This window comes from Algoriphagus sp. UBA3586 (genome assembly GCF_002376385.1).
Classification (GTDB): domain Bacteria; phylum Bacteroidota; class Bacteroidia; order Cytophagales; family Cyclobacteriaceae; genus Algoriphagus; species Algoriphagus ornithinivorans.
In genome coordinates this window covers 1-40,423 of record NZ_DFMT01000008.1, presented here as the reverse complement: position 1 = coordinate 40,423, position 40,423 = coordinate 1, and the positions used below count along the sequence as shown (strand labels likewise).

At 40.3% G+C, this 40,423-nt stretch carries 32 protein-coding genes; 9 read left to right on the top strand and 23 right to left on the bottom strand.

Features of this window, described 5'->3' with window-relative positions; translation table 11 throughout:
* Positions 1-126: 126 nt before the first annotated feature.
* The 5 genes from B2906_RS02080 to B2906_RS02060 form a co-directional block, all read right to left on the bottom strand.
* A complete protein-coding gene (locus B2906_RS02080; RefSeq protein ID WP_255590442.1) occupies positions 127-411 on the bottom strand; it encodes a putative toxin-antitoxin system toxin component, PIN family in 285 nt (94 codons plus the stop codon).
* A 112-nt stretch (positions 412-523) separates the two neighbouring features.
* Complete coding sequence (locus B2906_RS02075) at positions 524-739, bottom strand: hypothetical protein (protein WP_219957578.1); 216 nt, start codon at positions 737-739, stop codon at positions 524-526.
* Between the two features lie 351 nt (positions 740-1,090).
* Positions 1,091-2,266: an IS91 family transposase gene (locus B2906_RS02070; RefSeq protein WP_286935412.1), complete on the bottom strand. Its 1,176-nt coding sequence runs from the start codon at positions 2,264-2,266 to the stop codon at positions 1,091-1,093.
* Complete coding sequence (locus B2906_RS02065) at positions 2,266-3,075, bottom strand: tyrosine-type recombinase/integrase (RefSeq protein ID WP_219957580.1); 810 nt, start codon at positions 3,073-3,075, stop codon at positions 2,266-2,268. Before B2906_RS02065 ends, B2906_RS02070 begins: the two co-directional genes overlap by 1 nt.
* 328 nt (positions 3,076-3,403) lie before the next feature.
* Positions 3,404-4,333: a LysR family transcriptional regulator gene (locus B2906_RS02060; RefSeq protein ID WP_219957582.1), complete on the bottom strand. Its 930-nt coding sequence runs from the start codon at positions 4,331-4,333 to the stop codon at positions 3,404-3,406.
* Between the two features lie 91 nt (positions 4,334-4,424).
* Between B2906_RS02060 and B2906_RS02055 the strand changes: the two genes are divergently transcribed.
* Positions 4,425-5,933: a catalase gene (locus B2906_RS02055; RefSeq protein WP_255590443.1), complete on the top strand. Its 1,509-nt coding sequence runs from the start codon at positions 4,425-4,427 to the stop codon at positions 5,931-5,933.
* Between the two features lie 65 nt (positions 5,934-5,998).
* Positions 5,999-6,526, top strand: coding sequence for an ankyrin repeat domain-containing protein (locus B2906_RS02050; RefSeq protein WP_219957583.1), 528 nt, complete (start codon positions 5,999-6,001; stop codon positions 6,524-6,526).
* A 137-nt stretch (positions 6,527-6,663) separates the two neighbouring features.
* Here B2906_RS02050 and xerA read toward each other — a convergent pair whose 3' ends face one another.
* The 11 genes from xerA to glgP all read right to left on the bottom strand — a co-directional run bounded on the left by xerA (position 6,664) and on the right by glgP (position 20,777).
* Entirely contained in the window at positions 6,664-7,776 is a 1,113-nt protein-coding gene (gene xerA / locus B2906_RS02045; RefSeq protein WP_219957584.1) for a site-specific tyrosine recombinase/integron integrase, read from the bottom strand.
* A gap of 135 nt (positions 7,777-7,911) precedes the next feature.
* A complete protein-coding gene (locus B2906_RS02040) occupies positions 7,912-9,870 on the bottom strand; it encodes a CASTOR/POLLUX-related putative ion channel (RefSeq protein ID WP_219957585.1) in 1,959 nt (652 codons plus the stop codon).
* 347 nt (positions 9,871-10,217) lie between these two features.
* Positions 10,218-10,553 (bottom strand): DUF5615 family PIN-like protein, encoded by a 336-nt coding sequence (locus B2906_RS02035; protein WP_091651638.1) that lies wholly within the window; start codon positions 10,551-10,553, stop codon positions 10,218-10,220.
* Positions 10,550-10,771, bottom strand: a complete 222-nt coding sequence (locus tag B2906_RS02030; protein WP_219957586.1) for a DUF433 domain-containing protein — start codon at positions 10,769-10,771, stop codon at positions 10,550-10,552. The genes B2906_RS02035 and B2906_RS02030 overlap by 4 nt, the downstream gene beginning before the upstream one ends.
* A 248-nt stretch (positions 10,772-11,019) precedes the next feature.
* Entirely contained in the window at positions 11,020-11,775 is a 756-nt protein-coding gene (locus B2906_RS02025) for a LytR/AlgR family response regulator transcription factor (protein WP_219957587.1), read from the bottom strand.
* Between the two features lie 121 nt (positions 11,776-11,896).
* A complete protein-coding gene (locus tag B2906_RS02020; protein ID WP_091651629.1) occupies positions 11,897-12,631 on the bottom strand; it encodes a LytR/AlgR family response regulator transcription factor in 735 nt (244 codons plus the stop codon).
* A gap of 11 nt (positions 12,632-12,642) precedes the next feature.
* The gene (locus B2906_RS02015) at positions 12,643-13,701 is read right to left on the bottom strand and encodes a sensor histidine kinase (protein WP_144607465.1); all 1,059 of its coding nucleotides are present in this window, start codon (positions 13,699-13,701) and stop codon (positions 12,643-12,645) included.
* A gap of 80 nt (positions 13,702-13,781) precedes the next feature.
* Entirely contained in the window at positions 13,782-16,613 is a 2,832-nt protein-coding gene (gene uvrA, locus B2906_RS02010; protein WP_286935409.1) for an excinuclease ABC subunit UvrA, read from the bottom strand.
* Between the two features lie 116 nt (positions 16,614-16,729).
* Entirely contained in the window at positions 16,730-17,116 is a 387-nt protein-coding gene (locus B2906_RS02005; protein ID WP_286935408.1) for a VOC family protein, read from the bottom strand.
* Between the two features lie 131 nt (positions 17,117-17,247).
* Positions 17,248-19,035, bottom strand: coding sequence for a M14 family metallopeptidase (locus B2906_RS02000; protein WP_286935407.1), 1,788 nt, complete (start codon positions 19,033-19,035; stop codon positions 17,248-17,250).
* A gap of 83 nt (positions 19,036-19,118) precedes the next feature.
* A complete protein-coding gene (gene glgP, locus B2906_RS01995; RefSeq protein ID WP_286935406.1) occupies positions 19,119-20,777 on the bottom strand; it encodes an alpha-glucan family phosphorylase in 1,659 nt (552 codons plus the stop codon).
* 519 nt (positions 20,778-21,296) lie between these two features.
* Here glgP and B2906_RS01990 point away from each other — a divergent pair.
* The 3 genes from B2906_RS01990 to B2906_RS01980 all read left to right on the top strand — a co-directional run bounded on the left by B2906_RS01990 (position 21,297) and on the right by B2906_RS01980 (position 23,824).
* A complete protein-coding gene (locus B2906_RS01990; protein ID WP_286935405.1) occupies positions 21,297-21,878 on the top strand; it encodes a YceI family protein in 582 nt (193 codons plus the stop codon).
* 18 nt (positions 21,879-21,896) lie between these two features.
* Positions 21,897-23,168 (top strand): hypothetical protein, encoded by a 1,272-nt coding sequence (locus tag B2906_RS01985; RefSeq protein WP_286935404.1) that lies wholly within the window; start codon positions 21,897-21,899, stop codon positions 23,166-23,168.
* Positions 23,169-23,230: 62 nt separating this feature from the next.
* Entirely contained in the window at positions 23,231-23,824 is a 594-nt protein-coding gene (locus tag B2906_RS01980) for a YceI family protein (RefSeq protein WP_219957594.1), read from the top strand.
* Between the two features lies 1 nt (position 23,825).
* On the opposite strand, the gene B2906_RS01975 is transcribed toward B2906_RS01980, so the two are convergent.
* The 3 genes from B2906_RS01975 to B2906_RS01965 all read right to left on the bottom strand — a co-directional run bounded on the left by B2906_RS01975 (position 23,826) and on the right by B2906_RS01965 (position 29,443).
* Positions 23,826-25,484 (bottom strand): carboxylesterase/lipase family protein, encoded by a 1,659-nt coding sequence (locus tag B2906_RS01975; RefSeq protein ID WP_219957595.1) that lies wholly within the window; start codon positions 25,482-25,484, stop codon positions 23,826-23,828.
* A 60-nt stretch (positions 25,485-25,544) separates the two neighbouring features.
* Positions 25,545-26,735: an ATP-binding protein gene (locus tag B2906_RS01970; protein ID WP_219957596.1), complete on the bottom strand. Its 1,191-nt coding sequence runs from the start codon at positions 26,733-26,735 to the stop codon at positions 25,545-25,547.
* Between the two features lie 176 nt (positions 26,736-26,911).
* Positions 26,912-29,443: a M14 family metallopeptidase gene (locus tag B2906_RS01965; protein WP_219957597.1), complete on the bottom strand. Its 2,532-nt coding sequence runs from the start codon at positions 29,441-29,443 to the stop codon at positions 26,912-26,914.
* A gap of 446 nt (positions 29,444-29,889) precedes the next feature.
* Here B2906_RS01965 and B2906_RS01960 point away from each other — a divergent pair, with 446 nt between their 5' ends.
* Entirely contained in the window at positions 29,890-30,891 is a 1,002-nt protein-coding gene (locus tag B2906_RS01960; RefSeq protein WP_219957598.1) for an IS110 family transposase, read from the top strand.
* Positions 30,892-31,021: 130 nt separating this feature from the next.
* On the opposite strand, the gene uvrA (B2906_RS01955) is transcribed toward B2906_RS01960, so the two are convergent.
* Positions 31,022-33,838: an excinuclease ABC subunit UvrA gene (gene uvrA / locus B2906_RS01955; protein WP_219957599.1), complete on the bottom strand. Its 2,817-nt coding sequence runs from the start codon at positions 33,836-33,838 to the stop codon at positions 31,022-31,024.
* A gap of 186 nt (positions 33,839-34,024) precedes the next feature.
* On the bottom strand, positions 34,025-34,402 hold the full coding sequence (locus tag B2906_RS01950) for a GxxExxY protein (RefSeq protein WP_144607448.1): 378 nt from the start codon (positions 34,400-34,402) through the stop codon (positions 34,025-34,027).
* 543 nt (positions 34,403-34,945) lie between these two features.
* On the opposite strand from B2906_RS01950, the gene pnuC reads away from it, so the two are divergent.
* Complete coding sequence (gene pnuC, locus B2906_RS01945; RefSeq protein WP_144607447.1) at positions 34,946-35,563, top strand: nicotinamide riboside transporter PnuC; 618 nt, start codon at positions 34,946-34,948, stop codon at positions 35,561-35,563.
* The gene (locus B2906_RS01940; RefSeq protein ID WP_144607446.1) at positions 35,550-36,071 is read left to right on the top strand and encodes an AAA family ATPase; all 522 of its coding nucleotides are present in this window, start codon (positions 35,550-35,552) and stop codon (positions 36,069-36,071) included. Before pnuC ends, B2906_RS01940 begins: the two co-directional genes overlap by 14 nt.
* Before the next feature lie 10 nt (positions 36,072-36,081).
* Here the strand turns inward: B2906_RS01940 and B2906_RS01935 are convergent, their stop codons facing one another.
* Positions 36,082-37,161: a serine hydrolase domain-containing protein gene (locus B2906_RS01935; protein WP_219957600.1), complete on the bottom strand. Its 1,080-nt coding sequence runs from the start codon at positions 37,159-37,161 to the stop codon at positions 36,082-36,084.
* Positions 37,162-37,304: 143 nt separating this feature from the next.
* On the opposite strand from B2906_RS01935, the gene B2906_RS01930 reads away from it, so the two are divergent.
* Complete coding sequence (locus B2906_RS01930) at positions 37,305-38,636, top strand: acetylxylan esterase (RefSeq protein ID WP_286935402.1); 1,332 nt, start codon at positions 37,305-37,307, stop codon at positions 38,634-38,636.
* Positions 38,637-38,779: 143 nt separating this feature from the next.
* On the opposite strand, the gene B2906_RS01925 is transcribed toward B2906_RS01930, so the two are convergent.
* Positions 38,780-40,321 carry a M20/M25/M40 family metallo-hydrolase gene (locus B2906_RS01925; protein ID WP_219957602.1) on the bottom strand — a complete coding sequence of 514 codons (1,542 nt, stop codon included), beginning with the start codon at positions 40,319-40,321 and terminating at the stop codon, positions 38,780-38,782.
* Positions 40,322-40,423: the final 102 nt, after the last annotated feature.

Genomic DNA, 40,423 nt, shown 5'->3' with positions numbered 1-40,423 from the left:
ATAATCGTTAAGATATTAGCTCTGATTTTCTCAAATAATTCTACTTTGCAAACCTAAAGGCGGTGGGTAGGCTGTATCCAAGGTGATGTTGTGGTGTTCCCGTTAAAGCGGGACAGGCTGTGATTTTTATTCTTGAGAAATGAATTCAGCCCAAGAAACTATTTTTGTCTTCTCTATCTTCCCTAATACTAATAAGTCAGAATCTCCTGTTACTAAGAAATCTGCGTTACTATCAATCGATAGACTCAATAAGAAATTATCTTTTGGATCTCTACATTCATTGACTTTTGATTCTACCCTTATTAATTCTCCAAAAGTTTCAATTTGGTTAAGAAGTGCTTTGACATCTGATTTTTTAAAAAATCTTTTGAATTTGGGCCTTTCTGAAACTTCAAAAAACTCTTCAAGCAATTCTTACGAAAAAATTAGTGTTACTTCCCCAGATTCAAGAAGTTCATCCAATTCCTTTTGTCTCTTAGATATCAAAAAACTTATCCACAGGTTAGTGTCTAGAATTACCCTTCTATTTTTCATACCGGGCTTTGCGGACTGCTTCAACCTCTTTAGTAATTTCTTCTAAACTTGGGGCTTTATCTGATTTATTCCTGAATTTTTTCAATACTTCAGAAAAAGTATTATCAGAATTTTCTTTTCTAATCCTAATCAAATCTAAATTTGCCAAATCTTTCAAAAGGGCTTTAGCTTTGGGATTCAATATATCAACTCTAATAGTTTCCATATTTTTAATCTTTCTTAAAGATACGAGTTTTTTAAATCGGTGGTCATTTTATCCTGCACCACAACGTAAAGAGTTTTAAACGCAATCTGGCCAAAAAAGAGAAGCCCTGGAAAGACGGTATCCTAGATTGCGGTTAAAACTGTGTTGAACGAAGCCGTGGTTTGCTATGGGTATTTCTTTGTTGCTTTCTGGGTATTTCCAAGGCTCAAAGTTCACTTTGAAGCCAAATTTGGGTATTTTTTGCTCCTTGTTTATTAGTGTTTGCATGCAATTGGACGTAATATTCCCCGGATACTTGATTTACCCAATATAATCGGTTTTCAGGTTTCAAAGAACTTAGTTTTTGTTTTTTTATTCCGGGGCTCTTGTTTTTTTCAGGTTGGGATCATGTACCATTCGTCCATTTTGACAGCAAGGACAGGAAAATGCCTGAGATCCTAGTATTTTTTCAAGAATCTGGTAGGTGGCCAGTCCCTCTAGAGGAGATCGGATCAGTGGCTTACCGAGCAGTTCCAGGCAGAGCTCCATTTTGGAGGTTCCCCCACAGTAGGCCATAATTCCGTAGTATCGGATTTTGTAGAAGTTGTCGGGCAGGATATGCCGGAGGAACCGTGAGGCGAATTCCCGTACTGGAAGGGTCATTATTTTTTGTTTGTTGTCACGGTAGTCTTTCCACCGGAAGCTGACACAGTCGTCATTGCAAGACAGAATCCGGCTGTTGCTGATGGCTACCCTGTGGGTGTACCGTCCCAGATAGCTGATGACCTGATTGGCACCTCTGAACGTTTTTTTGATGTATACGTGCCAGTTTTTGGCATACAGCACCTTTTTGAGTTGATCCGGATGAGTATAGCTATCAGTTTGACTATCAGGAATACGAAGGCTGTTTTGAATCAGAAGTTTGGTCAAACCCGAGATGAAGACACCTCTATAAATGGAGGCCAGCGCTTTTACCGGGACAAAGAACTTGCGATGGGCATGGATCCACTGCATCCGGTCCGGGTCTAATCCCCCTGCCGGGACAAGCATGTGAAGGTGGGGATGGTAGGTCAATGCCTGTCCCCAAGTGTGGAGTACCGAAAAACTTCCTGTTTCTACTCCCAGAAAGTCGGGATTGAGAGCGGCTTTCTTTACAGCAAGTGCACTGGAGGCAAAGAGCAGATCATAGCAGATTTTCTGATTGAGGTAGAACAAGGGCCGCAGTGACTCGGGTATGGTAAAAACCAGATGGAAGTACCGGACGGGAAGGATCCTTGCTTTGAGTTTTTCCACCCAGATCAGCTGACGGGCATACTGACATTTGGGGCAGTGCCTGTTTCTGCAGGAGTTGTAACAGATTTTGTGATGATCACACCGGTCGCAGAGCAGGGTGTGACTGCCCATGGCGGCAGTCCTGCAGGCGAGTACTGAGGAGAAGGCCTTTTGCTGGCAGGCTGAAAGGTGAAGATCGGAAGCGAACTCCCTTCCACAAGCCCTGAAGACATCGGCAAGTTCGGTGCCGGAGGTCCGCTGATTGACGGTTTCCATCAGAGGGTGTCCAGAGGGCTTTTGATCTGTGAAGGCTCAAATTTGCAGACATGAAGATAGACCGATGTAGTTTTGAGAGACCGGTGCCCAAGCAGATCCTGAATAATCCGCACACTGGTTCCCTGCTCCATGAGGTGGGTGGCGAAGGAGTGTCTGAGGGTGTGAAAGGAGGCATCTTTGGATATCCCGGTAGATTTTAAGGCTTTTTTGAGAACTTCCTGTGCACTCCTGCAGCTGTAAGGCTGGCCGGGGATCATACCTTCGAACAGGTAAGTCTTGGGTCTGTAGGAACGAAAATAAGCTCGGAGTTGATCTAGAAGTCCTGCGGGAAGCAAGGTATAACGGTCTTTGTTGCCTTTACCTGAACTGATGCGGATCTGCATGCGGGAGCTGTCCAGGTCAGCAGGCTTGAGATTCACTACTTCGTTTAGCCGGAGTCCTGCCGCATAGGTTAGTGCCACCAGGCAGTAGTGTTTTCTGTTTTTGAGACTGGCCAGAATAGCAGTGACCTCTTCTTTGGAAAAAACCACAGGAAGTGTCTTGGGAACTTTGGGTCTGCGGATTTTGACCGGATCCCAATCGCTGCCCAGAACATCCACCTGAAGTATCCTGAAAGCACTAATAATCTGGTTAATGGCAGAAGGGGAAAGCTGATCCTGGGCTACTTTCTTAAAAAGATAATCTTTGAGTTCTGTCGAACTGATGAGATCCGGTGACTTGCCGAAGTGTCTGGCCATTGCAGCCACCAGGCTGATGTAGGTGGTGATGGTTCTGGGAGAGTAATTTCTGACCCGCATCTCTTGGAGCATGCGCTGTCGGAGGCTTTTTTTTCCATGTTTAATAAAGATTTAGAATGAAACATGGAATAAAAATAACCTTAGCATCTCAAAATGAGAACAATGTGTCTTGTTGTGAAATGGACTGCCGACGCAGTCGGTTTAGTTCAACGTTTTTGGGCTTGGCGTTCGTGCGGGATTTCAGGGCACAAAACTGTCAACCCAGCACTAAAGTTGATTTGAAAAACTACACTTGAATTTAAGCACTTCACCCCGCATGACGCCAAACCCATGTTGGCAGCTGGCGTTCTTATTTTTTATAGACAACGTGTGAATATTCTTACAAACAAGTACTGTCTCGTTATCTCCATTTGACGGTATAAAATCTTTCATTTGTTTTAAATTTTTTTGGAATACTTGCAAGTATTGATTTCCGTAGTTCCTCAATCAATTTTTCTTTGTTAAAGTTTTTATGAACTACAAGGCTAATTTCTCTGCAAGGTTCTGGAGCTTCAAATCTGATTACATTATTTTTATCCAAATTTTCATTGAAAGCTAATTCAGGTATGAGTGTGTAACCTGATGTTTGTTTAATCATAATTTTTAGAGTTTCGATATTGCCTCCTTCCAATAGAATATTTCGATTTGGATTCAAATGCTTTAAGTCGCAAATATTTATTATTTGGTTTCTAAAGCAATGTCCCTGTTTGAGAAGCCAAATATCCGTATAGGTTAATTCGCTTATCTTTATTTTTCGATTTTTCAGCATTTGGTTCTTTTCATGGGCAAACAGTAGAAACGGTTCGTAAAAAAGGGGAATTTCTCGAAGCTGTGTGTCATTCAAAGGTGTTGCCATTATTGCTAGATCTAATTTTCCAATTTTAAGCGACTGAATAATTGATTCGCTCTCTAATTCTTCAATTTCAAAAAAAGTTTGATTATGCTTTTTAAAAAAAGAATCTACAAATGTTGGCAATAGATAAGGGGTCAATGTAGGTATAATACCGGCTTTAAAAATCCCTTTTATTTGACTGAGTTCATCATTAAAAATATCCTTAAGTTCTTGTATTTCTCTCATTATTTGACGGGATTTTGCAATAAATATTTCACCTAAAGGAGTTGGCTTTAGCGGGTGTTCGTTTCTGTCAAATAATGTTACGCCTATTTCTTCTTCCAATTTCTTTACCTGAATGGTTAGGGTTGATTGCCCAACAAAGCAGCTTTCAGCTGCATTAACAAAATGTCTGTGCGAGTCTAACGCAAGAACATATTTAATCTGTTGCAGAGTCATATTGATATTTTAAATAAGGATTACAAAAATATCAATTTGTTTGATAAGCAAACCTTTTTTTTCTTTGTCACGAATCAAAACGTAAAAAAATATGAAGTCTAAAATTTTAATCATTGCAATAAGCCTTGCGGCTATGCCCGCTTTGGCTCAAAAGATGACAACCAACTATGGGGCACCAGTTGGCGACAATCAAAATTCTAAAACTGTAGGTACACAAGGACCTGTATTGTTAGAGGACATCCACTTAATTGAAAAGCTGGCAGCATTTGACAGGGAGAGAATTCCAGAACGGGTAGTACATGCGAGGGGGGCAGGAGCATTTGGTGTTTTTGAATCGTCAGCTGACATGTCTGCTTACACGATGGCTGTACCTTTTCAAAGTATCGGTAAAAAAACTGATGTTGCTGTTAGGTTTTCAACAGTAATTCATGGTACGGGTTCCCCTGAAACAGTAAGAGATCCAAGGGGCTTTGCCGTTAAATTTTATACTGAACAGGGTAATTATGATATAGTGGGCAATAATTTGCCCGTATTCTTCATCAGAGATGCAATGAAGTTCCCTGATATGGTTCATTCATTAAAGCCATCTCCAATAACGAACAAACAAGACCCTAACAGATTTTTCGACTTTTTCTCACATGTACCAGAAGCAACACATATGCTTACACGTCTTTATACAGATTATGGTATTCCTCAAGGATATCAATATATGATAGGAAGTAGTGTACATGCTTTTAAATGGATAAACAGTAAGAGAGAAGTTCATTATGTAAAGTACCATTGGGAACCTAAACAAGGTGAGAGGAACTTGACTGTAAAAGAAGCTGCCATACAACAAGGACAAGATTGGCAACATGCTACTGTTTCGTTGTACAATGATATCAAAGAAGGGAAATATCCCCAATGGGATTTGTATGTGCAGATTCTAAAGCCATCAGAACTTAATAATTTTGATTTTTGGCCATTAGATGCAACTAAAATATGGCCAACGGATAAGGTTAAAAGAATTAAAGTTGGTACGATGACTTTAAATAGAAACCCTGTAAATTATTTTCAAGAGATTGAACAAATGGCAGTTTCACCTGGTTCATTGATTCCAGGGGTTGAGCCATCTGAAGACAAGCTGCTTCAAGGAAGATTATTTTCTTATTTTGACACGCACAGACACAGACTTGGGCCAAATTATCTTCAACTCGATGTTAATAAGCCCAAAAACAAAGTTGTAAATTATAATGCAGATAGCTACGCAAGTACTGGAAATGACAGATTTGAAAATCCAGATGTAAATTATCAACCAAGCAGAAAGGTTGCTGTTAATCAAAGCAGCGAATACAAATACTTTGAAACTCCAGTTAATAATGTGGTACTAACGCAAAACAACATTTCAAAAACTAATGATTTTGGTCAAGCTGGGGATTATTATCGCTCTCTTACAAAAGCAGAGAAAGATAATCTAATTAGCAATTTGGTAGGCGACTTGGGACAAGTTAAAGACAAAGAAGTTCAAAAAACTATGATAACATACTTCTACCGTGCAGACAATGATTTTGGTACTCGACTCGCCAAGGGTCTTGGATTTAATGAAAAAGATTTTAGATAAAGAATAATTATTTCGTTCGGGTCTTAGAACTGGCCCGAACGAAATAAATTTAAAATGCGATAAATATGAAATTACTTCTTCTTTTATTTACACTAACAGGATGTTTACAAGGAGCTGTAGCTCAACAAAGTTCAATATTATTAGATGAATGTAGAAAAGGAAACATTGATGGTGTAAAAAAATTAGTAGCATCAGACTCATCGTTAATTAACACCAAAGATGAAAAGGGATTTACGCCATTAATATTGGCAGTCTATAACAATCATGTTTCACTATCGCAATATTTGATTTCTAAAGGGGCAAATGTAAATGCTCAAGATAATTCTGGAAATACGGCACTAATGGGGGCTATTTTTAAAGGTTATTCCAGTCAAATTAATTTACTAGTCAAGTCAGGTGCTGACTTAAATATTCAAAATTTCAATGGAGCAACTGCCCTTATCTTTGTTGCAAATTTTGGAACTTATGAAATGGGAAAATTACTTTTAGAATCAGGAGCTAATAAATCAATAAAAGACGATAGAGGTAAAACACCTCTTGACCATGCTGTAATCCAAGATAATAAACGAATAATTGAATTACTAACGAAGTGACAAAAAGGGTGTACATCTACTGTCGCCTAACTGAGTTGTCGTTTTACGCTTGCTGCCAACTTATTTATTGCTGTACCTTTTTTAAATATACTTGCCCAATGAGGTCAAGTATATGCACCTTTGGTAACTTTTATTTTTTATAGACTGTCGAAGGGACTTTGAATTTTTTGAAGGCTTCTTTGACTTACATGGGTGTAGATCTCCGTTGTTTTACTGGAATTATGTCCGAGTAATTCCTGAATATATCGTAGGTCAGTCCCACTTTCCAATAAGTGAGTGGCATAAGAGTGACGCAACCAATGCAAGGTAACCGGCCTTTTGATACCTGATTTGTCTAAAGCTGATTTCAAAACTTTTTGGAGACTCCCTTCACTATATTTTTCTCCAGCCACTTGCCCTTCAAATAAATATACTTTAGGTTTTTCATTTTTGTAACACTCGCGTAGCAGTTCTAGAATTTTCTCACTGATTGGCACCAAACGGTCTTTCTTGCCTTTTCCTTGATTAATTCGTAGCATGCCCCGTTTTGAATCTATGTCCTGTGGTTTTAGATTCAAGAGCTCGGACCTTCTAAGACCACAAGCGTAAATTAAACTCAGCATCGTACGGTGCTTGATATTTTGATGAGCTCCTAGGATGGCTTTTACTTCTTCTTTGCTCAGGACGTGAGGCAATAATCTTGGGGTTTTGGGTCTTTCAATTTCGATCGGTTCCAGTTTTCGTTTGAGCCTGTTTGAAAAATATAACTTCACGGCATTGATGACCAAGGATTGGAAGGCAGCAGAATAGTTTCTACTTAGGATATAATCTTTGTGAAATAATTCCAAATCAGCATTAGTAATTTCTTCCGGGTTTTTGTTCCCTGTAAATCTGAAAAATAAACTGAGGCTTTGTGTGTAATTTTTAATGGTAGACTCAGAGTATCTTCTATTTCGCATCCAGTCCGTAAATCTTTCGAGCTCAGCAAGTGAGCGCGCACTGCTTGGCGCCAGCTTGATGTGTTGAGATTCCTCCGGCTCCACCAATTTTTTAAAGTTGCTATAGTCCAGCCAAGCTTTGCCCTTAAATAAGTTTAAAAGATTAGATATAATATCATCAGAGTAGGGGACTGCCCAAACCTTTAAATCCGTCTTCCACCTTGCTCCTGGAATAGTCTTGACTAGTTCTTTCAACTCATGATCAAAAGCAAATTCCAACAGAACTGCCGCCTTTTTCTGAATGATAGCGCTCTTGATAAAAATTGTTTTCATCGGAAAAAAATAAACGATAAAACAAGTTAAAATAAATTTTAAAAACCACTTCCTTTCTTCTTAGGTTTTAATGAAGATTATCATGATTTTTTGTCCACCTGCCAATATAGCAATAGGTATAGCTTTGAAGATCAATCAATAAACCGTCGTCAAAACCACCAATAATACCTCAGAACTGATCTCTAGATTTCTATTTTTTTCAGGATTGAGAATCAGTTGCTGCTCCTTTTTTAAGGAATTGGGCTTATATATTCCCAGAGCAATTTCTCCAAATTCAGATGCCTTGTCTTCTAATTGTCTAAAAGGAATCTGCCCAGGATTCAAGCCATATTCTTGTATGCTTCTGAAAATGATTTCTGCTCCTCCCGCAGTAAATAGCTCTTTAAAAATGCTGTTTACCTCTCTTTGCAAAGCAGTACCAGCTAAGAGATTACTTAGGATTAAAGGGCTAATAATCACTTCTGCCTTGTATTTCCTCAATAAGGTCTCATTGTGCGGATCTGAAAGTTCTAATAGGACATTGGGCTTTTTATCGAGTTTTTCTAGAAGTTCTTCCAGCAAGACATAGCCCACAATGGTTCGGGCATCGGCTTCTTCTTTTTCTAGAATTCTCCCACTACTGACCAAGATAATATTATCGAATGCAGAAATATCAATCTTTTGCAGGATGTTATCGTTGACAAAGTCTTCTTCTAGATGCTGAATTCTTATCCGCTCTGAAATGCTTTTTATTTTTTCCAGTCTAGCCTCTCTTTTTTCTTTGGGATAAACTGCCACGATGGTAATATCATAGTACTCATCTTCATAGGTGCTCAGCTCCCGAACCAAAGCTGGAATGTGGAAATTCCATCCCAATATCAGGATTTTTACAACTCCTGACTGCTCTTCTACTTTCAACTTTTCTTTGATCTGAATAGGGGGCTCTGGATTGTTGGCTATATTGGTTTTCAGTTCAATATCCGAGGAACTTCTGGCCATAAGCACCAGCCTGTCATTTTCTTCCAGTACAAATTCCGGTGCTACATTGAGCATGGGAGTAGGTTCCTCTCCATTATGCCTCACAAGACCTAAGATGACAGCCTTTGGAAATGCCGACCTGAGATCATGAATTGTTTTCCCCTTGACTTCAGGGTATTCTCTGCAATATAGATTGTTGTGTACACTATGACTTAAAAGCTCATTGTATACCACAGATAAGCCTTGAAGTCGTATGTTTTGAGCAATCAGCCTGCTGATAATGGTGTTGCTCCCAATTACCTCCATCGGTCCGGAGTAGGCCCGATAGGCGGCGTCTATTTTATTGTCATCTTGGATTTCAGCCACCACATAAGGGAAATTTTGATTTCCGGAAGATTCCTCTGCGGCGGCATTGAGTGACAATAAAGTTTTAATAGTTTCTACATCAGGGGTAACTAGTTCTTGATCTGTATAGGAAGAGCTTGGAATAATGATAGCAGCCGCATTGAGACTGTCGACTCGTTTGAGGTCTTCAGGGTCAATGGGTATCCCGGAGCGAAGTACTATGTCATCAGCAGCTTTTCCAATCAGAGGATTGCTTCGAAGTTCCTGAACATGCTCTGGTGTCACATCTTCTGCAAGAATGATCAAGTTCAGTCTTCTGGCTCCATAAAACTTCAAAAATCTTCTTAATCTGCCAACAGACTGAATAATTTCTCCTACAGTATAGCTTGTCTTGGAGTTCCAGCCTAAAATCAAGATGTGATTCTTTGCAGCAACCGGCGTAAAACCTTGTTCCAGGCTTCGGATTTTGGTATTCATCCAAGTGGTAATAATGGCCACCATCGAACCCAAGAATACCACGTATCCTAGCACCGTAAGTATTGTCGATACAAAGCGTCTCCAGTTGCCCTCATCATCCCCTAGATATCCAGGATCAGACAATCGTAAAAAGGCCCACCAAACCGCTTCTCCAAGATTCCCTGTGGGTTCTCCTGATGGCAAGACAAGCAGCCCCCCAATTAGTGATATCAATCCAATCAATAATGCTACATACAGCAATTGAACGTAAGCTCCTTTGACAAACTGGCGTTCAAGAAAAAATTTAATACTCTCTTTTATTCTAAGTCTTTTCATGCATTAACATTTATAGCCAATTCATTTTCCTGCGAAAGAATGGGAAGCTCTTTTAAAAACTGACCGTTCTTTAATTATACAAAAAAGAAAGCTTAGTATACTAATTGAAGATTGTTTGAGGAGGTTTTATTACTCTGCAAGTAATCTTCCTTCAGTTTAAAAACAGGAATTTTCATTTTGCGGTATGAGAAGGTGGAATCGAAAATGATACTGCTTGCTAAAAATCTAAATTTAATGGAATCGGATATCCATTTTATAAAATATTTTTTCCGATTATTCCCTGCTCTGCATTCTTTTACTTAGAACAATAAATTCTTTCTGAGGGGTTGTTTTTAGTTCACTGAATTTTATCGATTTATTTCCAAAATCGATTTTTCTTTGGATTCCAAAAAATGTTGAACGTTACTGGAATTGTTTAAAAGAAGTCTGGAAATATTAGTGGTTGTCAAATTACCAGATCTGAGCCAAATAATTTTGGGTGGAGAGTCTTTTACTAGACTCAAATCAACAAAGTCTGAATCGAAGGTGACAATTGCATATCCATTTTTCTTTGCAAAATTAAAGATTTTCAAGTCTGGAGCATTCTCTAACCCTTCAAAAAGAACATGTGTGGAACCTGGAAATTTTTCCTCTAAAAGTCTAACAATCTTAGATGATATGTTCTGATCAAAAAGTAGTTTCAAGTGGTGAACTGAAGTTTATGTTCTTTATCTGCTGCAAAAGCTAAACACGCATGTATCATTTCTTCATTTAACTCTTCAAAATCAGCAAGAATTTCCTCCTTTGACATTCCATTGGATAACCAGTTTAGTACATCATAAACAGAAATTCGGGTTCCTTTAATACAAGGCCTTCCAAACCTCCTATCTGCTCTGATTTCGATATATTTTTGATAATCCATAGCTAAATATACTGAATTATAAGATCATTTGTTTCCCCAATTAACCTTTGGATATTGATAATATCATTGATTTTGCTTCTGATTTTATCAAATCAAAAGGGGATCATTTTCCTGGATTATTAAAATCTTTTACGATTTATTACTTGATGATAATAAACCCTCCAAGGGATTTAAAACCCTTGGAGGGTACAAAAAAATCCTGCCTCTTTGGAAGCAGGATTTTTAAAAATTGGTCGGTGGGTGTAAACTTAACTTTCCGTAATTGTATTCAACTTGGCTAAGAAGCTATTGTAATATTGTCTTCCAACTTGTACTACCGATCCTTTCTTCAGAGTAATTTCTTTGGTATTAAAGCTTTCAATTTGTCCCAAATGAACGATGAAAGACTTCTGAACCCGTAGGAAAAACTGGGAAGGTAAAATTTCCTCAATTTCTTTCATGGACTTGCGGATGCTATAATCTCTATTTTTAGTGAAAATAGTCACCATATTTCCATTTGCCTCTACATAGTAAATCTCATCGTACGGCACTCTTTCAAAAGCATTGTCTGCTTTGATAAATACCGCATCGGTGACCAAATAAGGGCTTTCTTTTGGAGCAACTACGGCAGCTGTTTCCGTAGCAGGCTTGGTTCTTTTATTATAAAGCACGATTTCCACGATAGCGTGGATATCATTGGTGTTGAAAGGCTTTACAATAAACCCTGCAGGGGCAATTCTTTTTGCACGCTCAATGATGGTAGGATCTGAGTAAGATGTCACAAACACCAAAGGTGCATCCACCATCTGCTTTACAATTTCCCCCAGTTCAATTCCATCTTTATCACCCTTCAATTTGATATCCATAAATATCAAATCCGGACGATATTTTTTGATGACCTTGATACACTGATTGGCCGAGTTGGCAATGTCTATATTGACATAGCCAAGGAGCTCTAAGATTTCCTGAATATTCTCTGCAATACTTGGGTCGTCTTCGACTATTAAAATCCGCTCTTCTTTCATGGGTTTGGCAGATAATGCGTTTTAGTGGATGTATCGGGTTAAAAAAGCGATATAAAATTACTTTTCCACTAATTACAGAATTTAATTCGGGAAATCAAATGCTTTTTTTTGGTTATGAAAGTTATAAGCTCATCATTTCCTTGAATCGTGCTGCCTGTCTGCGACTTACCTCAATTCTGTCTCCTCCTTTTAGTGTGACAACCAAGCCTCCATTAAACCAAGGTTCTATACCTTCGACCCAACCTAAGTTGATAATATGCTTTCTGCTGGCACGGAAAAAGGACTTCTCATCCAGTCTTTCATCCAAGGCATTCAGGGACTTATGGATCATTGGCTTGAAATTATCGAAGTAGACTTTAATATAATTTCCGTCGGATTCGAATAGCCTTACATTGGACAACCTAACAAACCAGCATCTGTCTCCATCTTTGACAAATACCTGATCATCCAAGGTCAATTTTTTATTATTAGTCGAAGCAGCTTCTTCTTCACGCTTGATTTGATTTTCAATCTTGCCTGAAAGTCTCTGAATAGCTTCTTCTAATCTTTTGGGCTCGATAGGCTTCAGCAAATAATCCAAAGCATTTACCTGGAATGCCTTCAGTGCATATTCGTCATAAGCTGTGGTGAAAATTACGTGAGGAACATTGTCCAGCTCCTCCAACAAATCGAAACCTGTTTTCTCCGGCATTTGAATATCCAGAAAAATCACATCGGGATTGAGTTGATCTATCTTCTCCTTGGCATCCTCCACATTCACTGCTTCTCCGACTACTTCGACGGTTTCCAGCTGATTTAATAAGTTGATCAGCTCTTTTCTTGCCAATCTTTCGTCATCAATAACTATGGCTCGCATATTTTTTCAGTTTATTGTTCTAAAGTTACTCTTTGTTTGGGGATTTTGATTTCGGTGATAACAAATTGATTCCCGGAATTGAATATACGGAACCTAGCTTTATCCCCATAAATTAACTTAAGCCTTTGTACCGTATTACTCAAACCATGGCCTCCATCGGCTTTGGGCTTCAAGCTCGGAGGAGTTTTGAGATAGCCGCTGTTTTTAACTTGGATATACAAATCATCCTCCAGTCCTTCCCGGCATTTGATCTCAATAATACCCCCCTTCACCAAATTAGAAATTCCATGCTTGATGGCATTTTCCACAATGGTCTGAAGCATCATAGGGGGGATTTTGTAATTGAAAGCCTCATCTTCGATTTGATATTCTACCTGTAGTCTTTCTTCAAATCGGATGGATTCCAGCATGAGATAATCTTTTACTGTATTCAGCTCGTCCTCAAAGTCAATGGTCTGTTTTTTATCCATCATCAGTGAGAAGCGAAGTATATTCGAAATTCTCGTGATCGCATTTTTAGCTTTATCTGGATCCTCATCCACCAAAGCTCTCACGCTGTTCAAAGCGTTGAAAATAAAATGTGGATTGAGCTGGCTTTTCAGATGGTTGAGGCGGATTTGGTTGATTTTCGCCTCATATTTTAGGGTATTGTTGTAGTTGTCCAGAAAGTGAAAAAGGAAATACAGCAAAAACCACATAGCGTAAAAAAGAAAAGCTATAAAGAGGTTGGCTGAAATAACCAGCAGCTGAAAATCATTCTGGGGGTTTAAAATCCCAAAAGCAATGTTGATTAAAATCTGTACAACCACATTGACTAAACTCAAAGCCAACATGGCCAGGACCGACTGAAGTAAAAGTTGAGGAATGCTCAACTTGAACCAATCGTATGTCTTGATTATGTAGCGAATAAAATGGGTTGAGAGCAGGTAAAATACCGCAAGAACAATAAAGCCCCAAACCTGAACTTGATTGATTCCGGTGGAGGAAAGGGATGCAAAAAGTATCTGGACAAATGCAATGCTTCCCCAGCCCAGAATTTGTAGCAACCAGTATAGACGAATTCTATTCATAGAACCTCAAATATACTGAAGCTATGAAAAGGAATCAGTGGATTGTGATAAAAGGAATATAGCACTGATTTGGCCCTGAATCAGCTATTTAATTCAATTTTAAGAAACTTGCCTGTATGGCTTTTAGCATTCTTCGCAATCTGCTCAGGTGTGCCTTTTGCGATTATAGTCCCCCCTTTGTTTCCTCCTTCAGGTCCCAAATCCACCACATAATCAGCTACTTTGATGACATCCAGATTGTGTTCAATAATCAATACTGTATTGCCTTTATCTACCAGCTTTTGCAAAACTTTCATCAGCATCTCAATATCCTGAAAGTGCAGTCCCGTAGTAGGTTCATCCAGAATATAGAAGGTTTTTCCAGTGTCTTTTTTGGAAAGCTCAGTTGCCAATTTCACCCGCTGCGCTTCACCTCCGGATAGAGTAGTAGCGTGCTGTCCAAGCGTGATGTAACCTAAACCCACATCATTCAAAGTCTTGATCTTTCTTAGGATTTTTGGTTGGTTATGGAAAAATTCCACTGCCTGCTCTACCGTCATATCCAAAACATCGGAAATGGATTTTCCTTTAAATCTTACTTCCAAAGTTTCCCGATTATAGCGCTTTCCTTTGCAAGTTTCGCATGGGATATGGACATCAGGTAAGAAGTCCATCTCAATCAATTTCATTCCGGCACCTTCACAGTCCTCACATCTTCCTCCTTTGACATTGAAGGAAAATCTTCCCGGTTTGTATCCCCTGATTTTAGCTTCTGGGAGTTCTGTGAAAAGTGTTCTGATATCTGAAAATACTCCCGTGTACGTGGCGGGGTTTGATCTTGGTGTTCTACCAATCGGAGACTGATCCACCTCAATTACTTTATCCAGATGCTCCAAGCCTTTGAAGCTTTCATAAGGCATGGGGTCTTTTTTGGATCCATAAATATGTTGCCTCAAAATGGGGTACAATGTCTCATGAATCAATGTACTTTTCCCTGATCCCGAAACGCCGGTGATCAAAGTCAGAGTGCCCAGTGGAATTTCTAAATCTACATTCTTCAGATTATTTCCACTTGCACCTTTGAGGATTAAGCTTTCGCCTTTTCCTTTTTTGCGCTCTTTGGGAATTGGTAGCCCAAGTTTCCCTTTCAGATAATCGGCAGTTACTCCCCCTTGCTTCAGAATTTCCTCGGGCTTGCCTGATGCAACAATATGTCCGCCATGTCTTCCTGCTCCCGGTCCCATATCCAACACAAAATCGGATTCGAGCATCATGTCTTTATCATGCTCCACCACCAGCACCGAATTACCAAGATCTCTTAGGCTTTGTAGCGCTTTGATCAATTTGACATTGTCCCGCTGATGCAGACCAATACTGGGTTCATCCAGAATGTAAAGCACTCCCACAAGCTGAGTACCTATCTGGGTTGCCAGACGTATTCGCTGAGCTTCTCCTCCGGAAAGCGTTCTCAATGGTCTGTTGAGCGTCAAATAATCCAAGCCAATATCTAGGAGAAAACCTATCCTCTTTCTGATTTCTTTCAACACTTCCTGACCGATGATCTGCTGCTTTTCAGTCATTCGGCTTTCCACGCCTTCAAACCAATCTCCTAAAGCTCGAATGTCTTTATGTGCTAATTCTCCGATATGCGTATCGTCGATTTTAAAGTGTAGTGCTTCTTTCTTCAGGCGATATCCATTACAATCCGGACAGGTCTGAGTGATGGTAAACTCTGAAACCCAGTCCTGAATTTTTTCAGAACTGCCTTCCTGATACTTTTGGAGGAAGTTGACAATTCCCTCAAAGGTTGTATGCCACTTTGTTCCCGGATATTTCACCGAGTCTACAGCTACTTCAACCTTATCTCCGTAGAGCAGGACATCCACCACATTTTCAGGTAGCTTATTTATAGGCGTACTCATGCTGCATTTGTAATGCTTCAGGATCGCCTCAATTTTCTTAAATATCCAGATGTCTCTGTATTCGCCCAAAGGAGCAATTCCCCCTCTGGTAATACTCAGACTGGGATCGGGAATGATGCTCTCTTTGGTAATTTCCTCAGTAATCCCCAATCCATTACAGGTAGGGCAGGCTCCATATGGACTATTGAATGAAAAAGTGTTAGGGGCAGGCTCATCGTAAGAAAGGCCTGTTTCCGGATCCATCAAGTACTTAGAGAAATGGTGGATTTCTCCCTCCTCATCCCGAATCATAATCACCCCTTTGCCATGTTGCAAGGCAGATTTGAGGGATTGAGTGATTCTAAATCTATCGGACTCATCAGCGACAATACGGTCGATGACAATTTCAATGTCGTGAATTTTATAACGGTCCACCTGCATTTTGGGAACCATATCCATCACTACACCATCAACCCGAACTTTGGAGAACCCCATTTTTCTGATTTGCTCAAAAAGCTCTCTGTAATGCCCTTTCCTTCCTTTGACTACCGGAGCAAGGATGTAGAGTTTTTTTCCTCCAAACTTTGAAAAAAGTTGCTCGATAATCTGGTCTTCGGTTTGTCTCACCATCTTTTTCCCGGTTTCATAGGAAAAAGCTTCTCCTGCTCTTGCAAAAAGCAAACGCATGAAGTCATAGATTTCGGTAACAGTACCTACCGTGGAGCGAGGATTTTTCGAGGTGGTTTTTTGCTCTATGGCAATTACCGGTGAAAGCCCATTGATCTTATCCACATCGGGTCTTTCCATCCCACCCAAAAAAGATCGGGCATAAGCTGAAAAGCTCTCCAAATATCTTCTTTGTCCTTCCGAATAAATCGTGTCAAAAGCGAGGGAGCTTTTTCCGCTTCCGCTCAGACCTGTCACCACCACCAGTTGGTTGCGGGGAATTCTGACATCCAGATTTTTCAGATTATGCTCTCGGGCACCAAAAATTTCAATAAATTCTTCCTGAGAAGCAGTGGATTGACTCATAAATCGATGGGCAATTTTAAACGGCGAAGGTACTCAATTAAAGCCTGAAGTACCAGAACTACTCCAATAACCTGAGGACTCACTGTCTGGTTTCCAGAATTGGATATTTTCCTGAATTAAACTGTCAATTCCAATAAATTTCCTTCAGGATCTGATATTACAGACTCATAATATCCATCGCCTGTAGTTCTGGGTCCATCCAAAATCGGAATGCCTTCAGATTTGAAAAATTGGGTCATATCATCCACCTTTTCCTTGGAGCCTAAAGAAATTGCTATATGGGCATAGCCTGAATGTATTTTTGATCCTTCTGCTCTGCTTTCCAGATCTTTTCTATTCATCAGCTCCAGTCTTGCACCATTGGGGAATTTCAAAAAATAAGAACTGAACCCTTTTTTTGGATTGAAATAAAGCTCTCCTGCTTCAAGGCTCAGGTAATGGCAATACCAATTTTTCATACTCTCCAGATTCTCTACCCAAATGGCTATATGCTCTATTTTCATCTGGTTAAAATTTGTTTTTTAGAGGTCATCCCGATGACTTTAGGGAGGAATGCCCAGAATAATTATCCCCCTCCCGAAACAAGTTCGGGACAAGTTGTGTGAGTTTTTTCCTAATTGGCATTTCATATCATTTACCATTCTCTTCCAACTGGAATCACTTTCCAGTTTTGATCAAAATAAGGGGTCTTTTCATAAAACCAACGATAGATTCTTCTCGCATTTTTAGCGAAGTCAGGGTCTTCTGATTTTTTCGTCTCAAATTCGGTTTTGAGCTTTGGATCTTTTGCTAGCATTTGAGCAATCATAGGCTCCATGATGTAAGTCTCCATATATTCTGTTTGGCTGAATACGGAATTGAAATACCCCCATTGAAAAAAGCTGTCCACGGATTCCTCTTCCAATAATATTACTGCCAGTTCCCCCAAAGCTTGGTCAGTTTTAACTCTTGCCGAACCTGAAAGGAAAGTTTGCGTTCGGTAGATTTTTTCTGAAGAAAATTCCTGTACTCTCATTAAGCCTTCATAGGGCTGACTTCCCATTTTAAAGTCCATTACTTTGGAGTATTCTAGCCTGATATCTTTTGGCTCACTCAAGATTTCCATTTCAATCCCGTGTAGCTGCAATTTTTCAATGACCTCTGACCACTCTGAGGAAATCCAATAAGCTTTGGGAATAGGGACGGTTTGCACAGGTACGTCCATCAAAAGGGTAGGAACTTCCTGAGTGATAGCCTTACCTTCCCATACCACATATTCGGATCCAGTAAGGGTAGATTTTTCTTTTCTGGACGCTATCCCTTTGAATTGCATGGTGTCGGCTGGGTTCTCCCTAAATTTGAATTTCACATCAAGGGATTCCTTTGCCTGATTTTGATCCAAGGTAACCGCTTTTTTAACTGCGTCATAATGCTTAGCCATGGTCAAAATCGCTTGTTCCATGAATACATATGTTCCCAAAACCCGTTGTCTGAATGGCTTTAGAGAATGGTTTTCTATCAAAATAGAAGGAAGATGACGAGCATCACCATATGTGTGAGAAAATCTGGGGCTGAAAGAAAAGGCTACATTTCCGGAGGAAAAATCATCCCCATTCGCAGCGAATAGAAGAGGGCCTGGAATATGACCCTTGCTACTCAAAGCAGCATCGACTTCTTTCTGAAAAGTATTAGCTAAAAACTGACTGATAGCAGGAGAATACCCTCCTGTCTTTACGAAACCGTAAGTGATGTCATATTGATAGTCTGCTCCATCAGTGACATGCACGTCCACATATAAGTCCGGCTCATATTCATTGATCACTTCTATGACGGCCTTAACTCCAGCAGTTTCGATTTTGGTAAAATCCCTATTGAGGTTGAGGTTTTTGGCATTGGTTCTCCATCCCATTTCTACCGGCCCTCTTTGATTGACACGGCCATAGGGACTTCTTCTTTCATGCCCATCCACATTGAGAATGGGTATAAAAAGAATATTGGCCTGATCCAATAAGTGACCCTTTTCTCCATGGATGATATCCCGAAGCAACATCATGCCTGCATCTTTTCCATCGATCTCTCCAGCATGGATTCCCCCGTGGAAAAATATCAGTGGTTTCTCTTCCTTTTTTAACCTTTCTCCGTCAAAAAATTGATTTTTGGAAGCGATGAGTATCCAAATATCTCTTCCCTGTTCACTTTTGCCCAGGCTTTTAAGTTGGAGATAAGGACTGGAGTCAGCTAATTTTTTGATCCAAAGGTAGGTTACTTCATAAGTTGGAGATTCTTTCAAGTCGCTTGCTTCTCCTGGAGTGATCCAAGGATGATCTTTTGCTACAATCAGGGCTTCCGATTTTCCTTTCCAGGGCAAAAGTGGAGGCATTACATCTTGAGCGTAAGTGAAAATTGGTAAAAGGATCAGAAGGAGTAGGGCTTTTTTCATCATTACATACAATATAGAGGCAAAATAAAAGCTCAAATCGAATTATCCGATTTGAGCTTTACCTAATGGTCTAAATATCTTTTGAATCAGGATTTGTACATCAAATCATAGTATTCTTTTGCCATTCTATTACTTTCAAAAAAGCCGATGACATCTTTCATGCCTTTTTGAACTAAAGCTCTCCAGCCTTCTGGATTATCGTAATAAAGCGGAAGAATTTCTTTTTCCAGCACTTCATAGAGTTTATTCAAATCGTATTCGTCTTGTTCTTCCACATGCATGGATGCATAGTTAGCAGGAGGAACGATGAAGCTGTTTTTCCCATGCTCTGCAAATTCACAGATCCATCCGTCAAAAGTGGAAAGATTTACTCCTCCATTCATGGATGCGGTCATTCCTGAAGTGCCGGAAGCTTCTCTCGGCACTCGTGGATTATTCAGCCAGATATCAGATGCCTGTTTGAGACGCTTGCTAAGAGTCAACTCATAGCCTGTGCACACCGCCATATTAGGATATTGCTTGCTCAAATGAACCAGCTGGTTGAAAACAGAAATGGCATTGTAATCTAATGGATAAGGTTTACCTGCCCAGATTATCTGAATTGGATATTTCGAATTGCGCATCAATGCATCAAATCGGCGGATATCTCTGGTGATCAATTCGGCTCTCTTATAGCTTGCAAATCTTCTGGCCCAAACGATAGTCAGTACTTTCGGGTTCATGAGTTTACCTGTCTGATCTGCTACGATATCGAATGCTCTTTTCTTCAAATACTGTTTTCTGTCTTCAAAAAGAGCCACATCGTCCTGCTCCATGTAATGATAGAGTTGCTTATCCGCCCAGTATTTGAAGTTTTGGGAATTGGTGATGTGGGTGATTTCCGGAATGTTTTTGTAGGATTTCCACATTTGCCTACTGACTTTTCCATGGAGTTCGGAGACTCCATTGGCTTTTCTGGCGAATCGAAGTGCTGCCAAGGAGTGATTGAAAACATCACCTTCCATACCGGTGAGTTTTTTCACTTCATCCACAGAGTATCCGTTGAAAAAGCTCATTTTATTCAGTAGATGAATATCGTGTTTTTCATTTCCGGCCTCCTCTGGGGTATGCGTGGTGAAGACCAGACGTTTTTGAACTTCCTTCTTGCTACCGAATTTTCTCATTAGATGAAATACGGCACTGACTCCGTGAGCTTCATTCAAATGGTATACATCCGGATTGAAATTGAGAATATCCAACAATTTGGCTCCGCCGATACCCAGAAGCAAACATTGCGCAATCTTGGCCGCAGTGTCGGAGTCATATAATTTATGAGTGATGGTCTGACTGAGATAGTCATTTTCAGGAAGGTCTGTGCTCAAAAGAAATAAGGGGGCAGACTTGAAAGTGTCCGGAGCCAAATAGAAAGCCTTGACCCAAACTGGCACATCATGAACTGTTACCTGAAACTTGATTCCTGTATCCTCCAAGAAGCTGTAGGTCTTCTCGTACCACTCCGGCTTAAGTGTTTGGTCATGATGCCTCGTCTGATCGTAATAGCCGTATTTCCAGAGGATACCAATCCCAATCAAATTTTGTCCCAGTTCATAGGCACTTCTAAGATGTGAGCCTGAAAGGAATCCCAAGCCACCTGAATAGATTTTTAAAGGTTGGTGAATGGCAAATTCCATGGAGAAATAGGCCACTTTTTCAGAATAATCTGAGGATATCGAATAGGGTACTTTATAGTTTTTAAAATCTGTCATAGTTGTCTGAATAAGAGCGCCTAATTTATGGGAAAAGAAATCGCTTTTAAGCAGAATTTTGAGGAATGTATCAGGAAAATTTAATGCAACCGGTTGAAATCTAGCTTGAAGGTGATATTAAAAAATCAAGTCGATTATCATGGGCTTAGTTGTTATGCAAAGCAAGATTCTCTGATCATTTCCTTGATTTTAACCGAGGAGCTGGTTTGCTCTTAATTGAAAGCCGATATTATTTTCATCATTCTAAAGCCAAAAACTTTTAGCTGAGTTCACGAAATTATTAAGAGGCGAAAACATTGAAGTAAGATATAAATACTGTCTTACTGATTTTTCTAAAATAAAATAACGTAATAGATGCAAAATACATCCCAAACAGTATAAAGAATAACTTAGCTATTTTATTATAGATTCTTTAAAAGCTGATTAAAGTCATCTTTTTAGCCAATTCTCGTCAAGTTTTAATCCAATCGCTGAACCTACTTTTGGATCAACAAACAAGTTCACTAACCCTTTAATGCGATGGAAAGGCTTACAAAATACATACTGTTGACGCTGATCGTGGGAGTACTCCAAATACAAGTTGGATACGCTCAGCAACAGTTGTTTACAATCAAAAATTCAGCAGAGGTAAAAGTTTCCGGCACTTCTACAATTCATGATTGGGATATGGTAACCGAAGGTCCTTTACAAGGCCAAGCATCCATAAACCTATTGAGTGGAAAGCTGGAAGGAATTCAAAGTTTGACGATAAAAGTTCCTGTCAAATGCTTGAAAAGCGGCAAGAGCTCTATGGATAAAAATGCTTATGAGGCTCTAAAGGCGGAGCAGTTTCAGTCAATTGATTTTCAATTAATCAGTCTGGACGAAATTCAGAGCAACTACCTGATGGCCACTGGAAAACTCAGTATAGCAGGAGTTAGTCAGACTGTAAAAATGAAGGTCAATTACCAGGTGAATGGAAATTCTGTCCTTTTCTCCGGTAATCTTCCGATCACCTTTTCTCAATTCAAACTTAGTCCACCGACTGCTGTATTCAACACCATCAAAACCGGTAACGATTTACAGATTTCTTACAAAGCGATTTACGAACAAAAAAATTAACCCTTATCTCAATTGATTATGAAAAAGCACTTAACCTGGTTTGGCACATTGGCGATAATTCTCATGGCGCTGAGCCCTTTGGCAACAAATGCACAAGAAAAAACCGAGTTGCAATATTTTAGATCCAATGATAAAGAAGGTCTAAATGTATTTGAAACTCCAAAAGAAGCGAAAGGTACCTTTGATAAGGTAAAAGTATTCGTTGGAGGTGATTTTGCACTCCAATTTCAGACCATTAATAACTACAACAATCTCAATAATTTGGTGGAATTAGGTTCCAATTTCAACCTTCCTTCTGCTAATCTTAACATCAACACCCAATTAGCTGATGGTATGAGATTGCATTTGAGAACTTATCTTTCTTCTAAGCACCATGTAGAAGCTTGGGTAAAAGGTGGTCACCTTCAAATTGATAAGTTGGACTTTATCAGACCTGGTTTTATGGAAGGTTTTATGAGTGTTGCAACCATAACTGTTGGTTTGGATGAATTCAACTACGGGGATGCTCACTTTAGAAGATCTGATAATGCCCGAGTGATTTACAATCCTTTCATCGGAAACTATATAATGGACTCATTTTCTACTGAGGCATTCGGAGAATTAACCATTCAAAATAATGGGTTTATCGGAGTCATTGGTCTTACCAATGGTAAACTCAATCAAAATGTAATTGTCAATGATAACTCTGACAATAAGGCTTCTTTCTACGGAAAACTGGGTTTTGATAAGCAATTGAGTGATGATTTACGCCTAAGATTAACAGGTTCTTGGTACTTGAATAATGGTACTACCACAGGTACTTGGTTGTACGGAGGAGACAGAGCTGGTTCTAGATACTACGGAGTGATGCAGGCTTTGGAGGGAAATGCAAGTGATTTCGAGGGAAGATTTAATCCAAGATTCAAGCAAATGACCGCGATGCAGTTCAACCCTTTCATCAAATATAGAGGCTTGGAATTCTTCGGGATCTATGAAGTGGTTAACAACTCTCCAGACCAAGGAGATGGTCAATTCACTCAAGTAGCGGCAGAAACACTTTACAGATTTGGTACCACCGAGCAGTTTTACCTAGGACTCAGATGGAACTCAGTGAATGGTAATGCAAATAGCACTGCTCCTGATACCAAGATTACAAGATTGAATTTAGGCGGAGGTTGGTTTATGACTAAGAATGTGCTTCTAAAATTAGAATATGTAAATCAAGAGTATAAGGACGGTTTTGCTCCGGATAGCAAATACTTTGAAGGTCGCTTCAAAGGTGTGAACTTGGAAGCTGCGATTAGTTTCTAATCCAGAAACTAAACCACCCCAATCGGCCCTGTAAACGGGGCCGATTTTAAAGTTTTACAGCTATGGAAAAGATATTGATCTCTCTTATTATTGTAATACTGTCATTCAGTTTCAGCTTAGAGCGTAAAGTAGAGATTACGCATTGGAAGGTATCTAAGGAAAGTGTGGTTGAAATTTTAGGTAAAACCAATGTCAATCAATTCGAATGTGCAGCTTTAGGTTATCAGGGGAATGATATATTAATTGAAACGCTTTCTCCCGAAAAGCACATTGCTCACTGGTCTGGAGAAATTGTGTTGAATTCAACCAATTTCAATTGCTACAACAAGTTGATGACCAAAGATTTTCATGAAACTGTCAGAGCAGAAGAACATCCTGAAATAAGAGTAAGGTTTTTAGATCTTGTCCGAACCAACCCCAACACCCCCTCTGAAAGTCTCAAAGGGAATGTTGAAATTACTCTTGCTGGTGTGTGTAGAAGATTTCCGATTTCCTGTCAATTGCAAATCAAGCAAAACGGAAAAACTACACTCAGCGGAAAGCAAACAGTTACTTTTTCAGACTTCTCAATTAATCCGCCTGTTAAGTTTTTTGGTACTGTGAAGGTTCAGAACGAAATCCAAGTCCAGTTCGGGTTAGTATTGGAGCAAATTTAAATTAAGCTATCAAAGCTGCTAATCCATTGGCATCCGGCTTATTTTTCACTTGACAGGTATCATCAAGAATCATGGTTTCTCCATTTGCAACCTGATATGCTGGCCAATTTGGAAGGCCTCCTCCATTCGGATTCCCTGTTTTCATAAAGGCCAGCAATGCAGAAGACATCTTATCAGACAAGGCTCTTGGTCTGGCTCCTCCTCCAGTATGCGTGTACATGCGGTCGGTATTCTGATACCAGAAACAGATATCTATGCAGTGAAATGCTTTCATGCGTCCATCATAAAGATTGGGTTCCCAACCAAACCAGGCTAAATAAACAGGCGCAGATTGGGAGGCTTTCGCAGTAGAAGTGTTGATAGCACCCTGACGGTTGGATAGGATCATTGCCCATAGATCTGCCGGAGATGCATTTGGAAAGTCCTTTGCATAAGCGGCATAAATAGCATCAGATTGTTCACCAAATCTACCTTTTAGCTGCTCCACTACCCCGGCTTTATCTATTTTTTCCAGTTCGGCATTGGTTCGGGTTGGGTTCCATTCATGGAATGTGGTACAAACCATCAAAGGCATATTGGCTGCATGGTCTGAAGTTTCTGAAAAGAACTCACCTTTCGGAATATGCACTCCATCAGCAACAGGACCAAAACCGCCTCGGAAGCCTGGTTGAGGGTTATCTTTCCGCATTCGAACTAAAGCACGATTTGCGATATCTAAATACTCTCTCCACGAAATTTCCTGAATTTGATCCAGCGTAGCAGGCGTTAGTTTTGCCTCCTCCATGACATAGCGACCCAAAGTCTGCGCATATTCTTTGTCATTAGCTTGAAGCATGCTGCCACTCAGCGCAACACCTTTATGCACCTTACCTTCTGAAGCGGGCATGGCCATGGTGCAGGTTACTTTCGCACCTCCTCCGGATTGCCCCATGATGGTGACATTTCCAGGATCTCCACCAAAATTTGAAATATTAGTTTTTACCCAGTTCAAAGCCGCAATGATATCCAACATGCCAACATTTCCTGAGTCTTTATATTTATCGCCTCCAACACCGGATAAATCAGTGAAGCCAATTGGTCCCAATCGATGATTAATAGATACGAAGACGATATCTCCATTTTTGGCAATATTTTCCCCATGATAGCCATCCTGCTCAATTCCATTTCCATTGGTAAATCCACCTCCGTGAAGCCAAACCATCACTGGGCGCTTTTTCCCATCAGCGATTCCGTTGGTCCATACGTTTAGGCGCAAACAGTCTTCACTGACATCGTCATAGTTCCAATGATCCGCAAAAGAGTAGTGGACATTTGCATACCGATTATCCATAATCTGGGGAGCGGTGTTTCCCCACCAAATAGTAGGTTTGACATCAGTCCAGGGCTCAGGTTTTTTGGGTGCCATAAATCGGTTTTTTCCAGCAGTGTCTGCTCCATAGGGTATCCCCAAGTAGGTAAATACGCCATTCAGGATATAGCCTCGTACTTTTCCTGAGTCGGTATTGGCGATTGCTAAATTATCTCCGATTTGGAGAAACTGATCCTCCGAAGCCGCTTTCGGTGCGGAGGAAAGTGCATGTGCTTGTGAAGCGAATGGGATGGAAGCGGCGAGTGTTCCGGCGCCAACTTTCTTAAAAAAATCTCTTCTGTTGGTTTTCATAGGTAAGGGAATTTATGGTTTATTGTTTCATTATGACAAAATAGAAAAAGAAATTGAAAATCAATACATAAAGCCAAAAATCCAGAGAGGTAGACTTTTTCCAGCAGGGAATTCCAAATCGTCTTTTACCAGAAAATGTTTATCACTGAGCAGTTGATTTCGAGTTTTACTTTTTCCACCGACTTCAAAATGATATTCTTGATTTACCAAAAAATCAACTGAAGGTGAATAATTTAATCGATGATTTACTTTTACCTGACTTTGAAAAAATATTTCCCTAACTGTCCCTTTTTCAGGTTTAATTTCAGCCAAGGCATAGAGATAGTTGGTGTTGTTTAAAAAAATTTTTTCAGGCTTCTGAAGCGTTGATATACTGATTCCTGCGGGATATTGGAGATCAATTAAGCGTGCTTCTGCTAAATAGCTAAGATATAGTGAAAGTGAATTTCGATGTATGGCGGTCTTCTCGGCAAGCGAACTTAAGTTAGGTTTGAAGGGTACCCGTTGTGAAATAATATAAAGCAGTTGAAGCAATTTTTTACCGTTTCTGATGTCAAAGCCTTTTATTTCTGCCATGTCATATTCCACAATTGTTCTGATCATTTGCCTCAATTTCTGAAAATAAAGCTCCTTATTTTCTCCTGAAAAAGGGAAATAGCCAGTAGTCAAATAATCATTAAAATAGGAGAGAGGTTTAAAATCGTTGGGAAATAGCTGTCTAATATCTCCTTCTGGGAAAAGTATTTGATCCATTTTGAGGAGAGGAAGAGCTAGCTTATGTTTAATTTTCAAGTATTCACGAAAGGAAAGTCCATGTAGCTCATACATGATCGCTCGCCTGCTAATATCCCCTTCCTGTTTGCTGATATCAATAATCGAAGATCCAGAGAAAATAATCTGAAGGTCTGGGTAGCGATCATGTAAATTTTTAAGCTCTCGAGACCAACTTGGATATTTATGAACCTCATCCAATGCCAATACTTTACCACCTGTTTGGTAAAAAGTCTTTGCAGTTTGAAGAAGGTTATTTTCCAAAAAATACAATTCGTCCAATGAAAAATAAGCAACGAGCAGTCCTTCGCTTTTTTTCTTTTTAAGGTATTGGAGAATTAAAGTAGTTTTTCCTGTTCCTCTAGCCCCTTTGATACCAATCAGTTTTTCATCCCAAGCAATCTGGTCTTTTAAATATCGCTCAAATTCAAGGCTTGTATTATTGATTAGTGAATGGGAGATTTCAAGTAATTCGTCCATTTTGCACATTCATTTGTGCAAAAATACAAAAAAATGCACAATCAAATGTGTAAAAATGCTTTTTTCACTTCTCCGCTCCTGAGTAAAAAAGCCGACCCCATTTTAAGGAGTCGGCTTTCAGCTTTCTTACTTTAGCTTTTGATTTCAGCCTTCAGAATTTATATTTCATCCTTTCCCTACTGTCCAACCAAGAAAATTGCATTGCTCAGTACTAATTTTCCGGATTCCCAGAAACCACGGAAAATAGGATTATCCACGAAGTAAACAATCTCTCCACGACCTTGTCTTTCCGAACCGATAGCTAAGGATCCTCCCATTGTGGATTTGATTTTATAGCCTATGTAGCCAGTTCTGTAGGAGTCATTGGAGCTGATTTTCCCTGCATTGACTCCGTCGATCAGGTAGGCAAATTTGCTGGAGTTGTTTTTCAGCGTATAGAATTTACCTTGGGTTCCGTAGCCCAAAGGATGTGTTTCATCCATATCAACTTGGTAAATGGCTCCTGCAGCTCCGCCTGAAATTGCTAAACGTTCTCCCTCCTGATAAGGCTCTAATCGTTCTTTTCTAGCCAAGGTGTCAGCTGTTTTTTCAGCAGATTTTTTCTCCTCATCGGTATCGAAAGTTTTCAGAGAAAAGCCCTCCTTGTTTGCAAAAAGATTTACTGCACCATCAATGGCAATAACCTTTCCACCTGCGCGAACCCATTCCATGACTTTATCCTGAGCTGCTTTATTCAGTCCTCCGCCCCACATGGATGGGAGAATGATTACATCGTATTTGCTTAGGTCATATCTGGCCATGTTGTCCAATTCCAAGTTTGAAAGTGGATAATTCAAGTCCTTTTCGAAGAAATGCCAAAGCTCACCGTAATTCAGAGAAGAAGTTCCAGCTCCTCCCACCAATGCAACTTTTGGGGCCTGGATAATTCGGATATTAGGTGAACCAAAGTCCTTGCCTTCTTCCATGTAACCAGTCATGGTTGTTTCAAGGGAGATACCAAATTGATTGGCAATTTCCGTAACTTTTTTATCGAAGTCAGCGACATATTCATTACCTCCTTTAGTGATTAGCAGAGTGCCGGCTGGGAAGCTTTTCCCTTCTGTTTTGAAAGGGAATTCAGGATATTTTACTCGTATGCCTTCTCTTAAAAGTGCTGCAAGAAAAGCTGCATCTCTTGTTCCTTCCCATTTAGCGATATAAGCTACTGGCGTTTTTCCAGGAATATTTTCCGCAAAACTTACTTTCTCATAAGCTCCGGCTGGGTCAAGTCTGCTTTCTAAAGCGTAGGCTTTCAAATTATAGGCATATGGTAAGGCCCATGAAGTAATATCGTAAGTGATGCTATCATTCAGTTGAGGATTGGGCTCGAAAAATACCTGTGCCAAAACTGATTTAGGTTGATAGGCCGAGATAACAATGTCTTTATCTGTGGTGCTGAAAGCTGCACTTTTTCCGCTTTGATATTCGAAACCTCTCAAACCTGATTTACTTCCTGCCTTTCCATACCGGATTCCATTTTTATCCAATAGCTCCAATAACTTGGCAATTTGTGCCGGGTTGCTTTCTCCTTTGATAACAAAGCTTTTGTATTTCCCCTTCGGATTGGTTGAGTTCTCTTTGTAAAACTTCGCAAACTGCTCCAGAAGTTTTGATGCATTCTGGCTGGTTACTTCGGCAGCAGACATAGCAGCGGTATAGTGTCCTTCAATTCTGTAACTCAGCGTTACTGTATCTCCTACGGCATTGAAACCGCCTCGGCCAGCCTGACCTCCTCCACCTTGCTCTATGGTCATTCCGATTGCTCCGTTAAACATAGGGTAAGAATCTCCATAAGAAGGATAGAGTAAATCAAATCGCTCTTTGGTAAAATAAAATCTACCCATATCATCGAAATACTTGGCTGTATTTCTTCCAAAAATATCCTGGAACTCATGTTGCCAAGCAGTCAATTGCTCATGTAAAGGTTCAGCGGCAGGAGCCATGTAGAAAGGATTATTGATGCCTTGCTCATGAAAGTCCAAATGCAATTGCGGCATCCACTGCTGATACACTTTTAATCGGGCCTGAGACTCTACTTGCACCTGCCATGCCCAGTCTCTGTTGAGATCAAAAAGGTAATGGTTGGCGCGACCTCCGGGCCAAGGCTCATTGTGCTCCACAGACTGAAGATCGGGCTGGAGGATGGTATTCATCTTTTGGTTGTACCACATGGCATAACGATCACGACCGTCAGGATTGATGGCTGGATCGATGATGATAACCTGATTTTTCAGCCATTCCTGGGATTTTGCATTAGTAGGATTAGCAAGTGTATGAAAAGCTGAAATAGCCGCTTCCATCCCTACAGATTCATTTCCATGCACATTGAAAGACATCCAATTAATTGGGATAGCTGTAGAGGGGGTTCCTTCCATCAAACCTGCTCTTTTGAGGTTGTCGGTCCGGATTTGCTCCAGGTTAGCCATGTTTTCAGGGCTGGAAAGGATAGCCATGATCAGCGGACGCTTTTCATTGGTTTCTCCATATTGGATGAGTTTGACATTAGGATTATTAGCGGCAACGTGTTCGAAGTAGTCCACCATGCGGTGATGAGGAGTGAATCGGTCACCGGGCTTGTAGCCTAGAAACTGCTCAGGTGTTTGGATTTGCGCTTGCGCGAAAGTCCAGCATACCAAGCTGAAAAGGGTGAAGAGTAGTCGTTTTTGCATAAGAGAAAATTTCATTGAATGCCGAATTTAAGGCTTAAAGCCAAAGAGATAAAACCAGCAATGGAAAAGCGAAAAAAAAGCTACTTGGAAAAGTATTCCAAATGGTCAAGTACTATGAAAATCGTAAATTATACTTTCGATTTTCATGGTAAAATGCCTTCATAAAGAAATAAAAAAAGCACATTATCGAATCGACATTGTGCTTTGTGAGTGGGATCTAAGGGTTCCGATAGCTACCTTAGGTTTGTCAGATAGTAAACTAGAAGGATTTGGAGTATAATTGAAGCCCTGTCAGCGACCCAGCGATAGCTTTAGGTGTAAGAGGCCTAACTCGATATTTGGGACTGACAGGATTCAAGAACCAAGACCTGTATAAGATATCAGTCAAACCTGTTAAGGTTATTAGGTAAAGGTTCTTTTTACTTCAATTATCTAATTTCAAAAGTATGCAATTCGAAACAGTTATCGGAATTGACGTTAGCAAATTATCTCTTGATCTTGCCCTGATTAGCCGTGATGGAGAAGTGGAAAGTTTCAAGGTTGAAAACAAACCACTATCCATTAAACGATTCTTTAGAAAGATTTCCAAGACCTTCGACATGAGTAAAGCATTGATATGTGCTGAACATACCGGACACTATGGCTATCCTCTGCGAAAAGTTTGTTTGGAACATAATATAGCACTCTGGCTGGAAGGAGGTGCAGAGATCAAACAGCGGTCAGGAGTCACCCGATATAAAAACGACCGAGTGGATGCCATCCGAATAGCCGATTATGCCAAAAGGCATCAAGACAAAGCCAAAATCCAAACCGTAGAAGACACTACTTTGGAAGCGATTCGTTCCCTATCCAGTGAAAGAGAGTTGTTTATAAAAGAAAGAGCCAAGTACAAAACCCATATTAAAGATCTGAAAGGCTTTATGGATGAAGAGCTTTATAAAGCAAGAAGTAGGAGACTCAAAAAGCAAGTCGAGTCATTGAGCAAACTTATCAAGGATATAGACCAACAAATCAAAACCTTACTTGAAGCCAATGAAACCCTTTCTGAGCAAAAAGCCATATTGACTTCTATTGATGGGATCGGGGAACAAGTAGCTTTACACACCATTATCGCAACTGGAGCATTTACCAAGTTCGGTTCTGGGAGGAAGTTTGCCTGTCATGTGGGAGTTGCTCCGTTTGCCTTCGAATCCGGGACAAGCCAAAAGTCTAGGAGAAAGGTCTCCTACAGAGCCAATATTCATCTCAAGACATTGTTCCATATGGCAGCTCTTTCAGCAGTTAAAATGAAAGGAGAGTTTAGAGACTATTTTGAGCGGAAAGTAGCTGAAGGGAAGAATAAAATGACTGTAATCAATGCGGTGAGAGCAAAACTCATCAACAGGATTTTTGCTCTTATCCGAGACAACAGAAAACATGAAATAAATTATAATTTACCCCTTGCCTAATCCATAAGAATATCGAGGACGAACCCATGACCTTTGCTCTGTCAAAGGATCGCTATAAACTAACTGAGCTAAGATCCCAAATTATTATGCGAGGATAGGAAACCTTCGAGGTTTTTTAAACCTCAAAGGTTTAAGCGAACCCCTCCCTCAAATACTTCGCGGTGTAATTTTCATCTTCTTTCGCCAAATCCTCTGGAGTTCCTGCAAAGGTCAGATGTCCTCCTTTATTCCCTCCTTCTGGGCCCAAATCAATTACCCAATCGGCAGAACGGATGACCTCGGTATTATGCTCAATGATGATCACAGAGTGACCCTGATCGATTAAGGCGTTAATAGAGTGCAAGAGTTTGCTGATATCGTGGAAATGAAGCCCGGTGGTGGGTTCGTCGAAAATGAACAGCACATGATCTCCTGACTTGGTGCCTCCTTTCCCTAAGAATGAGGCTAGTTTCACTCGCTGAGCTTCACCACCAGAAAGGGTGTTGGAGCTTTGGCCCATCCCGATATAGCCCAGGCCGACTTCTTGTAAAGGTTGTAGTCGATTGATGATCTGAGTTTTTCCTTTGAAAAATTCCAAGGCTTCATCGATGGTCATATCCAAGACTTCTGAAATATCCTTGTCTTTGTATTTGACGTCGAGAATCTCATTTTTGAAACGCTTGCCTTTACAGGATTCGCAAGTAAGATGGATGTCCGCCATAAACTGCATCTCTACTGTAGTGACCCCTTCACCTGCACAGTTTTCACATCTTCCTCCGTCCACATTGAAGGAGAAAAATGCCGGTTTGTAGCCCCGTTGCTTAGATATAGGCTGCTCCGAAAATAAGGTTCGGATGGCATCATAGGCCTTGACATAGGTCACTGGGTTGGAGCGGGAGGATTTTCCTATCGGGTTTTGATCCACAAACTCCACTTGGGTGATTTTTTTAAAATCCCCTTCAATCTTGTCGTATTTTCCGCTTTCATCTATGACTGTTCCCAGCATTTTACCCAAAGCTGGATAGAGTACCTTTTTGATCAACGTAGATTTTCCTGAGCCGGAAACCCCCGTGACCACTGTCAGGGTATTCAGCGGAAACTTTACCGTCAGGTTTTTCAGGTTGTTTTCCCGGGCGCCTTTGACGATGATGGAATCTTTCCACTTCCGATTTCCATTTTTCTGAAAGATTTTTTCTTCCCCTCTCAGGTACCGGGCGGTATGAGTTTGACCGGAAGAGATTAATTCTTCGATGGGGCCTTGAAATAACAATTCACCTCCATTGACTCCCGCGTCCGGGCCAATATCTATGATTTGATCCGCGGCTTTCATCACTTTGTCTTCATGCTCCACTACGATCACCGTATTTCCCATATCCCTAAGCGATTTTAAAACCCCAACCAGGCGATCCGTGTCTCGGGGATGAAGTCCAATGCTAGGCTCATCCAAGATATACATGGAACCGACTAAAGCTGAACCCAGTGATGTGGCCAGCTTGATCCGTTGGTATTCCCCACCTGATAGTGTGGAGGTCAGTCGGTTCAATGTCAAATAGCCTAAACCTACCTGATCCATAAACTCCAAGCGGCTTACAATTTCCTTGAGCAGTCTATTCGCAACCTTCGCTTCATGTGGAGCTAATTCCAATTGATTGAAAAATCCTAAAGCCTCGTCAATTGGCATTAATACCAAATCGGTAATGGATTTTTCATTGATTTTCACATAGGATGCATCCTTCCGAAGTCTGGTTCCACGGCATTCAGGACAGGTAGTTCTTCCCCTGAACCTGGAAAGCATCACCCTATATTGGATCTTGTGAGTTTTGGTTTCTAAGTCTTTGAAAAATGCGTCTAAGCCTTTGAAATACTTATTTCCAGTCCATAGCAAAGCCTGCTCTTTTTCGGTCAAGTCCTCAAAGGCTCTATGGATGGGAAAATCAAACTCAATTCCTTTTTTCAAGAGTGGTTCTAACCATGAGCGGGAGGATTCTCCTCTCCAAGGTGCAATAGCTCCTTCGTAAACAGACATGGTTTTATCTGGAATTACGAGGTCCGGATCTATCCCTAATACATTTCCAAAGCCTTCGCAGCGTTTACATGCTCCATAAGGATTATTGAAAGAGAAAAAATTAACAGAAGGCAATTCGAAGCTCATTCCGTCCAATTCGAAGCGGTCTGAAAATGCTTTGGTTTCTTTGCCGGGAATCGTGATTTTACAGTCGCCATGGCCTTCGAAAAGTGCGGTTTGGATGGAGTCTGCAATTCTGAACTGGTTGTCTTCGTCATCCTTTCGCACAGCTGCACGATCTATCAGGATTTCATAATCGCCTTTGGGTACTTTCTTTTCTTCTAAAAGTTCTTCTACAAAATAGGCTTCCCCGTCAATCAGAATTCGGGTATAGCCTTTTTGTAACAAAAGTTCCAACTCTTGCTCAACCTTTCTACCTCTCGCTACTTGCAGAGGGCAGGAGATCATCACTTTCTCTCCCTCCTCGAAGGATAGAATGTAATCTACAATATCAGTGACTGTATGATGTTTGACTTCCTTTCCAGAGATCGGAGAGAAAGTCTTCCCAACTCGCGCAAATAATAATTTAAGGTAATCGTAGATTTCAGTGGTTGTCCCTACAGTGGAGCGAGGGTTTTTGGTACTTACTTTTTGTTGTATTGCAATGGCCGGAGCTACACCTTTTATGTATTCTACTTCCGGTTTTTCCATTCTGCCCAAAAACTGCCTTGCATAAGAGCTCAAACTCTCTACATACATGCGTTGGCCTTCGGCAAAAAGAGTGTCAAAGGCGAGAGAGGATTTACCGGAGCCCGAAAGGCCGGTAACGACAACAAATTTATTTCTGGGGATGGCTACGCTCAGGTTTTTTAGATTATTGACCCTCGCGTTTTTGATAATGATGTATTCTTTGGGATCGAGTGAATCGATGTCTTTTTTCTCAGTCAAGGTGCTCAAAGTCATAGGGGACAAAGTTAATCATCTAACCCTAGAAGTCATGGGAAAGTTTATTTCATTGCAATGAGGGCTTAACATACCAAACGTAAGTAAGACTGTCTTAAAATTTCACATAGCGCCGCATCTGTGTAATTTTTTTTACCTAGATATTTAAAATTTTCACCGCTGAGGCGCAAAAAGCGCAGAGAAAACTTACAAGTTATTTACAACTCGCTTAATCCCATCAGTTAATCTCACAACATTAAAATTCAATAATAATCCTAATTTCAGATTGGAAAGTTTTAAATATGTCAATACTTGAGCTAAATGGATCGGATTAAATTCTTCGATAGATTTCATTTCTACAATCACTTTTTCTTCCACAAGAAGGTCAATTCTATATCCTGTATCAAGTTTCATTTCTTTATAAGTAACTGGCAATAAAACCTGCCGTCGAAAAAATAAACCCTGATCCTCAAGCTCAAATGCAAGACATGCCTCATAACTGCTCTCTAAAAGACCTGGTCCTAATTGTTTATGCACATTGATTGCAGCTCCAATTATCTTAGAAGAAATTTCATTTTCTGTCATTGCTAAAAAAAATTTTGATTAATTAACTATATTTTATTTATAAAATCAACTAAACCTATTTAATACCTGCGATCTTCTTTGCGATCCCTGCGCCTTTGCGGTTTAAAAATGGATTTTCTACCGGCCTATGCTTTTATCACCGGTAAAGAAGGTAGGAGAAGGGGCTTCGTGACTTTATGGGGGATAACTTTTTGGAGAATACCAAAATCTGGAAAATAGATTTTAAATTAAGCTCCACTTTAGTAGCACTGAACATTTAATAAAATATATAATCGAAAGATCCTAATACCTCAAAAATGTCGTTTAACAGGTGTTCTAACTTACACATAATTACACCTTATCTTTTGTCGTCTCTTTTCACTTCACACAAAGATTGCCTCTTGAAAGGTTGAGCACTCACTTTAAAAGCAGTAGGATATCTTGAATTGTTGAAAAACTCAAGATATGGTTGCTTTGGGATTATAAGATTTTAAATATCCATGAAAGGATATTTTGCCCCTCGCAGAGTCGAGGTACTTCCAACTTTTTCCCTTATTTCGTGGCATGGATATTCAGTTTTTGGTGGATGGATTTGCGGAAGGTTTGAAGGCCATGACTTGGCTCGAAGCTATAGCCGTATTTTTTGGAATCGCTTCCGTGTTTTACTCCATGCGCGAGCATATCTGGGTTTATCCCACTGGGATCATTTCTACCCTGATTTATGTATGGATTTGTTTCCAATATAAGCTCTATGCAGATATGGGGATCAATGCCTATTATTTCAGCATGTCCATTTACGGCTGGTATGTCTGGACGCATCCAAAACCTAATCAAGCTGTTGTGCCCGTCACTTGGCTTAAGCCTAAAGGTTGGATTATTTCCGGCTTTATATTTTTAGCTTCTTACGGAATCCTTTCCTTTGTATTGACTCAATTTACAGATTCTGATGTTCCATATTGGGATTCATTTACCACATCTTCTGCATTTGTAGGCATGTGGTTGATGGCCAAAAAGAAAGTTGAAAATTGGATTTGTTGGATTATTACTGATTTAGTCTCAGTTCCTTTGTACTTTTACAAAGGGTTGATTTTAACTTCTTTTCAATTTCTATTTTTCACAGTCCTAGCATTTATGGGCTTATTTGCCTGGATAAAATCTGCAAAAAATTATGCAAAATCCTAAAAGGATCTTGATTTTGGGCCCTGAATCTACGGGCAAAAGTACTTTAGCATCGGATTTGGCTGTTCATTACGATGAACCTTGGGTTCCGGAGTTTGCTAGAGAATACCTAGAAATGCTGGACCGTAATTATTCTTATTCCGACCTTTTGAAAATCGCCAAAGGTCAGATGGCTTTGGAAGATGAGAAATTTCAACAGGCACGGAAGTTACTTTTTTGTGATACTGATCTTAGGGTGATTCATGTTTGGTCTCAGCACAAGTTTGGTAAAGTGCATGATTGGGTGACTCAGGAAATAGGAAGGAGAGCTTACGATTTAATTCTATTGACGGATATTGACTTACCTTGGGAGCCAGATCCTCAAAGAGAGCATCCAGAGCCGGAAATGAGGCAGTTTTTTATGGATTGGTATGAGCATCTTGCTATAGAAAGCAAGTTTCCATGGGAAAAAATCAATGGTGATCCCAAAACAAGGTTAAATAGAGCTATCGAATTAATTGAGTCTCTGTAAACTTCTTTCGTCATTTTCTACCAAAAGATAGTGTAGCCGCTTCTACCAAACGCATCATGGCAGGATGGACATTATTATTTAAAATAATGATGGTTTTATTTTCTTCGATAAATCGAACAATGATGGTCTGATAGCCCGGATTGTCACCATTGTGCTTGACCATTTTACCAAATGGACTTTTGGGCTCTAAATCCCATCCAAAACCATAATAACTTCTGGTGCCGTCCTTGAGTCGATATGGGCTAAATGCCTCCTCTAGAGTTTTGGGGGAAATTAGTTTGTTGGTATACAAAGCCTGATCCCATTTCAAAAGATCCTGGGCAGTGGAACTCACTCTCCCAGGTCCTTTTCTATTTCCTAGCCATAAAGTATAATCCGATGCTCGAAATCGGTTGGCATTCACATAATTTCCATTCTCATCCTTTAAGTGGCCTGCAGCAAAATTGCGGACTTTGGATTTTTCATCTAAACTTCTGATTGCTGTATTTTTCATGCCCAATGGCTCGAAAATCCATTCTTTGGACAGAACCACAAAGTCCTTCCCGCTTACTTTTTCTACAATACTACCCAATAGTACATAGCCTGTGTTGCTATACTCATATCGTTCCCCTGGTTTAAAAAGAATAGGAGGGGCATAGATTCTTAAATACTCCAAAATATCAGGGTTGCCGGCAACTTTACTTTTATCCCAGTGCTCATCCATGATGGCCTGGTAGTCTGGGAGTCCTGAAGTGTGAGTTAATAAATGACGGATGCTGATGCCTTTATATGGGATTTCCAAATAATCCGAAACAGGATCATCAAAATCCAAAAGGCCTTTTTCCTTACATAGCATGATCATCATAGCTGTAAATTGCTTGGAAACGGAGGCCATTTCGAAGATGTCATCTTTTTGTAAAGGAGTGTTTGACTCATAGGACCTCATTCCACTCGCTTTTTCAAAAAGTATTTTTCCTTGGTCAGCTACCAGGACCACTCCGGAAAAGCCTTCATTACTTGCCCTGATAAATGCCTCTTCTAGTAATTTTTGTTGAGCGATCCCTTGCGAGGAGATAAAGAATAGTAGCAGAAAGACTTTAACAAGCTTCATAAGCTAATCAGATTTGTATTTACTTCAAGATAGCTAAGTCGCATTGCCTTTCAAAGCTTTAAAATTCATTGATTTCCCATTGATAAAATCTTTTGAGAATAAATTCTGAAAAGCTTTAGATTATAGGTGTAATGCTTAAACTTATGCCTAGATATTTCCTGATTTCAGAAATCATTCTTGCTTTTATAAATCAAGTTGAAGCCCAAACTTCTCAAACTGAAAGGGATTCAATTGCCAAGTTAAGCCATGCTGATCATCAACTGATGCTTCAAAAGTTAGGAATTGAAAGTCTCCGCCCAGGACCTTCAGGAAACCCCTCTGCTCCGAATGCTGCAAATTCAGACGAAAGTAAAGCCAAACAGTACAAGGAGGTTCCCGATCCTTTGGTTTTTGAAAATGGCTCTTCTGTCCAAAGTTTGGAGGATTGGGAGAGAAGAAAAAAGGAGCTTTACGGTTTATTCGACTTGGAAATGTACGGGAAAACTCCAGCCAACTTACTAAAGGTAAATTGGATAATTGTGGAGGAGAAGGATAGTCTTATTGGAAAGCAAGAATTCAGATATAGAAAGTTGAAAGGAAAGGTGGACAACTCTTTCTATCCTGCAATTGAAGTGGAAATAGATTTTGAATACGGGGTGCCCAAGAATACCGAGGAGGGAGTGCCATTGGTGATGGAGTTTGGTTGGAACTGGCCTGCAGGGATGAGGAGACCGGCTCAACAAGGTCCCAGCTGGCAGGAGCAGCTCTTGCAAGAAGGTTGGGCTTTCGGAGTAATTATTCCCACCAGCTACCAAGCTGATCATGGCGCAGGTTTAAGAGCTGGAATTATTGGCTTGGTGAATGAGGGGCAACCTAGGAAGTTGGATGATTGGGGTACACTCAAGGCTTGGGCTTGGGGTGCAAGTAAAGCTTTAGACTTTTTGGAATCTGATGATTTAATCAATCAGGAAAAGATTGCAATTGAGGGCTTATCCAGGTATGGAAAAGCGGCATTGGTAGCCTTGGCCTATGAGCCACGATTTTCACTCGGCCTGATTGGAAGTTCAGGTGCTGGAGGAGCAAAATTACTCAGGAGAATTTTTGGGGAGCAAATAGAAAATCTTGCGAGTTCAGCCGAATATCATTGGTTTGCTCCCAATTTTATCAAATATGCAGGTCCATTGAATCAGAATGATTTACCTATAGACGCGCATGAATTGATTGCCCTTTGTGCCCCGAGACCATTTTTTATCTCAGTGGGTTCACCAGAGGTGGAGGGGCAATGGATTGATGCAAAAGGGATGTTTGAGGCTGGCGTTTTAGCAAGCCCTGTATATCAATTTTTGGGTATGAAGGGACTGCCCACATCTGAGTTTCCGCCTCTTGGAACATTCCTTAAGTCAGGTGAAATAGCATTTCGTCAACATGAAGGAGGGCATACTGTGGGACCGAACTGGCCTTACTTTATCGAGTGGGCCAAAAAGTATTGGGAATAAAAAATAGGCTGTCTCATTATTAGCTCTATTGTCAGCCTGATCGGAGTCGAAGGCCATTTCTATCGTTTTGGCTTACATTTCGACTTCGCTCAATGTGACAAATTGCACTTTTGAGACAGCCTCTTTTAATAGATTGAAAAAAATTAATCCATTCCTCCCTTTCTGGTAGGAGATCTCATAGATGGCCATTCTGTGGGCTCACCATTTCTACCAAGTGGAATTCTTCTTTCGCGGGATACCATATCTGGTTCTTCGCAAGCCATATAAACCATGATGGCGGCCATAATCACATTGTTTTGCACATCGTCAAAAACAATCTTGTCATAGGTGTCCAAATTAGTATGCCAGGTGTAGTTATAATATGACCAGCTTAGTGAACTCAATGAAAAGGCAGGAACTCCTGCAGCTACAAAGGATGCATAGTCAGATCCACCGCCACCTGGATTTCCAGGGAAAGTGGTTTCCACATCTCTAGTGATTTCTTTAGGCACTTTATTCATCCAGCGACCCAAGTATTCGTAACTATCTACAAAGCCTTGACCTGATACATTGGCTACTCTTCCGGTTCCGTTATCCTGGTTGAACAATGCCTGAATCTTATCCATCATTTCAGGATGATCCTCTACAAATGCTCTTGAACCATTCAAGCCTTGTTCTTCTGAACCCCAATGTCCCACCAGAATAGTTCTTTTTGGGTTTGGATAAACTTGCTTCAACACTCTCATAACTTCCATCATCATGATGGTACCGGTTCCGTTATCTGTTGCTCCGGTTCCTCCATCCCAAGAATCGAAATGCGCGGATAGCATTACGTATTCATCTGGCTTTTCACTTCCTTTGATTTCGGCAATGGTATTGAATGTAGGAACTACGCCGGTTTCTTTGGACTGTGCGTTGATATGAATTTTTGGTTTTTTGCCACTTTCAGCAAGTCGATATAGCATTCCATAATCTTCCAATGAAACATCAACTGTTGGCACTTTTTTGGTGTAGGCAGAGAAGATTTTATTCGCTCCGAAACCCTGAGACCAATAGGAAGTGATAATACCTAACGCTCCAGCATCTTCCAAAGCTTGAGGTAGTTCCCTTCTTCCCTGTCCGGTTTTTTGAAGTCTTTCGTTCCAAGCCCTGTTAAGCTCAGTTCGTTCTTCTTTCATTTTCTCAAAAGATTCTTCCGTTGCCCATTCTTCCCAGTTATAATCCGGTCTACCGGTGATCTGCGGGGCTGAAATCATCACATATTTTCCTTTAACAGAAGGAAGCCAAGCTTTGAATGCAGCTTCGTCTGCTAAATCAGGGATGATAACCACTTCTCCCATAGCACCACCTTTAGGGGATGCAGGAGACCAGGCTAATTGCATTCCCGAAAGGGACTTCACCCAAGGTTCCATCATATCGATATGGGTAATCCCTCTTTCCCATCCTCTCCATTCGCCCCATTGCTCATTGCGGGCTTCTATGCCCCAGGATTGATATTTTTTTACTGCCCAGTCATGAGCTTTCTGCATTTGTGGAGAACCTACCAAACGAGGTCCAATTCCGTCCATCAGTTCATGACCGATTGATTTAAGCTGGGAGTTGTCCCGGGCTTCTTTGATAATATTATCAATAACTTGATCTTGGGCCTTTGCCTGTATGCCAAAAAGTAGCATCAGACCCATGCCAAAAAGGTATCGTTTTTTCATAGGTGTTTTGTTTAGGTTCTAAAAGTATAGGAAGTAGCCGAAAAATTCGAACCGCTGGTGGAATGTAAATTCAAAAAAATGAGGCTGTCTCAAAAGTAGATA

What these genes read in the sequence shown, in the direction of transcription:
- B2906_RS02075 (WP_219957578.1), bottom strand. Translation starts at nt 739, where the DNA reads ATGGAAACTATTAGAGTTGATATATTGAATCCCAAAGCTAAAGCCCTT.
- B2906_RS02070 (WP_286935412.1), bottom strand. Translation starts at nt 2,266, where the DNA reads ATGGAAACCGTCAATCAGCGGACCTCCGGCACCGAACTTGCCGATGTC.
- B2906_RS02065 (WP_219957580.1), bottom strand. Translation starts at nt 3,075, where the DNA reads ATGCTCCAAGAGATGCGGGTCAGAAATTACTCTCCCAGAACCATCACC.
- B2906_RS02060 (WP_219957582.1), bottom strand. Translation starts at nt 4,333, where the DNA reads ATGACTCTGCAACAGATTAAATATGTTCTTGCGTTAGACTCGCACAGA.
- B2906_RS02055 (WP_255590443.1), top strand. Translation starts at nt 4,425, where the DNA reads ATGAAGTCTAAAATTTTAATCATTGCAATAAGCCTTGCGGCTATGCCC.
- B2906_RS02050 (WP_219957583.1), top strand. Translation starts at nt 5,999, where the DNA reads ATGAAATTACTTCTTCTTTTATTTACACTAACAGGATGTTTACAAGGA.
- xerA (WP_219957584.1), bottom strand. Translation starts at nt 7,776, where the DNA reads ATGAAAACAATTTTTATCAAGAGCGCTATCATTCAGAAAAAGGCGGCA.
- B2906_RS02040 (WP_219957585.1), bottom strand. Translation starts at nt 9,870, where the DNA reads ATGAAAAGACTTAGAATAAAAGAGAGTATTAAATTTTTTCTTGAACGC.
- B2906_RS02030 (WP_219957586.1), bottom strand. Translation starts at nt 10,771, where the DNA reads ATGGATTATCAAAAATATATCGAAATCAGAGCAGATAGGAGGTTTGGA.
- B2906_RS02025 (WP_219957587.1), bottom strand. Translation starts at nt 11,775, where the DNA reads ATGAAAGAAGAGCGGATTTTAATAGTCGAAGACGACCCAAGTATTGCA.
- B2906_RS02020 (WP_091651629.1), bottom strand. Translation starts at nt 12,631, where the DNA reads ATGCGAGCCATAGTTATTGATGACGAAAGATTGGCAAGAAAAGAGCTG.
- B2906_RS02015 (WP_144607465.1), bottom strand. Translation starts at nt 13,701, where the DNA reads ATGAATAGAATTCGTCTATACTGGTTGCTACAAATTCTGGGCTGGGGA.
- uvrA (WP_286935409.1), bottom strand. Translation starts at nt 16,613, where the DNA reads ATGAGTCAATCCACTGCTTCTCAGGAAGAATTTATTGAAATTTTTGGT.
- B2906_RS02005 (WP_286935408.1), bottom strand. Translation starts at nt 17,116, where the DNA reads ATGAAAATAGAGCATATAGCCATTTGGGTAGAGAATCTGGAGAGTATG.
- B2906_RS02000 (WP_286935407.1), bottom strand. Translation starts at nt 19,035, where the DNA reads ATGATGAAAAAAGCCCTACTCCTTCTGATCCTTTTACCAATTTTCACT.
- glgP (WP_286935406.1), bottom strand. Translation starts at nt 20,777, where the DNA reads ATGACAGATTTTAAAAACTATAAAGTACCCTATTCGATATCCTCAGAT.
- B2906_RS01990 (WP_286935405.1), top strand. Translation starts at nt 21,297, where the DNA reads ATGGAAAGGCTTACAAAATACATACTGTTGACGCTGATCGTGGGAGTA.
- B2906_RS01985 (WP_286935404.1), top strand. Translation starts at nt 21,897, where the DNA reads ATGAAAAAGCACTTAACCTGGTTTGGCACATTGGCGATAATTCTCATG.
- B2906_RS01980 (WP_219957594.1), top strand. Translation starts at nt 23,231, where the DNA reads ATGGAAAAGATATTGATCTCTCTTATTATTGTAATACTGTCATTCAGT.
- B2906_RS01975 (WP_219957595.1), bottom strand. Translation starts at nt 25,484, where the DNA reads ATGAAAACCAACAGAAGAGATTTTTTTAAGAAAGTTGGCGCCGGAACA.
- B2906_RS01970 (WP_219957596.1), bottom strand. Translation starts at nt 26,735, where the DNA reads ATGGACGAATTACTTGAAATCTCCCATTCACTAATCAATAATACAAGC.
- B2906_RS01965 (WP_219957597.1), bottom strand. Translation starts at nt 29,443, where the DNA reads ATGCAAAAACGACTACTCTTCACCCTTTTCAGCTTGGTATGCTGGACT.
- B2906_RS01960 (WP_219957598.1), top strand. Translation starts at nt 29,890, where the DNA reads ATGCAATTCGAAACAGTTATCGGAATTGACGTTAGCAAATTATCTCTT.
- uvrA (WP_219957599.1), bottom strand. Translation starts at nt 33,838, where the DNA reads ATGACTTTGAGCACCTTGACTGAGAAAAAAGACATCGATTCACTCGAT.
- B2906_RS01950 (WP_144607448.1), bottom strand. Translation starts at nt 34,402, where the DNA reads ATGACAGAAAATGAAATTTCTTCTAAGATAATTGGAGCTGCAATCAAT.
- pnuC (WP_144607447.1), top strand. Translation starts at nt 34,946, where the DNA reads ATGGATATTCAGTTTTTGGTGGATGGATTTGCGGAAGGTTTGAAGGCC.
- B2906_RS01940 (WP_144607446.1), top strand. Translation starts at nt 35,550, where the DNA reads ATGCAAAATCCTAAAAGGATCTTGATTTTGGGCCCTGAATCTACGGGC.
- B2906_RS01935 (WP_219957600.1), bottom strand. Translation starts at nt 37,161, where the DNA reads ATGAAGCTTGTTAAAGTCTTTCTGCTACTATTCTTTATCTCCTCGCAA.
- B2906_RS01930 (WP_286935402.1), top strand. Translation starts at nt 37,305, where the DNA reads ATGCCTAGATATTTCCTGATTTCAGAAATCATTCTTGCTTTTATAAAT.
- B2906_RS01925 (WP_219957602.1), bottom strand. Translation starts at nt 40,321, where the DNA reads ATGAAAAAACGATACCTTTTTGGCATGGGTCTGATGCTACTTTTTGGC.